Here is a 49731-nt window from a genome sequence, read left to right as displayed (position 1 = left end):
ACGAGGTTTTCCTCGTGCAGTCAAGCCAAGACCACAGCGGTACGCTAGAAATAAAAAAGCCGCTCACCTTAAGTGAACGGCATTACAGCTTCTGCTGCGTTTTTATTTTTTTATTAGGGTACAAAAAATTGCCTAATTAAGTATTTTTTATTAGACTCAGGGCAATAAAGGATTAATTAAAGCAGGAACGCTATGAAATACTTTACCTACTTAGCTATATCAATCATGGCTATTGCAGTTATCTCTTTGTTTTATTTAAAAAAGCCCGATGGTCAAACATGGCTTTCTGCATCATCAATTAGCAGTGAATCTCAACAAATTAAAGAAAAAATGGTTGCGCTATCTAGCAATACTTTGGACCAAGCAGTGCAGGGCTTTAAGCAAGCAGGCGATAAAATTGCGAGCAGTATTTCTGATGAACCAATCCCTGAAAGTACTACCTCAAGTAGCAAAATTTTTAAGTGGCAAGATGAAACAGGCCAATGGCACTTTTCTGATACACCTAACCCGCATGCAAAAAGTATTGAAGTAAAACTCGACCCTAAAGATATTACTGTTATTGCTGCAGAAGACACGTCTATTTTAAATACCACTCCAAGTAAAAATACAATGTCGGCTGCACCAGAGGGGATCAGTATTTTGAACCCAGACTCGGTTAAAAAGTTATTTAATGACGCCGAAAATGTAAAAGACAAACTAGAAAAACGTAATAAAGAAATTAATAATTTAAGTGCACTCTAATTATTTAGAGTGAGTGCTTTTATGGTTTTTTAAATAACGTTTTTCGGCTTCCATCAATAATACGGTTAAATATATTTTAGTGGGAAGCGACAGCAGTACACCTACAGCAATGCATGCCGCCGCTATAATTATTCCTTTAATACCATGCTCGACAGTAAAGTAACTCGACACAATTAAAGTGTGGCCAGTCACGATAAGGCACAACCCAAGCACTATTGATGTTTTAAGCAGCCTAATTATCATTGTTTGCGACATAGTTACCTCACTAATAGTCGCTATAGTGTAGGCACGCTTTAAATGCTTAGCATTGATTTAAGACAACAAACAGCACACATAAAAAAGCCCAGCTTATTACTAAGCTGGGCTTTTAAATGTATTAACTACTGTCTTTGTTAGTCGAGCATATTACGCAGTACATATTGTAAAATACCGCCGTGTTTGTAGTAATCCCACTCTTTAGGGGTATCAATACGTACGTCAGCACTCAAGGTTACTTTTTTACCTTCGGCATTTGTAGCAATAACGGTTACTTCATCGGTTTTATCGTACAGGCCATCAATATCAAATTGTTCTTGCCCTGTTAACCCATGAGACTCGTAGCTTTCACCTTCTTTAAATTGCAGCGGTAATACACCCATACCAATTAAGTTAGAGCGATGAATTCGCTCATAGCTTTGTGCTACAACCGCTTTAACGCCTAGTAAAAGTGAGCCTTTGGCCGCCCAGTCACGAGATGAACCCGTACCGTACTCTTTACCCGCTAAAATAATGAGTGGCGTATTATTTTTTTGATACTCCATTGCTGCATCATAAATACTCTCTAGCGTATCGCCAGGCTGAGTACGTGTTACGCCGCCTTCAGTACCTGGTGCTAGTAAGTTTTTAAGACGAACATTAGCAAACGTGCCACGCATCATTACTTCGTGATTACCACGGCGTGAACCGTACGAGTTAAACTGCGCTTTATCTACGCCATTTTCTTGCAAGTATAAACCTGCTGGTGCATCTGCTTTAATAGCGCCCGCAGGAGAAATATGGTCAGTGGTTACTGAATCCCCAAGCTTAGCTAAACAACGTGCACCTTCGATAGTAGGAATACCCGGTGGTTCTACTTTCATACCATCAAAAAATGGTGCTTTTTTAATGTAGGTAGATGCGTCATCCCAATCGTAAAGTTTGCCATCTGGTATTTTAATTTGCTGCCAACGGCTATCGCCTTCGTAAACGTTAGCGTAGCTTTTTTCGAACATTTCTTTAGTTACTGTTTCTTTAACTAGGTCACTTACTTCTTTAACGCTCGGCCAAATATTTTTAAGGTAAATATCGTTACCGTTAGCATCTTGAGCCAGGGGTTCGTTGTATACGTCAATATCGGTTCTGCCCGCAATGGCGTAAGCAACAACAAGCGGAGGGGATGCTAAAAAGTTCATTTTAACATCTTGGTGAATACGACCTTCAAAGTTACGGTTACCCGATAAAATAGAGCTAACCACTAATTTATGCTTTTGAATCGCATCTGATATTTCAGTCGCTAGTGGGCCTGAGTTACCAATACAGGTAGTACAACCATAGCCAACTAAGTTAAAGCCTAAGCTTTCTAAGTCGTCCATTAAGCCGGCTTTTTCTAGGTAGTCGGTAACTACTTTAGAACCTGGAGCAAGTGATGTTTTAACCCAAGGTTTTACATTAATTCCTAACTGTTTTGCTTTTTTAGCAACCAAACCAGCAGCTAAAATTACACTTGGGTTAGAAGTATTAGTACAGCTGGTAATCGCGGCAATAACGCAAGCACCATCGTTTAGCTCAAACTCTTGTCCTTTAAATTTAACTTTAGCGGCGCCCATAAACTGCGCTTCATTAACTGGTTCATCTGGGTTTGTTGTTGGACCTTCGCCTTCGATACGAGCTTGTTCTTCATCGCTATTATCACGACGAGCCATACGTTCATCTTGAAAGTTTTTTAAATGCTGGCTAATCACTTCACCAGCCTTGTTTAGGGAAATTCTATCCTGTGGTCGTTTAGGGCCTGCAAGGCTTGGTACAACATCACCCAATTTAAGCTCGAGTGTATCGGTATAGCTAGCTTCGTCGCCATCGTTACGCCATAAACCTTGGTGTTTTGCGTAATCCTCAATGAGTTTTAGCTGCTTTTCGTCGCGGTTTGTTAAGCGAAGGTAGTTAATGGTTTCATCATCAATCGGGAAAATACCACACGTAGCGCCGTATTCTGGTGCCATATTCGCTATGGTTGCTCTATCGGCAAGTGGTAAGTCGGCAAGGCCGTCACCATAAAACTCTACAAATTTACCCACTACGCCATGGTTACGCAGTATCTCGGTTACTGTTAATACTAAATCGGTTGCGGTCGTGCCTTCAGGTAAGCGGCCGCTTAGCTTCATACCCACTACTTGTGGGATCAGTAAACTAATTGGTTGACCCAACATAGCTGCTTCGGCTTCAATGCCGCCTACACCCCAACCAAGTACACCTAAGCCATTTATCATGGTTGTGTGAGAGTCGGTACCTACGAGAGTGTCTGGGTAAGCGAATTTTTTGCCATCGCGCTCTTCATTAAAAACAACGCGTGCTAAGTATTCTAAATTCACTTGGTGAACAATACCGGTTGCTGGTGGCACTACTTTTAAATTATCAAAAGCGGTTTGTCCCCAGCGTAAAAATTCGTAACGTTCTTTATTTCGGTCGTATTCTAGTTTTGCATTTAAATCAAAAGCACCATCGTTACCATAACCATCTACTTGTACCGAGTGATCAATGACAAGCTCAGCAGGTGATAACGGGTTTATTTTTGCGGGATCTCCACCTAGTTTTTCCATTGCGTCACGCATCGCGGCTAAATCAACAATAGCGGGTACGCCGGTAAAATCTTGCATAACAACACGGGCGGGAGTAAAGGCAACTTCAGATGCAGGCTTTGCTTGAGGGTCCCAATTAAGGAGAGCTTGAATATCTTGTTCTTTTATATTTGCGCCATCTTCGTTACGAAGAAGGTTTTCAAGTAATACTTTTAAGGAAAAGGGCAATCGTTTCGCTTTGTCGCCAAGTCCTTTTAGAGAATGAATATGATATTGCTCACCATTTATTGTGAGCTGATGTTGGGTATCGAAACTATTATTCATTATTTGCCCCTTTATGAATTAGAAAAATATTTTGAAGAGTGACCTCTGTAGTGTTCGAGTTGCAAAGTACATACCAGTGTAAAAAATCGTGTTTAGAGAATGAATTTTGTACAGTTAATATAGTAGAGATGATGCTGAAAAGTTTAATTTCAAGAGATGATTTGAAAGAGGTAGGGTCAAAAGTTATTTCGACCCTTATTAATTATTGTAACCAACCTTGTTGCTTACCTTTAATACTCAAACAAAGTAAAGCAATGGCAATAATGATTACAAAAATAGGCATAAATACAGCACTTGCGCCAAGTAGCTCAATACTGTTTATGACCACAAAATTATAATATTGCTGAATTAAAATAGCGCCGAGCGATAGCGCAAAAGTAGGTGTTGCCAGCGCGTTTTTAGCAAGTAAAAACAGACAACCAAAAGTGCTTCCAAATACAGCTATAGCAAATGCAATGGTTGACCAAATAGGAATGTTAGAGTAGGCAGTTTGTTGATCTAGTGGAAGTTTACCTATCATTTCGGGTGTCATCATCATGTGCATAGCAAATGCAATAACGCCAAGTAAGTTCCATATTAGTGCCGCCCATACAACTGGCTTAAACCAATTTTTAGGTGTTTTAACAGACATTTTATAACCTTGTTTTTATTATTATTAACTAGGTTATTAAAGAGTAAAAAGGCCAACTATACAAGTTGACCTTTTTATATAAAAAGAGGGCTTTTAAATGCTTAACCAAATGAAATAGGACGACGACCTGTTTTATCATCTACTTTTGGTTTTTTAGTTCGCTTGCGCTTACTTTTAGCTGGCTGATTTGTTGGTTGTGGTGCAGCTTGCTTTGACTCTGCCTGAGTTTGTACCGCAGGTTTTTCTGCAGGGGTTGCATCTTCACTTAGCGCAAGTTTAAAAAATTCGCCATCAAATTCTAATACATCGCCACTGTATAATTTTTTCCGCTTTATTGTACAAATTTCATGGTTAACACCCACATAGCCTTCGGTAATTAGGTTTTTAGCTTGGCCGCCACCTTCAACTAAGTTTAGTACTTTTAATAATTTACAAAGCTCAATCGGCTCTTCTTCTAATTCTATTTCTATGTATTCTTCGTTCATATTTGCTCTCGGTGGGGTAACGCACAAGCTGTAGTATAAAGGCTTGCAGCTACTTTTGCACCAAAGCAAGTGACTTTCGTTAATTGTAATACGTAAATAGTTATGAAATTTTTTATGTATTTTATCTGTCTTTAAAAAAACTGAAGCAATTGAAGAGTAACCTTTGCAGCAGTTAATTTTACGTATGGCCTGCTAATTGCTAAAACTTTGGCGGATTAAATAGTTTTCATTAAATGGAGTAGGAAATGGGCGTAAGATTAGCAATGAAAAAAGAGCTAATGGGATTAGACAATTCAGGTATGTTAACTGCTGACGATGTTAGAGAGCACCTTGCTAATTCTGTAAAAAAGCAAGCTGATCAAGATGAACGCGGTTTTTCTGTAATTTCAAAGTTCAATGATACCCATAGCCGTTTAGTTAGTGGTGATGCCACGAGAAAAACAAAACTCGAGTTTGAACGACATCGTTTATTTAAAGAAGTTTTATATACTCGAAAAAGTGTTGATGCTTGGTTAGATAGCCAAACAAATTAAATTGCTATAAATAGTTACCTTTAATAGACTACAAGCGTAATCAAAAGGGGTAACTATGAAAAATGGAATTTTAATGTGTGTGTTGGCATTACCATTAGCTGCGTGCCAACAACCTACCGTGTATGTATTTAGTGAAAACTTGCAAGATGAACAGAGCAATCAGCTCGATGCTGCGCTAAAAGCACAATCGCTCCCTTATGAATATGTACCGCTGGCAATCCCATCAGAGTTTGGTGAGGCTACATTACTCTTATCAAGTGACAAAATTTACCCAAAAGAGACTGAGCAGTTAGCTACTATTATGCAGGGGCTAGGTTACGAGCCACAAGTTAACTATACAACGCGTTCAAATCATTTTTATGGTGATGGCAATATAGGCTTTTATCTAAAAAATGCAGTGGCGGGTACAACCTTTGTTATGCCTAAAAAGTTACGAACAACTCAATGCAGCGAAGACAAGTACAATGATTTACTCGTCACATTTACAGATAAATATGCTGACTTTACCTTACCCAGTGGCGCTGTTGTAAGGTTAGGTTGGGAGTTTTTATACGGTTACGTTGTCATTTATTACAAAAATTATTCGCAAACATACAGTCACTCACAACCACTTATAAATACGCCCTTTGGCGCCAAACCATCTGATACTTACAGGTTTACAGCTCACGTTAATAACCCCAGCTGGCTTGATTGCTCACTACAAATTATTTATATGGACTGAACTAACCGTGAGTTTCTATATGCTCGCTTAGTTTGGCAATGCGCAGACTCATACCTTCTATAATTCGGTCTTTAATTTTTTCGCGGATAACATTAGGTAAGCGGGTGAGTGCTTCAGGGGTAATAGCGAGGACTATACTGTCGGTTTTAGCGCGAGCACTAGTACTACGCTCTCGGTTATTTATAAAGGCACCTTCACCTATAAATTCACCGGGCTCTATAGTGCCAAGTTCTAGCAAATGATTATGTTTAAATACTAATAACGCGCCGCTAAGTACAATGTACAAACGTTTGTCGTTATCGTATTGCTTAAATAAAAATTGATGCTGGCTTACTAAATACAACAGTCCGAACGACTCTAATAAGACTTGGCGCTCGCTGAGCGTAAATTCTTTAAAAAAGTGCAGCCTGTTTATAATTTCCATTTGTTTAAACAAAGGAATATGTTCGATTAGCTTCATCAATAACCAAATGTGTTAAAAGCGTTTAATCAGCTAATATTGCGCTCTTTTAATTTTCGGGTCAACGTGTTGCGTCCCCAACCAATTTTTATAGCAGCATCTTGCTTATGACCAGAACAATTAGCCAGTGCGGTTTTAATTAAGCGAGTTTCTAGCTGGGCTTGAATGTCAGGCCAAATATTTTCTTTGCCTTGTTTAAGCTCTTGATTAAGCCATTGCTGAAACGCATCTAGCCAATCACCTTCTTCCTGGGTTGGCGAAGCATCCAGAATCTCCGGCGGTAAGTCTTGCTCGCTTACAAGCTCACCCGGTGCCATTACAGTAAGCCAGCGACAGGTGTTTTCTAATTGGCGTACATTGCCTGGCCAATTAAATAAGCGTAATTGCTCAGTTGCCTTAGGGCTCAGCACTTTGCTTTCTACTTGTAGCTCTTTAGCGCTTTTATGTAAAAAGTGTTGCGATAAGCTTTCTATATCTTCAGTACGCTCTCGAAGAGCAGGTAAACGTAGGCGCACAACATTAAGACGATGAAATAAATCATCCCTAAACTTGCCCTGTTTAACTAAATCTTCAAGGTTTTGGTGCGTAGCCGCAATAATACGCACATCTACTTTTATACTTTGATGGCCACCAACGCGATAAAACTCACCATCGGCAAGAACGCGTAATAAACGTGTTTGTACATCAAGTGGCATATCACCAATTTCATCTAAAAATAGTGTGCCGCCATTGGCTTGCTCAAAGCGGCCTTTACGCACGCTGTCGGCGCCCGTAAATGCGCCTTTTTCGTGGCCAAATAACTCTGACTCAACAAGCTCTTTTGGAATGGCTGCCATGTTAAGTGCAATAAATTGATTTTCTTTACGTGGGCTATGATTGTGCAGCGCACTGGCGACAAGTTCTTTACCTGTTCCAGATTCGCCATTTATTAATACGCTCATGCTAGAGGCCGATAGTTTACCTATCGCTCTAAACACTTCTTGCATTGCGGGCGCTTCACCAATTATGTGGGCACTTTTTGGTGGAGCTTGCTTTCGCTTAGTTTTTTTAGTGGAGTTTGCTCTGCATGCGCTTTCGACTAGCGCCACTGCTTCGTTTAAATCAAACGGCTTAGCAAGGTATTCAAAAGCACCTTTTTGGAATGCATTTACAGCTGAGTCTAAATCTGAGTGCGCAGTCATTATAATAACCGGCAGCCCAGGGTTTTGCTCTGCAATAAGTTCAAGCAACGCCATACCATCCATACCAGGCATTCGTACGTCAGAAACTAAAACAGTAGGTTGGCTAAACTTTAGTGCGCTTAGTACATCTTGCGCATTAGCAAAGCTCTCTGTGTTAAACCCTGCACGGGTTAGTGCTTTTTCAAGTACAAATCGAATAGAAGCATCATCATCTACAAGCCAAACTGTTTTCATGCAAACTCCAAACATTAATCTGCAAAGGGCAGATAGATATTAAATTCAGTATGTCCAGGCCAGCTATCACATTCTATATAGCCATCATGTTGATCTATCAGTGTTTGCGCTATTGAGAGTCCTAACCCAGAGCCACCTTCTTTATTGGTGATCATAGGGTAGAACAGTGTTTCGCGTACACTGGGATCAATACCTGGTCCGTTATCAGATATTTGGATCAACAAGGCTTTTTTAGGTGCTTTACCTGGGCGACGATGTTGATGATTAATGCGGGTTTTTATTGTTATTTCACCGCCATCTACAAGCGCCTGTTGGGCATTTCGAACAATGTTTAATACCACTTGCTGAATTTTGCCTTGATCAATGTATACATCAGGAATACTCGGGTCGTAATCTTTAACTAAGCTAATGTTAGAACAATTATCTAACGTACTTAGCCTTGCAACTGATTCAAGTGATTGATGTATATTGCCATACGATTTTTGCGGAAGTTGATTGGGCCCCAAAAGCCTATCTACTAGTTCGCGTAATCGGTCGGCTTGCTCAATGATGAGCTCAGCACATTGATCTCTTTCTTGTTGATCAACCTCATACTGCAATAACTGCGCCGCTCCGCGAATTCCACCTAAAGGATTTTTAATTTCGTGAGCTAAGCCTCTAATTAGGTTTCGGGCAGCTTGATATTGATGCATTTGATTAGACGCTTGGTCGTGCTTAATTTCGTCATCGGTTTGGCGCCACTCAAATAAAATATAAAGCGAGCCATTAAACTTAATTTGTCGTGTACTTACGGCTACTTTTGCATGGCGAGAATCGCTAAAAACCACGTCAGCTCTATGCTGCTGGCAATCTACGCCTTCAACTAATGAGTATTGTTCTATACGCTGTAAATCGATTGAATGGTAGTTAAAAAGGCTATCAAACGGTTGTTCTAACAAGCGCTTATTACCAAGGCCAAGCAGCTCGCTGGTACTGGTATTGGCATATACAACGGTGAAGTTTTTATCAAGTAGCATGATAGCGGTTGTTTGATTTTGCCAAATGGCATCGAGTAGCTCAGGGCTAAAGTTTTTATTATTAATCATAGCTGCACCATTTTAGTGCGTGGATGTTTGCAAGCAAGTTATATGGTTAAATACACTGCTGCACGTTTAGTAATGCCCCAATTTAGTTACCTAGGTTTAGCCCTTTTCGGTGCATAAAAAATATGCAGGGTTCGCTTGTAGCAATAACTTGGTTTTTACTATTAAAAAGCTTTAATTGTAGTGTGTGCTGACCACGTTCTACATCTCTAATTGCAAAGGTTGAGCTGTCACTGGCTGGGCCGTGTGCTTTACCATCAATAAAAAGTTGTATAGTAAAACCAGTTTCAAAGCGTGGTTTTATTCGGCTAGTTACATAAACAGTGCCGGTATTTTCACGAATAGTCTGGTTATGATCAGGTGAGGAAATAGCAATACTAAAGGCCGCTTGTTGAGGCTGAGGTTGCTCGTCAAAAATGTCAGTATTTGTTGCAGGCATATTAAGATCTTGGCTGGTGAGCTTTACTTCTTGGGCCCCTTTATGAGGGGTGTCTGAGAACACTAATACGCCATTTTTATCTTTCCAAGCGTATATTTTTGTTTCACCGGCATAACCATAATTACTTAATCCTAAAGTAATTAATAGTAATAAAATCTTGTTATTCACTCTGCAGCCCTGCATTTTTATCGGTAACTTAACTTTAGTGGAGATTGACTAATTTTACCATTAAAAAAGCCCGCAAAGCGGGCTTGAGAACACACATATTTTTTACAGCTTAATTAACAGCTGTAGTACATTTCAAACTCAACTGGGTGAGTTGTCATGTTAAGCTTTTCAACTTCTTTAGACTTAAGTTCGATGTAAGCATCGATTAAGTCATCAGTGAATACGCCACCTTGAGTTAAGAATTCACGGTCTGCGCTAAGTGCAGATAGTGCTTCGTCAAGTGATGCTGCAACAGTTGGAATTTCTGCTGCTTCTTCAGCTGGTAAGTCGTATAAATCTTTATCCATAGCATCGCCAGGATGGATCTTGTTTTTGATACCATCAAGGCCAGCCATAAGCATTGCTGAGAAAGCAAGGTATGGGTTAGCAGTTGGATCCGGGAAGCGTACTTCAATACGACGACCTTTTTCAGATGGAACCACTGGGATACGGATTGATGCAGAACGGTTACGTGCAGAGTATGCAAGCATAACTGGTGCTTCAAAACCTGGTACTAAACGTTTGTACGAGTTAGTAGACGCATTTGCAAAAGCGTTAATTGCTTTAGCATGCTTGATGATGCCGCCAATGTAGTAAAGTGCATCTTCAGAAAGGCCGCCGTACTTATCACCAGCAAAAAGGTTTACACCATCTTTAGCAAGTGACTGGTGACAATGCATACCAGAACCGTTATCACCAACAACTGGCTTAGGCATAAACGTTGCTGTTTTACCGTATAAGTGAGCCATGTTATGGATAACATATTTCATTTCTTGAATTTCATCCGCTTTTAATACCATTGTATTAAAGCGAGTAGCGATTTCGTTTTGACCTGCTGTTGCTACTTCGTGGTGATGTGCTTCTACTACTTGGCCCATTTCTTCTAGAACTAGACACGTAGCTGAACGCCAATCTTGGAAGTCATCAACTGGAGCAACTGGGAAGTAACCGCCTTTAACACCTGGACGGTGACCAGTGTTGCCATCTGCATATTCTTTATCTGAGTTCCAAGCAGCTTGCTTAGAATCAATTTTGTACATAGAACCAGACATATCTGATTTGTATTTAACATCGTCAAATACGAAAAATTCTGGCTCAGGGCCAAATAAAACAGTGTCTGCAATGCCTGTAGAACGCATGTAATCTTCAGCACGCTTAGCAACAGAACGCGGGTCGCGCTCATAGCCTTGTAGTGTAGAAGGCTCTACTACGTCACAACGTAAAATTAATGTCGCTTCTTCAGTGAAAGGGTCTAGTTTGATTGACTCAGGAACTGGCATTAATACCATGTCTGATTCGTTTATGCCTTTCCAGCCTGCAATTGAAGAACCGTCGAACATTTTACCGTCTTCGAAAAAATCTTCATCAACTTGGTGATGAGGAATCGATACATGTTGCTCTTTACCCTTAGTGTCAGTAAAGCGTAAATCAATGAACTTGACGTCATTTTCTTTAATAAAATCTAAAACCGATTGTGACATGTGTCCTCCAACTATTGGGTTTTGTTATTGCTGCATAATTGCTTTGGTATTTACTAAGCTGATTTTGTGCCATTATTGTAACTGGCTGTTTATAAATTAAAAAAATATCATTGCATCAAAATGGAATATATAAACGCACCATGTTGGTGCGTAAATATTCCATTTTAGTGCAAAATTTACAGAGCGTAATTTGTTGTTAATTTAATCAGCTGAAATTAGCATAACCTAAATGTAAAAGAGTAACAAAAAGATCGGAAAAATAGCCAAAAAGACTGTTTTTCAAAAAAATATTGAAATTTAATTCATATAATTGTCATATATAAAACAGATACTTAGTAAAAGTATTGAGAAAGTTTTAAAATATGTATTGGATAAACTTTCATCCATGTCATTAATGAGGGATAATATGCGCCCTTTTAAATCCTATGCTGGGACATCTCGCGAAAGCGTGGATGAGTGCGTAGATCTTGCAGGATCATTGAGAATTTAATTTCTCTGAGTAAATATATGAGCATCGAAAAGTTAAGAAATATAGCGATTATCGCGCACGTTGACCACGGTAAAACAACTCTGGTTGACAAACTACTTGAGCAATCAGGTACATTAGAAACACGCGGCGGTAACGAAGAGCGCGTGATGGACTCAAACGACATTGAGAAAGAACGTGGTATTACCATTTTGGCTAAAAACACAGCCATCTCTTGGAACGACTACCATATCAATATCGTAGATACTCCGGGACACGCCGATTTCGGTGGTGAAGTTGAACGCGTACTTTCGATGGCTGACTCAGTATTATTACTTGTTGATGCTCAAGAAGGTCCAATGCCACAAACGCGTTTCGTTACGCAAAAAGCATTCGCGCAAGGCTTAAAGCCAATCGTAGTTATCAATAAAATTGATAAGCCAGGTTCACGTCCTGATTGGGTTATGGATCAAATCTTTGATTTATTCGACAACCTTGGCGCAACTGACGAACAGTTAGACTTTAAAGTAATCTACGCTTCAGCTATCAACGGCTGGGCAACACTAGATTTAGACGAGCCATCAGACAACATGGAACCTATGTTCAAGATGATCGTTGACGAAGTATCACCACCGGATGCAGATCCTGAAGGTGACTTCCAAATGCAAATTTCTCAACTAGATTACAACTCTTATGTTGGTGTAGTTGGTATTGGTCGTATTAAACGTGGTTCTGTTGCTCCTAACCAACAAGTTACTATTATCAGTGCTGATGGCACTACACGTAATGGTAAAATTGGCGCAGTACAAAGCTACCTAGGTCTTGAACGTATCGAAACTGACAGAGCTTACGCTGGTAACATCGTAACTGTAACAGGTATTGGTGAGCTTAAGATTTCTGATACAGTTTGTTTCCCAGGAAACGTTGAAGCATTACCACCACTAAGTGTTGATGAGCCAACTGTAACAATGACATTCTCTGTAAATAACTCACCTTTCTGTGGTAAAGAAGGTAAGTTTGTAACGTCACGTAATATCCGTGAACGTTTAGACAAAGAATTAGTACACAACGTAGCACTTCGCGTTGAAGATACTGGTAGCCCAGATAGCTTCCGTGTTTCTGGTCGTGGTGAATTACACCTAGGTATCTTAATCGAGAACATGCGTCGTGAAGGTTACGAGCTTTCAGTTTCTCGTCCGGAAGTTATCTTACGTACTGTAGATGGCGTTCTAGAAGAACCGTTTGAAACAGTTACTATTGACTGTCAAGACGAGCATCAGGGTTCTGTTATGGAACAAGTTGGCCTACGTAAAGGTGAGCTTACTAACATGACTCCAGATGGCAAAGGCCGTATGCGTTTAGATTTCATGATCCCTAGCCGTGGTTTAATTGGTTTCCAAACTGATTTCATGACGCTTACTTCGGGTTCTGGTCTTATGTACCATACGTTCGATCATTACGGTCCTCACAAAGGTGGCGACATCGGTGTTCGTAAGAACGGCGTAATGATTGCAAATGCAACTGGTAAAGCACTTACTAACGCATTATTCAACTTACAAGAACGCGGCCGTTTATTCATCGGTCACGGTGTTGAAGTATACGAAGGTATGGTTATCGGTATTCATAACCGTGATAACGACCTTACAGTTAACGCCCTTAAAGGCAAGCAGTTAACTAACGTACGTGCATCTGGTACTGATGAAGCGCAAACGCTTTCTCCACACCTTAACTACTCACTTGAGCAAGCGCTTGAGTTCATCGATGATGACGAGCTAGTTGAAGTAACTCCACTAAACATTCGTATTCGTAAGCGTTACCTTACAGAAAACGAACGTAAACGTGCAGGTCGTGGACCTAAAGCATAATCTATTAATTTAGAATTATGATTTTAAAAGCCGCTGTATTGAAAAATACAGCGGCTTTTTTGTGTTTTGAAAACAAGAGCTGTAGGCTATAAGTCGTCAGCTGACAGTATTTAGCTCAAAATTACATAGCTACTGTTTTGTGATGAAATTTCCATAATATATTTACCTCTAAAAGCGCAGCGCCTCTTAACCTCTTTGTGAATAATTTACTTAAAGATCTTTTGCACAAGGAGAAGGGAATGAGAAGAGAAAGAGAGAGCTGAAACAGCCGATAATGCAAAGTATCAGTGTTTGTTGGTGGGATTTTTTTGCGTTGGGTTTCGCTTCGCTCAACCCAACATACGTGTTCAATTATTTTATTGGTAGTTACTTACTTTTTAGGGAGTAGGGTGATTTTGCCAAATACGTCAGCATCTATAAACCCACGGTTTCTGTCGCCGTTTACTGGCTGTACTTCGTGTGAGCCCATAAAGTGCTCGCGCACGTCACTGCCATCGTTATCACAGTACGCTAGCATAAAACCTATTACTTGTTTTGGCGTTAGGGTAAGCGGAATGTTATTAGCTCCTTCTTTATAATCATTAGGGTAGAGTTTTATCGCTACTTCCCAGGTAATATTAAAGGGCGCGGTGGTGTTGCGCTTCCAGTTACTAACTAGGTGGTCAGTATACAAATGAGCTTTTTTATCAGGTCCGTAATCGGCGGCTTGGTTATCAAGGCCAATATGGTACGCCAAAGCGGTGTGATTAAATTGATGATTTCCGCCTGATGCATCGCTATCAATAAATACTTCAAGCGCATCGTCATCCCAATATTTATACGTTGGATCGGCGTGTGTATCTATTAAAACGTCATCCACAATATCGGCTTGTAGGTATAAATAGTTTTGATCCCACAGTAAGCGATAACGCCCTTTAAAGTCGGCATCGTTTGATGGCAGTGTGCCATCCATTAAATAAGGCATATCGTGCCAAGCGGCTTTATCCCACGCACTTTCTGATAGGCCATCAATAGTAATTGGAGTTGATGTATGTTCAACATCAATGGCCATTGCAGGCGTGCTTAATAAAAAGCTTAAGGCGAGTGCTAATTTTTTCATTAATTTCTCAATTTTATTGTGGATTTGTCTTAATGTAATAACAATCTTAAAACAGCTAAGTAAATAGTTATAGTGAAATACTTTCGCCTTCGTTTAAAATATACAGCGGTACTTTTGAATCCATTTTATTGTACATATGCAATAAGCGCAGCAAGGCAGAGTGGCTAGTATGGTCACCCATTTTCCAACTTGAGTTACCGTATCCCCACGGTATCATTACTTTGCAGTTAAGCTCTTGTGCTGCGTTGAGCGCATCCTCTGGTGTGGTGTGGACGTAACGATAAAATTTACCACTTTCTTTACTGTAGTAAGATGCGATTGGTATTAAGCACACATCTATATCGCCATATTTTTGCTGTATATCTTTAAAGTGTTTTGAGTAGCCCGTATCGCCTGCAAAAAATAAGGTACTGCCGTTTTGTTCAAGCAGCCAGCCATTCCATAAGTCTTTATTGTTATCTTCGTAAATAAAGGGCACCAATACACGAGCGCTAAAATGATGAGCTGGCACGGCATTAATAATTAAGTCGTCAATGTTGGTTGTTGAGTACCACGGCATTTCGCTAATATTAAAACCACCGGTAGGGAAGTTGTCGGCCATCCCGAGTGGTGTTAAATAGCGAGGTTTATTGCCAATGCTTTGTATGTCGGCTTTATTAAAGTGATCGTAATGAATATGTGAATACATTACCGCATCAATATTTTCCAGTTCTTGCTCACTAGGCCAAGCGCCTGCTTTACGATAAATACCACCGCCGAGTTTAAAGCCAAGTGCGACTGGAGAATCAAACTGATTTTTTACCGGATCAAACAGCACACTTTGACCATTTGGGGTGTTAATTACAAAACTAGCGTGACCAAGCCAGCGTACGGTATAGCCGGTGCTAAGCTGTGGTTTAGTTTGCAGGCCTTGGTACTGGCAGTTTTCGCTGCCGGTTTTGCATAGTAAGTCTGGATGGGCTGGGTAGCAGTTTTCAGTACAGCTAGTGGGATATGTTTTTTCACCTGTGTATAAATTTTTATAACGACCGCTCTTATCATTAATAACAACAACTGAGTCAGAGCTGGTAATACGATTAATATTATTAGGTGCACCGCAGGCCGTTAATATACATAAGAGCATTGTTGCGATTAAAAAGCGTTTCATTGTAAATCCCTTTTAGCATTCCCTTTAACATAAAAAAGCCTGCAATTAAGCAGGCTTGTTAAAGTAACAAATGATTAGCCAGCGCTATTCATTTGTTCAATAAATTTGTTTGAATCGGCAATCGATTTGTTCATGTCGTTCATCAACAATTGAATATCGCGCTTAAGGTTAGTGAATTCACCTTTAATAGCCGATACCGCTTGTGCATTTAAGTTATGCTTTAGGTATAAAACGTTATCATGAAGCGAGGTTAATACTGGCTCCATTTTACTCTCTGCGCTGCGCATTGAGCGTAATAGCTGATCAAATTGACGCTTAGTCGCGGTTAGCTTTTTGCTGCTTTCACGTTTAAGTGATGCGCTTTTGTATTGCTCTAGCTCATCGGCCCACTCATCAAATAGCGCTTCTGCCACGTTTTCTACTTTATTGATGTTAGTTGAGACTTCGTTAGCGGCATTTAAGCTCGACTCGTAATCGTCGTTTAATTGATTGTAAGTGTCTTGTAGTTCGCCACCATTAAAATCGATTAGAGTAGTTAAGCGCTCAAGTGCCGATTTAAATTCTTCTTGTGACTCTTGCTGCGAGTCTTTGGTTTCTTCTACGCGGTCAATAAGAATATCGCGTTTGTGAACACCGACTTTTTCCATTGCAGAATAATAAGCTGATTGGCAGCCAGTTAAAGTAAGTGTTACTACAAGCATTGAAACACTGAGTAATGTTTGTTTTTTCATTTGAATTCCTGTTTACGAGCGTTAGTGCTGTAAATTATGGCGCTGATTGTTATTATAATCAAAACTATATAAGCACAAGTCAATTGTATGAATGATAAGCTCTCACATTACAAACAGCAAGTTAAGTCCTTTATACGCCAGCAACCTGGTTGGTGGATGCAGTATTTTAATCGTTGTATAGACGATCAAATAACGGTTAATGCAGGTTACCTTGCTTACGTAACCCTTCTTTCTTTAGTGCCATTAATTGCGGTGGGTGTTGCTATATTTTCAGCCTTTCCGGGCTTTGAATCTACTCGCATGGAAATTGAGAGCTTTTTGTTTACCAACTTTGTCCCTACCTCTACCGATGTTATTAGAGAGCATATTAGCTCCTTTGCGGGCAATGCCAACCAAATGACGGCGGTAGGTATTGGCTTTTTAGCTGCAATAGCCTTGCTGTTAATACGTAATGTAGATGCCACATTAAACCGAATTTGGCGAATTAAGAAAAAGCGCCCAATGATGATCTCATTTGCTGTGTACTGGATGGTTTTGAGCTTAGGGCCTATGTTGCTCGGTGCCAGTATTGGTGTTACCTCTTATATTGTATCTTTGGTGTCGTTTGCTGATCAGGGTATTCCTGGGTTTAGCGGGTTTTTGTTAAAGCTATTGCCGTATGGAATTTCGATGGTGGGCTTTATTATGCTCTACACCTTAGTGCCTAATACGCGGGTGTCGTTTAGAGCGGCAATACCTGGCGCTTTTTTTGCGGCACTTTTATTTGAGCTGACTAAAAAGGGGTTTGCTCTTTATATTAGCCATTTTCCGTCATACGAAGTTATTTATGGCGCAGTAGCAACCATTCCTATTTTGTTTGTATGGGTGTATTTGTCGTGGGTAGTTGTTTTGCTTGGCGCTGAATTTACTGCGTGTATTAGCCCAAATGATATTCCAGAAACACCAGAGCTTGAACTAGAAGATGATGAACCAGCAATAAAGGACACAGTTTAAATGCAAGGTTTAATACAACGTGTAAAGCATGCCAAAGTAGAAATTAACAACCAAGTAGTAGGTGAAATTAGCCAAGGTATATTGTTGTTGCTGGGCGTTGAAAAACACGACGACAAACAAACGGCCGATAAGCTTTTACACAAGGTAAGTAATTATCGTATTTTTACTGACGAAAACGACAAAATGAACTTAAGCCTTAAAGATATTAAAGGTGAGTTACTTGTTGTTTCGCAATTTACGCTAGCGGCTGATACTAAAAAGGGTATGCGCCCTAGTTTTTCATCTGCGGCAACGCCAAGCCAAGCTAACGAGCTTTACGAATACTTTGTAGCTCAAGCTAAAGAGTTGGGGCTTACAATAGCCACAGGTGAGTTTGGTGCCGATATGCAAGTAAGCTTGTGTAACGATGGGCCCGTTACGTTTAACTTATCTGTTTAAGTTTTTGGTTACCACGACAATATGATTTACATAGCCCGTAATTTTTTGCGGGCTAATATTACAACCAAATACATCGAGTAATAGCTGCTGAAGTTGTTTTAATTGCGACTCATGCTGCGATAAAAAGTTAATAAATAGCACGCCGTTGTTATTTAAAGCCGAGTAGATTTTTTTATAAAATGCCTCTTCAAATAAAAATCGAGGCGCGTCTATTTGGCTAAATAAATCTAGAATAATCCAATCAATATTTTGCACACTTTCTAAAATCTGTTGCGCATCGGCGCACAGCAGTTGCTCATTCTTATTTGACGAAAAAAACTGGGTATAGCAATCAATAATATCGGCGTTTTTTTCAACCGATGTTATTTGTGCTTTAGGGTATTTGTGTTGTAAATAGTTACGAATTGCACCGCCGCCAAGGCCGAGTTCTAACACTTTTTGTGGCGGCTTAAGAGTCTGCCAGTGCTTATCTAGGTACAATAAGTGTGGAAAAAGTAATGAATCCGGGCTATTTGAATCAATAACAGATTGAAGAGTATCGTTAATAAGTAACCAGCGTAACTGCTCGTGCTCACGTACTTGAATGTGATCGCCACTGCATTTATGCCAATAGATTAACTGACCAATGCTGTGGCTATTTTCAATAAATTGATCGCTCAGCAAACCCGTCAGTGAATTTATATAATTGATTTTTTCAGTCATATCCTCAGCATAAACTAGCAACGTTAAAGCGCAATGGCCTTTGTCATTATTTTTTTTCGTTATTTTACAGCCATCACCAAAGTCGTATTTGCAGTTTTTTTAAGATGGAGTATGGTATTTGCCATAATAATGCCAATCAATTTAATTATTTTATTTTTTTAGCTTGGTAGATAACCAATACTATTAGTATAGCGCCGTAGCCTTCTTTTGACTTTTATTTACGGCTTATATAACAACAGGAGTATGTATGTTTCAGGTAAGCACCCCACAAAGTAGCGAAGATTGGCAAGCGTATTACCAATTGCGTTGGCAGGTATTACGCGCGCCTTGGGGCGAGCCTCGAGGCTCTGAACAAGACGATATGGAACAAGACTCTGAGCATCGCTTTATAAAAAATAAAGAAGGCGAAGTGCTTGGTGTAGCACGTTTGCACTTTAACAGTCATGAGCAAGCACAAGTGCGCTACATGGCAGTTGCAGAGGGTAATCGTAATCAGCATATTGGTAGTCGTTTGCTTCATGAGCTTGAAAAAATAGCATGGACACAAAATGCCGATGAACTGGTTTTGTTTGCACGCGAACGAGCGCTTGAGTTTTATAAACGCCACGGTTACGAATTAAAAGAAAAAGCGCACTTAGCGTATGGCGATGTACAACATTTTAAAATGGTAAAGCAAAAACCGTGTGAGCCAGGCTGGTTCCGCCATCCTAATTGGACGCAAGTGCTACAAAATACGTGGCGTGAGTCTATTCCAATTAGTGACGCGATGGGTATTAAGGTAGAAAGCTATACCGATTGGCAATTTACAACCAGCGCCGACCTAGACGCTAACTTAAACCTACATAACACCATGTTTGCAGGCTCTATTTATAGCTTGGCCACGCTAACAGGTTGGGGCGCTACGTACTTAGCACTTAAAGAAGCTGGGCTTGAAGGTAATATTGTATTAGCCGATGCTAACATTAAGTACTTAAAGCCGCTTACTACCGACCCACGTGGTTGTGTTGATATACAAACCTGTAAGGGCAAGTTAAGCGATTTAGAAACCGACGGTAAAGCAAGTTACGTAGTGCCTGTAACTATTTACGATGGTGATAACGTGGTTGCAGAATTTGAAGGGCAGTTTGTAGTAAAAAAATAACTGTTTAGCTGTTCAAAACACAAAAAAGCCAAGCGATGCTTGGCTTTTTTGTGCGTAAAACTTAGGGAAGTATTACAGCAGATCGGTTAATAATATACCTACACCAATACGTTCTACATCCGCATTGTAATCAATTAAGCTTTCGCCATAACCGTTAAAGTATTGTGCATAACCACGAACGCGGCCCCATAAAGGAAACGACCAGTCGAGTTGAATTGCACCACGATTATCTGAATTTAAGTTGTTACGTGTCATAAAGCTAAATTCATGGTCATGAAAACGATACGCGCCGCTAAACTCAAAGTAACCCATGTATTTATATATGTCTGGGTTGTCGTCGCCATTGGCTTCTAAAATATCTTCTTTTTCGTCCTCAGCTATTCGGTACCAAGGTTTAAAGCTAAAAACAAAGCCTCTGTTTTCCCAGATAAAGTCTGCATAAATACGGTTCCACGAACGTGAGTTTGGTTGGCTTCGACCATTTGATTGATGCGAAATACCTAATGCGATTGCCATTTCGTCGCCCCATAATACGTTTTCTGGGTCGAGGTAATTTATCCAAAATATCTCTGGTTCGTAGTTGGTTTCACGAAATGGAGAAGAAATTTCTGAGTTATAAATCTGCCAATATGATTGCAGTGTAAAGCCAAAAAATATGGCTTGGTCTTTATCCGAAAAATCATCGTAAAGAGGCACTTTTATCGATAGCTGGTATTTTGCTTCTAAGTTGTCGAGCGGTTCACCGTCGTTATCGTCGGTTAGTGCATCAAAGCCATCAAATGGGCGATCGTTTGGGTGTGATACGTACGAAAGAGGTAAAATATAGTTACGCTTATGTGGCGTAATTACATTTCTATTTTTTTTACCTACTTCTTCACGAGCTTGGCGTTTATCAAGCGCGGTAAGTTGTTTGTTTTCTTCAAGAGCTGAACACTTTTTACGAAGATCGTCTAATGTTTGTTTACCATCTCCGCCAATTACCTCATTTAAAATACACTGCTTTACAAGTTCGATGTCGTTGTCTTGCTCATTTGTAGCAACTTCTTCTTGTGCGAAGGTAGCTGTACTTATTAAGGCAGAAAGTGTGATCCAGTGGCGCCAGCTCATTGTAATTCCTTGTGGGTTCGGGTTGTGTTGTATGCGTTAATTTAATTATAACGTCTTTTTACATATGTAACGGTGAACTTTTACTGAATTTGTATTTATAACAAGGACATTACGTATACAAAGTAAATATAGATCAGAAAAAAGCGGCCTAGGCCGCTTTTTTAATGCAAATTAACTATTTTAGTTAATTTATACCAATTTTATTAAAAACATGATCATTCTAGCGTATTAAATAACTCACTAACTACGTTAAAAATTATTCATATAGAACAAGTATGTACCATAATTTTAGCCTTGTTATTAAGCTATTTCCTTATCGCTATAATAGATTACTAATTTAATGCAATTGGTATTACTCTCACGCAATGAGAAGGGTGAGCTAAAGCTCAAATACGTTAGTAAAAAACTTATAAAGCTCGGTGCCTTGGTTAACACTCGCTGAGGCAAAGTGCAAAATGGCAATTGCATCGCAATCGAGAGTAAGTGTTTGCAGTGGTTGCTCGCTTAAGTAGCGCTCCATGCGTAAAATATTAGCAATAGGCTCACCGGCTTTAATGTGCCCACCAAGTGGGGCTAAGTATTCAACCATGCCGCCAATAGGGGCGTAATAAGCAAAGTAGTCATCTAAATTACATGCATAGCGAGTCATATTGGCTGGCGTATGCGGCGCGTTTTGCAGTACGCCTTTGTGATTTAAGTAACTTAAAATGCTGTTAGCATCGTTTAGTGCTTCTTTTAAGTCTATTTTTTCTTGGCTGCCTAGCTCTACAGTAAATGCTTCTACAGGTATTGATAATTCACGACCTTGCTCGCTAAGTGCATCACTCAAATGCCACCATGGGCAAAAGTTAGCTTCATCCATAGCTCCGTCAAAATCACTAGGAATAAGCAGTACATGTTCAATATTAAAGTAAAGCGCGCTGTCGGTTGCATAGGTTGGGCAGTACAAATGCTTGCTTGAAATAGGACCTGTGTGTAAATCGAGTACTATATCAGCCTGATGAGCGAGCTTTTGTAGGTTAAGTGCAATGCGTTTACCCGTATTAAGTAAATAAGCCGGGCCGTTAAGTTTGCTGTCTACATCGTCAATAAGCGCCTGTTTGAAGTTACTTTTTAATGTAGCGTCGTCATACTGGGTATGATTTTGTGCAAACTGTGCCACTAAATTTTTATTGTAGTGATACATGCGATTCCAATTAGTGCCCGTAATTGGATCGAACCTGCCAAGGGTAAACTCGCCAGATTTTTGATTACAACCAATCGGATTTGCATAAGGTACAAGGGTAATATCGCCACTAAGGTTAAGATGCTTTAATTGCTCAAGTAGCTGAAAAATAACAGCGTTGCCTTGTACTTCAGCGCCATGCATATTGGCCTGAACATAAACACTAGGCCCTGTGCCATCACCTTTTAAACGATACACCGGAATTGTAAGTGGTAAGCCGTTTGCAACTTCCCCTACTACAATGTTCTCTTGGCTGATGTGTGTTGTATTACTCATGCTTATTACCTTAAGTAGTGGCTGGCATTTTCGGCTTGGCGAACACAGGTAAGTTCACCGTTTTGCAATGTGTACTCGCCGGCGAGCTCGTGGCATAAAAAATACGGCATACTTTCGGTAAAGCCGTAAGCACCGCACTGGCTAAACACTAGCCAGTCGTGCTCATTTAAATCGCTTGGCAGGTTATGCTCACCTAAGCAATCAAGCGCTGTACAAAGCGGGCCGTATAAAGTGACCGCTTGAATTTTAGCACTGGATTCACGCAGTAACGCAGCAGGAAAATCTTGGCTGGTAACAGCAGGGCGTAATAAGTGGTTTATACCGCCGCTTAAAATGACTTGCTGTTGATTATAGTTTTGTTTGCGCTCTATTACTGGGTTTGCGTAATGACCACATTCTCCCACGGCATAGCGGCCAAGTTCCATCCATAGCTCTTCTACACCCGCATCATTTTTAATTTTAGCGAGCGCAGCAATTAAGTCATCCCAATCAAGTGTTGCTTCATTTTGTGTATAAGGAATACCTAAGCCGCCGCCTAAATCGAGAATTTTAAGGCTAATATTTAAATCGCTGGCAAGTTGGCTAAGAGGTGCAATCATTTGTGACCACAAGTAGCTTAGTTTTTGCGTGCTAAGCATGTTGCCCCACTGAAAAATATGTAAGCCGTCAAACTTAAGTGCAGGGTAGTCGGTTACATTGAGTGCTTGCCACTCATCACAACCCAAACCAAACGGCGTAAGGCTATCGCCGCCCAGTGGATTTTTTTCACCTTCAGGCCAGCGTAATTGCACTCGCAGTAATACTTGTAACTGCGTATTTTGTAGTTGCGCTTGTTGGTTTAACCAACGTACTTGATTGAGGCTTTCGGCTACGAATATACGTACTCCGCGCTCAATAAAGTGTTTAATTTGTTTAGGGCTTTTTGCAGGCCCTGTGTTGAGCACGCGCTGTGAGCTAATACCTTGTGCTAGCACTTGCTCAAGCTCACCTTTACTTGCTACGTCAAAATTAAAACCAGCGTTGTCTAAGCTTTGAATAATTTTAGACAGTGGATTTGCTTTTACCGCGTACCACAGTTTTACATCGGTTTGCGCAACTAAACGTGCAAGATGCGCGTTTAGTTGATCTAGGTCGTAAACAAAAAAAGGTGTATCAAGTTGTTGTGTAATTGTATTTACAGCGGTTTTGATAGGCGTGCTCAAAAAGCTCATTATCGTAAAACCTCTTCAAGCAATAACGATGCATCGCTTTTCTCGTCGCGGTATTTAACAATTAACGCACACGACATGCTTAAGCCTTGCTCGCGCGCCCACTCGTTTGACGCAGGGCGAGAGCCTGGTATTACAATCGCGTATTCTGGGATTGGCTCGCCTTTATCTAGTTGGCGCTCGTTTACGCAGTCGTATACCGGAATAGTTGCTGATAAACGCACGCCTGGGGCAAGTACTGCACCTTTTTTAATAACTACACCTTCAACAATAATACAGCCAGCGCCAATAAAGGCGTCGTCTTCTACAACTACTGGGCTTGCACCAATTGGCTCAAGTACACCACCAAGCTGCACTGCAGCACTTAAATGTACGTTTTTACCTACTTGTGCACACGAGCCAACTAATGCGTGGCTATCTACCATTGTGCCTTCGTCGATATATGCACCAATGTTTACATACGCTGGTGGCATAATAATCGTGCCTTTAGCCACATAAGCACCACGGCGAACACTTGAGCCACCCGGTACCATACGAACGCCATCGTCAGTACTAAATTCTTGTGGAGCTAAGTTATGTTTATCAACAAAACCACCTGCAAACTCAGTATTAGTGCCATTTTTGAAGGCATCCAAAATGCCTTGTTTTACTTCTACGTTAGCTTGCCATTGGCCGCTTTCGTTTTGTGATGCTGCGCGTACTGCGCCCGATTCTAAATTATTTAATAGTTCTAACCAGCTCATTATAAAAACCTGTATTTAATGCCAAGATAAAATGGTGTTGTTTGCAGTTGTGATGCAATCGGTTTGAGTTAACTCAAGGTGTGTTAAAGGTGGACGAAGTTGCGGGCTGCTTAAGCGACCTTGCAAATGCATCAATACCTTTACGGGAATAGGGTTTGCAACAGCAAATAGGCTATTAATAGCGCTTGACCACTGGGCAAATAAATTAGGGTGTTGACCACTTAAGCTGCGTTTAACAAACTCGTGAGTTTGTGCGGGCCATGCATTTGCAGCTACCGACACTAAACCTTTTGCACCTGCTTGTGCAAAATAAGGCATTAGAGCATCGTCGCCACTAAAAATAGCTAAATTAGGCGCAGCTTGGCGATAAGCTTCAAACTGAGCAATGCTGCCGCTCGCTTCTTTTAACGCCCATAAATTTTTATTATTTTGTAAGTTTTGAATTGTTGCCGTTGGAATGCTAACAGCACTTCGACCCGGTACGTTATAAAGCATACACGGGTGAACACTTGCATTAAGTAGGCTTTCAAACCAATGAGTTTGACCTATAGCGCCAGGCTTTGTATAAAGCGGTGAGCCAAGTAAAAAGCTATGAATTGGGAGTGTATTACAGTAGTTAACCCACTCAATTTGTTGCTTTAGGTTACTACCGCCCACAGCAACCATGAGTGGTACTGCTGGTTTTAGCTGGCATACGTGTTCAACAATGGCTTGTTGCTCTTTTAGCGTTAGTGCTAAACCTTCGCCCGTACTGCCAAGTAGTAAAATACCGTTATGTGCCGCTTCTTGCTCGCTAACCAGTTTAGTTAACGTGTTGTAGTCAACATCGCCGTGTTGATCAAATGGCGTTACGAGCGCGGTCCACAATGAGTAGTCGTTTAAATTGAAGTTGTTGATCATCTCTCACGAACTTATAATTTGTACCAACTTTATTAAAAACGTGATCATTTTAGCGATAACTAATTTAATGCAATTGGTATTATTCGAAGAGTTAAAAAGCTTTATGGAAGGAGCCGCATTAACGTCGTTCGAACTAATAATTCGAAGAGCGAATGGGCTTAAAATAATAGGGCGCACGGCCTTAATATTTAAGACCAGAAGCTCTCCACCAAACTAATAAGCTGCTTTTTATAAGCAGCTATTGGTGACAGTCGCTAGGGTTCAACCTAGTCGCCCGAAATAAACACCTCGCAAAAGTGGTTACTTCTCGGCGTTAATTCCCCTCACGTATGCTCACTGGAGTTTGCGCTCCTAACATACGCTACCTGAATAACGCACCTCTTCTAGCCCTTTGCACCTGTTTGTAGAGTAAAACTTACAAACCTGTGCAATTTAAATAGGGTAATTACGGCGATTAAAGCATTTTAGCCATCTGGGTGTCAAGCTACTAAATACAGATTAATTCACCGAAAAGAGGGGTGGTTACGTATTGGGTGCTTTTCTCGTACACTAGACCCATAGTAGAAGTAAGGTATTAATCAGATGGAAAAATTTAGCGATATTTATAAGCGAGCGGTAGAGCGAAAAGGCTCTGAAAAAATGCTTAAGTTATTACTCGCAAAACCGCTATCTAAAAAACAACTAAGCACGTTAAGTGACGACGATTGGCTTGAGGAATTTACTCGAAAAGTATTTCAAAGTGGCTTTTATTGGTCAGTCATTAATAATAAGTGGCCAGGCTTTAGAGAGGTTTTTTGGGATTTTAGCGTTGATAAGTTATTAATGATGCCACCTGATATGCTGGAACAAAAAGCAACGGATGAGCGAATTGTTCGTAACTATAAAAAAGTAAAAACAATTACCGAAAATGCTTACATGATCCACGAAATAGCAGGGGAACATGGCAGTTTTAGTCAGTTTATCGCTAATTGGCCAACAGACGATATTATTGGTTTATGGGCGTATTTAAAAAAGCATGGTGCGCGTTTAGGCGGAAATACAGGGCCTTATGCACTGCGAGCACTTGGTAAAGATACTTTTTTACTATCACGCGATGTAGAGAATTATTTGCGTGCCCATAAAATTATAGACGGCGGCTTACAAACTAAAAAATCACTGAGTGCAGCCCAAGCCTTTTTTAACGAAATGCAAAAGCAAAGTGGCTTAAGTATGCAAGAGTTGAGCTTAATTGTGGCCTATGGCGTAGGTGACAACCGTGTTGGTATAAGTCAGCAATAATAGGAATTACCATGAAATTAGTGCCAAGATACACAGACATTACGGAAAACTTTGCGATAGAAGATTTCCCTGCAAGTGTTGCCTTTCCTCAGTTATTACTGTGGAACGAGAGCTTAGCAAAAGAGTTTAATATTAACGTTGCAGCTGATTTGCGTGCTAGCACTTTTAGCGGTAACGAAAAACAGGCGATTCCTGCAGTAGCACTTGGTTACTCTGGGCACCAATTTAGACATTTTTCACCACGTTTAGGCGATGGGCGAGCGCATTTACTGGGCGCTATTAATGATGATAAAAACCAGTTGTGGGATATTCAATTAAAAGGCTCTGGTGCTACTCCTTACTCAAGAGGGGGAGATGGGCGTTGTGCTCTTGGTCCTGCTATTCGTGAATACGTAATGAGCGAGGCAATGCATGCACTAGGCATTAAAACCACACGCTGCTTAGCGGTTGTTGGTAGTGGTGAAACGGTTTATCGTAATCCGCCACAAGCAGGCGCCATAGTGACTCGTTTAGCAACGAGCCATATTCGTGTTGGCTCGTTTCAATATTTAGCGACGCAAGGCGATGTTGAAGGACTTAAAAATTTAGCCGATTTAGCTATAGAGCGACACTACCCAGAAATAACAGATACAGGATCGCAGCGCTATTTAGCATTTTTAGGCGCTGTGATTAAAAACCAAGTTAAGCTAGTTGTGAGCTGGATGCGTGTTGGCTTTATTCACGGAGTAATGAATACCGATAATACGCTAGTAAGCGGAGAAACCATTGATTACGGCCCGTGTGCCATGATGAATAGCTTTGACTTTGATACTGTATTTAGCTCTATCGACAAACAAGGTCGGTATGCATTTGGTAATCAACCTAATATAGCTAACTGGAACTGTGCTCGTTTAGCTGAGAGTTTAATACCGCTTATCAGCGATGATGACGAACAAGCTGTTTCGTTAATGACGCCATACATTAATAGCTTTGCTGAGCAATTTAATACTGAGTTTACGGCTATGTGGGGAGAAAAGCTGGGTTTAAATGAATCTTGCAATAGTAGTGGCGAGTTAATCGCAGAGTTGTTAGCACTATTAAAAGATAATCAGCTCGATTACACCAATACCTTCGATGCGCTTACTGAATCTTTAAAAGAAGAAACAGTAATACCTGAGTCGCTAATTGAATGGAGAGCTAAGTGGGTAAGCTTAACCGACGATAATAGTTATGAAATAATGAGAGCTGCAAATCCTCGTGTAATACCGCGTAATCATGTGATCGAAGAAATAATTGCACAATATAACGCTACAGGGTCTAGTGAGTTACTACAGCGCTTTATAAAAATAGCCAGTAACCCGTATTCTGACAGTGAAAAATTATCAGAATTTCAGGCTGCACCGATAAATGATAATGATTACCAAACTTTTTGTGGTACTTAATACTTAACTTTGAGTATAACTACATGATTAAAAAGAGTCATTTTTTAATCAAATATGTGCATATACCTAGGGTAATGTTAATTCTGGTGGTATTATGCGCCGAATTAAAGCCAAGCAATATTTCTTTGCATTTATAAGTGCATTTAATTTAATTGCTCTTACATTCCTTGCTAAGTACTAATTTACAACAAACTACTATATTTATTTTTCAATAAAGTTTTAATTTCGCCTATAGTAAGTGGATGTGTGTTGTGACGAGGCATAGAAAAAAGTTATAAACTTTATTTTTCGTTAAGTATTGATTAACAAAGGCTCAGTTAGTCTATATAAAACTGATTGAGCTAGTATCGATTAGCTACAATTTAAAATTGTTCAAATGGGAAGAAAACAATGAAATTAAAATCACTTACAATTGCAATCGCGTTGGCTGCAACTAGCGCATCTACATTCGCTGCTGATAAAGAAGAAGGTTTCTACATTGGCGCATTTGGCGACTATTATGACGCATCTTGGAAAAACATGCGTGCTCAAGCTGGTCTTGATGTAAATGAATCAACTGGCTGGGGTGTTGAAGCCGGTTACCGTTTCAGTGATTACTGGAGCGCACGTCTTGAATATGCAGATATGGATTTTAATGCTTTTGATAAAGTTGCTGGCAACCGCAACGGTATTGATGGCGAGCGTTACGGTATTGATGCTCTTTACCATTTAAATGGCGGTCCTTTCTACGGTCTTTTCGGTATTAAAGAAATAGACGTAGTAGATGACAATACATTCTTAAATGCAGGTGTTGGTTACCAACATTTCATTACAGATGGCTTATTTGTAAATGCTGAAACAGCTGTATACCAAGGTCTTGACCGTGGTTACACAGATGTAGGCGCTAAAATTGGTATTAACTACTTATTTGGCCAAAATTCAGCTCCTGTAGAGCCAGTTAAACCAGCTCCAGAGCCTAAGGTAATTGAAGTAGCTGTAGCTCCTACAGATAGCGACAACGACAACATTCCTGATGCAGATGATAAGTGTGCTAACACACCTATGACTGATGCAGTTGATGGCACTGGTTGTACTTTATATGAAGATAAAGAAGTGACTGTAAGCTTATTAGTGACTTTCCCTAACAATGCTTCAGCAGTATCTACTCAGTACTTAAACGATATTGAAAAAGTATCTGCATTCTTAAAAGATTACCCAGATACAACAGTACTTTTAGAAGGTCACACTTCTTCTGTAGGTAAAGCAACTTACAACAAATGGTTATCTAAAAAACGTGCTGATGCAGTAGCTAAGCAATTAGTTACTGATGGCATTGCTAAAGACCGTATTACTACAGTTGGTTTAGGTGAAGAGCGTCTTAAAAATGATGCAAACACTAAAGCTGCAAACGCAGAAAACCGTCGTGTAGAAGCGCATATCAAAACTATCAAAAACGTTAAAGTTTTACGTTAATTAAATAGTTTATAATAAAAACCCAGCCAAGTGCTGGGTTTTTTTATGCCTGTAATAAATTAGTATTGTTTAATGGTAATGATTCTTACTTAACAAGTATTCATGAAAATAGTTTTTACTACAACCACTATTCATAGTATTTATAATCGGTATAATCAGTTGCGTAACTGGATGGATTTTCATCTATCCATAAAAGCTTTATAATTACGCGTTAGAATACTATAAGTATTGGGTAACTTATTTGCGCTTGAAGCGCTACCGGATACTTTCACGTCACCAAGAGGGCAATATTGTGCTACAAGAATATCGTAAACACGTAGAAGAACGTGCCGCGTTAGGTATCGTACCAGCGCCATTAGATGCTCAGCAAACTGCTGATCTTATTGAATTAATCAAAACTCCACCTGCAGGTGAAGAAGAATTCATTTTAGATTTGTTCATTCAGCGTATACCAGCAGGTGTTGATGATGCTGCTTATATTAAAGCGGGCTTCTTAGCAGCTGTAGCTAAAGGTGAAACTAATTCTCCACTTGTTTCTAAAGAAAAAGCGGCAGAATTATTAGGTACAATGTTGGGCGGTTACAATATCGCACCAATGATTGACCTACTTGATGACGAAACACTTGCACCAATCGTAGTTAAAGGCCTTTCAAATACATTACTTATGTTTGATGCGTTCTACGATGTAGAAGAAAAAGCAAAAGCAGGTAATACATTCGCTAAGCAAATTATTGAGTCTTGGGCAAATGCAGAATGGTTTACTAATAAGCCAGCTGTTGCTGAAAAGATCTCAGTTACTGTATTTAAAGTAACTGGCGAAACAAATACTGATGACTTGTCTCCTGCACCAGATGCATGGTCTCGTCCAGATATCCCACTTCATGCTTTAGCAATGCTAAAAATTGAACGTGACGGTATTACACCTGATAAAGCGGGCGAAGTAGGTCCAATTACTCAGCTTGAAGAATTAAAAACTAAAGGTTTACCACTTGCTTACGTAGGTGATGTTGTTGGTACGGGTTCTTCTCGTAAGTCTGCAACTAACTCTGTACTTTGGTTTATGGGCGATGATATCCCGTTCGTACCAAACAAGCGTGTTGGCGGTGTATGTTTAGGTAATAAAATTGCTCCAATTTTCTTCAACACAATGGAAGATTCAGGCGCATTACCAATCGAATTAAATGTTGATGAACTCAACATGGGTGAGCAAATCGACATTTATCCGTACGAAGGTGTTGTTAAGCAACATGGTACTGATAAAGTGATTTCTACTTTTGAACTTAAATCTGATGTGATTTTAGATGAAGTTCGTGCTGGTGGTCGTATTCCACTAATTATCGGTCGTGGTTTAACTGATAAAGCGCGTACATCTCTTGGCTTAGGTGCAACTGATACATTTAAAGTACCAACAGCAACAGAAGTTTCTGATAAAGGCTTCACACTAGCGCAAAAAATGGTTGGTAAAGCATGTAACGTTGCAGGTATTCGCCCAGGTCAGTACTGTGAGCCTAAAATGACAACTGTTGGTTCGCAAGATACAACAGGTCCTATGACACGTGATGAACTTAAAGATCTAGCATGTTTAGGTTTCTCTGCAGATTTAACAATGCAGTCATTCTGTCATACATCAGCTTATCCTAAGCCTATCGATGTAAGCACTCACCATACGCTTCCTGATTTCATCATGAACCGTGGCGGTGTTTCACTTCGTCCAGGTGATGGTATTATTCACTCATGGTTAAACCGTATGTTATTACCAGATACCGTAGGTACTGGTGGTGATTCACATACACGTTTCCCATTAGGTATTTCATTCCCAGCAGGTTCGGGTGCAGTAGCATTCGCAGCAGCAACTGGTGTTATGCCACTTGATATGCCTGAATCTATTTTGGTTCGTTTTAAAGGCGAAATGCAACCAGGCATCACTTTACGTGACCTTGTTCATGCAATCCCTTACTACGGTATCAAACAAGGTTTATTAACAGTTGAGAAAAAAGGTAAAATTAACGAATTCTCTGGTCGCGTACTAGAAATTGAAGGCGTTGAGCACCTAACTGTTGAGCAAGCGTTTGAATTATCAGATGCATCTGCAGAGCGTTCGGCAGCAGGTTGTACTGTTAAGTTATCTAAAGAGTCTATCTCTGAATACCTAGAATCAAACATTGTTATGCTTAAGTGGATGATTTCTGAAGGTTACGGCGATGTACGTACGATTGAACGTCGTATTACTGCAATGCAAGATTGGTTAGCTAACCCAGAACTAATGGAAGCTGACGCTGATGCAGAGTACAAGCATATCGTTGAAATTGATTTAGCTGAGATTAAAGAGCCAGTTCTTTGTGCTCCAAATGACCCAGATGATGCGCGTCTTCTTTCTGATGTTGCTGGCGAGAAAATAGATGAAGTATTCATCGGTTCTTGTATGACTAACATTGGTCACTTCCGTGCTGCTGGTAAGTTGCTTGATGGCTTTAAAGGTCAACTTCCGACTCAGCTTTGGGTTGCTCCACCTACTAAGATGGACAAAGACCAACTTACAGAAGAAGGTTACTACGGTATTTTTGGTCGTGTTGGCGCACGTATCGAAACTCCAGGTTGTTCACTATGTATGGGTAACCAAGCACGTGTTGCAGATAAAGCAACGGTTGTGTCTACCTCTACACGTAACTTCCCTAACCGTTTAGGTAATGGCGCAAACGTATTCTTAGCATCATCTGAGCTTGCTGCAATTGCTGCAATCATTGGTAAATTACCAACAGTTGCTGAGTACCAAGAATATGCTGCGAAGATCAATGCAACGGCGTCAGATACATACCGTTACTTGAACTTCCACCGTATGCCTGCTTACACTAAAAAAGCAGACAACGTGATTATTCAACAAGCTGTATAATTTTTAGAGTTTGTTTAAAAACCCGCTTAGGCGGGTTTTTTATTGGCTAAAATAAATATTAGATAGTTCATGCTTCTTTTTTTATATTATTGTATTAAATCTAGTCTTAAGTTGCTTTTAAAGTAAGTAATCGCGCAAAAATTCCTATCAAAATGCATTAAAATCCTCATCAATATTCTCATTATCTTAGGCGAGATTTTATGACAGCATTAAACAACCAGAATTTACTGCAACTACGTTTTGTTAACCAAGCAAATATTGATTTGGTTAAGCCTTCTTTTGATAACCTGCCTGCAAATCCATATGCAGATGGTGCCTTTCGTAAACGTCGTTACTCAGTAGTTAAAATGCAAAATGGTGAAATAAAGTTACAACAAACCAAAGCATTTGTTCAAGACGATTCAATTAATACTTTTCAAGGTAATGTAGAGCGTACTTACGAAAACCTAGAGCAAAGTTTACTTGAGTCAGAAGGCATGAAAAGCATTGTAAATGAGTTTCGCCAACTTACGGGTATTGATGAGCAGCGTGATATTGAAATTCATCAGTTCCGTATGCTTGCAATTAACAGCGATACGCCGGCAGCGCCAGAAGGCGTGCATCAAGATGGTTTTGATCATGTATGTATATGTGGTGTTTCTCACGAGAATTTAGAAGGCGGCGAGCTACTTGTATACGAAAACAAGCAAGCTGAGCCTTGTTTTAAAATGGAAATAAAAGACGGCATGTTTGCATTAATAAACGACCGTCAAGTGTGGCATAACGCAACACCTATGAACAAAATTGATGCTAGCAAACCAGGTTACCTGGATTGTTTTGTATTAACGTCTTAAGGAATAAGCATGAACATAACGCAATTACGTGAGCAGTTTCCTGCATTAATGCAAAACGTTGATGGTAAATCGCCCGTATTTTTAGACGGACCAGGTGGCTCGCAAGTGCCAACATCGGTGCTTAATGCGATGACAGCTTATTTAGGTCATTATAATTCGAACTTAGGTGGCGCGTTTTTTTCAAGTGATAAAACGGTTGAGTTGATGGCGAATGCGCGCCAAGCCGCCGCTGATTTACTTAATGCACCTAGCTCACAACAAATTGTGTTTGGTCCAAACATGACCAGCCTAACATTTAGCTTTAGCCGTGCAATTTCACGTGACTGGCAGGCTGGCGATGAAATAATTGTAACCAATGCAGATCACTTCTCAAATGTATCGTCGTGGCAACAAGCCGCAGAAGATAAAGGCGTAAAGGTAAATACAGCGCTTATTAACGAAGCAGATTGCAGCTTAGATATGGCGCAGTTTGAAAGCTTATTAAACAGCAACACTAAGCTTGTAGCGGTAACGTATGCTTCAAATACCACCGGTTCAATTAATAATATTAAACGTATTGTTGAGCTTGCTCACGCTGTAGGCGCACTTGTTTATGTTGATGCCGTACATTACGCACCGCACGAACTTGTAGACGTGCAAGCACTTGATTGCGACTTTTTAGCCTGCTCTGCATATAAGTTTTTTGGCCCGCATTTAGGTATGGTTTACGGTAAAAAAGAACATTTAGAAGGGTTTACACCTTATAAAGTTGAGCCAGCTAAAGACGTAGCACCAGGTCGTTGGGAAACCGGCACACAAAGCTTTGAGGCAATGGCGGGTTTTATCGCGGCTGTTGATTACATTGCAGCAATTAGCGAACTTGACGATAGCCATTCACGCCGCGAAAAGCTAAGCATAGCTTTTGCTAAAACTAAACAACACGAAATGGCGCTTAGTGAGCACTTTTTAACGCGCTTGGTAAACTACCCACGCATTAAGCTGTTTGGTATTGATGACTTTGATCGCTTAAATGAGCGTACACCTACTTTTGCTTTAACTTTTGAAGGGCTTGAGCCACGCGCTGTTTCAGAATTTTTAGGTAAACAGCATATATGCGTGTGGGATGGTAACTTTTATGCCCAAGGTTTGTGCAAGCAATTAGATGTGCTTGATAAAGGCGGTGTAGTGCGCATTGGTTGTATGCACTACAACACCATTAAAGAGCTTGATCAGTTATTTGATTTATTTGATGAGCTACTAGGTTAATCATATAAGTTTTGGTGCGCTAACTCTTTGGCGCACCATATATTTGTTCTGCACGATTAAACAGCACCCACGATGTTAAAATATACTTATCGTTTGATACTGGCTTATTACCTCTATGAGTATGTGTAAAGTAGCCTGGGGCTATTACCATAGTGCCTTTTTTAGGTGCGATTTTACGATTTTGATAGTAAAACTCAGTTTCACCACCTTCTTCTACATCGTTTAAATAAAACATAAATAACAACACGCGATGCAAAGCTTCATTGTGCTGTAGCTGCGGGTAAACTTCACTATGCCAGTAAGGGTAGCCACCTTTGTTTACTTCATATTTTTGCGCTTGAATATTACCAAGTCTAAAAATTTGCTGCACTAGCAAAGGTAATTGCGGTTTACCCACTTCTTCAAAATTCTCTTGGGTTAAATCGACTACTTCACCTGTTTTTGGGTGATAGACCTTTAAGCCAAACGCCCCAATCATCATAAAAATATGCTCTTCAACATACTTAAAAACATGCTGTGCAGTCGTTTGTTGTATATGTTTTAATTGTTGTGCATATTCGGGGTGATTATTTAAGTGTAGGTCGTGACTGTCTTTTTTCTTTAAGTCGACACCGCCCGATGTTACCCCTTGTCTTACATGCGGGCTTTGCGCGAATGTGGAAATAAATTCATCGCAAAACTCATCGCTTAATGCGTTATCAACAACGCGTATAAAGTCCGTCATGGTTTACCTTTATATAATTATTATTGGATTTTTATGTTTATTGAAAAAGTGATGCCGCGCTTTAGCGAAACAGATGCACTCGGACACATTAACAATACCGTACTCCCTGTATGGTTTGAAGTCGCACGTGGACCTATTTTTAAGTTTTTTACACCGGACTTAAACCCGCATGATTGGAAATTGATTATCGCCAAAGTTGAAGTGTCGTTTGTGGGCGAATTATTTTATGGCCACGAAGTGACCGTAAAAACCTCTGTAGAGCATATAGGCATTAGCTCTTTTACGCTTAGACAGGAAGCATGGCAACACGATAAATGCTGTGCAATAGGCAAAGCTGTGATGGTGAGGTACGATTTTATTGCTAAATCAAAGCAAGCGCTTAGCATTGACGAAAAAGCAGCGCTTAACGAGCACATTTACCAAAGCAGTTAACCTTACGAGGCTTATGTTTTACATAAGCCCATACTGAGCTGAATTATTGTAAATATATGATGGCAGCTGTAAATATTTGTCGAGAAATTTCAACGTATTTAGATTGAGTTACAGGCTTCAATTATATACTATTTATATTATATATTGTTGCGCCGTTATAACAGGAAATGTTAATTCGGTAATTTGATTGGAGAATGCGTGTGACATCTATTGCCAATAACCAACCTTTACAAGTTATTCAGCTCAGTGATGGTCAAAATTTAACAGCTGAAATTTTGCCATTTGGCGCAATAATAAAAAGCATTAAATTTAAAAAACAAGAAATGACGCTTAGCGTCGATGATCCTCAATACTATCTTGAAAACCCATTTTATCTTGGCGCTACAGTAGGTCGATACGCTAATCGCATTGCAAAGGGGCGTTTTAACTTATCTGGTACGCAGTATCAACTAGAAGCAAATAACGGCCCTAATAGCCTGCACGGCGGCGTTAAAGGCTTTAATAAAGTACTTTGGCAAGTAACCAAACAAACTGAAAGTGAAGTTGAACTTTATTATTGCTCGCCCGACGGCGAACAAGGTTTCCCCGGTGAGTTGCAGGTTTGGCAAACGATTAGCGCTAAAAACGGCGAGCTTACTCTGCACTTTAAAGCGCTAACCAATAAAGAAACGCTCGTTAACTTTACTAACCATTGCTATTTTAATCTTGATGGCAGCGAATCAATTAATGAACACCTTGTTCAAGTTAATGCCAATTACTATCTTTCTATTGATACAACTAGTATTCCACTTAATGAATCTGCATCAGTCACCGGTACCTGCTTTGACTTTACTAAGCCAGCTCAAGTTGGTGAGGCCTTAAGCGCCGTTCATCCTCAACTAGAAGCTGGAAATGGCTTTGATCACTGCTATATTTTTAATGATGACAGCAGTTTAAAGACGATGGCTACATTAACTTCGCCACACACGAACGTTAGTTTAACCCTTAAAAGTACGCAGCCAGGCATGCAGCTTTATACCGCAAACTTTGTTGGTTCGCCTTTTAAAGCACGGCAAGCTTTGTGTTTTGAAGCGCAAAATTGGCCAGATGCGCCAAATCGTGAAAATTTTCCAAAAGCTAATTTATTGCCGGGAGAGGATTACGAACAGGTTATTATTTACTCTTTTTCTGAATGAATACAGCATTCTAATGTTAATTTAAAGAAAATTAAAAGCAAAAATACAGTGATTAAATGCTATCCATAATTCAGGAAAAGGTTGCACTTTTTGCTGGTTTAAAGTATTTATAATATAAATAGTATTTGAAACTATATGCACTACCACAACGACACAACGACTACACACAATCAGGAGTTTTTAAAAAATGATAATTAACAATAAGTTATCGTTCAACAAGAAAACCGCGATCAGTATTGCTATCACAGGCATATTGGCAAGCGGAAACGTTGCAGCTCAAGGCGCTGAAGGCAATACGCCTACAGTAGTAAATGAAGATGTTGAAGTTATCGCAGTAACGGGTATCCGCAGCAGCTTACGTTCATCAATGTTAGATAAAAAAGCATCTAATGTTGTTACAGACGGGATTAAAGCAGAAGATCTTGGTAAATTTCCTGATTTAAACGTAGCAGAATCTCTGCAACGTATTACAGGTGTAGCAATTGACCGTAGTGGTGGTGAAGGCCAAGCGGTAACTATTCGTGGTTTTGGTCCACAATTTAATACTGTACTTGTTAATGGTCGTCAAATTGCGACAGACAGTGCAGGTCGTGAATTTAACTTTGATGTATTGGCTGCGGATCAAATCACCGGTGCTGATATTTATAAAAGTAATACAGCAACTCTTCAAGAAGGCGGCATTGGTGGTACGGTTAACGTAACTACAGCACGTCCTTTTGATTTTGGTGGTTTACATATTTTAGGTTCAGTTAAAGGTATGTACGAAAGCCTTTCTGAAGAAGTATCTCCATCAACATCATTCTTAATAAGTAATACGTTTAACGATGACAAGCTAGGTGTGCTTTTTGCCATCACTAATCAACAACGTAAACTTCAAAATAACCAAATTTTAACGGCTGGTTGGCGCGGTGGCCAAACAATTTCTAATCCAACGGATGGTGTATTGTTTGAAAATGCTTACATTCCTCGTAACTGGGACCAAGTAGTTGATGAGCAAGACCGCGAGCGTACAAATGCAAGTTTAGTACTTCAATACGCACCGTCTGACGATGTTACGATTACTGTTGATGGCATGATTTCAAAATTCGAAGTTGACTCAACAGTACGCGATTTAGCATCTTGGTTTGAACCAGACCGCGTAGGCAGTGCAACGATTGATCCAGAAACAGGCACTCTTTTAACTTTCTCTCAAGAAGTTGGTTTAGGCGCGCCAAGTGGCGACCCTGCAAGTGACTTTGTATCGCATACACGTAATTCACGTGATGTAACTAATAAAGCATTTGGTATTAACGTTGATTGGCAAGTAAACGAGTCATTAAAAGCTAAATTTGATGTATCTCGCTCAACAGCCGAAAATGACCGAGCAGGTACTGACCGTTTTAACGTTGTAGGTATTATTAATAGCTATACTTTTGACGGTACTGGCAGTATTCCTACTGTACAGCATGACGGTTTTGAAAATGGTTCATTGCCTGATCCAAGCCTAGCGAGACTTCATTACAACGAAATTGGTAATCAATTTACAGATGAAGATGAAATTACTGAAGTAAAAGCCGATTTTGAATATGTGCCAGATAAAGGCCCAGTTGATCGTATTAACTTTGGTGCTTATCGCCAAGAGCGTGAAAAATCAAGCTTTCAAATCTTTGGTAGTCAATGTCAGTTCTGTGGTTACGGGACAGAAGCGCCACTTGATGCAATTGATTTTGAAGCATACCAAGCAAGCAATTACTTCCCAGGCTTAATCGATACATTTTATAGCTACGACGGTGATAAAATGCTTGATTACCTAGCCGATCAAGGTTTCCCTGTAGAGCCAACACTACAAAATAACCGTTATACAATTAACGAAGACATCACTAGCTTATACATGGACTTTACGCTTGGTTTTGACCTTTCAGATATGCCCGTAACAGTTAACTTTGGCGCGCGTTACTCAGAAACTGATATTGAAGTTGCTGCAATACAAAGCTTTATTAGCGATGTAATACCAACATCTGACGCAACATTGTTTGCTAACGTATTTGGCCCGGCTACAAGCATTGAACAAGGTACTAGCTACTCAAACTTACTCCCTTCTTTAAATGTTAAGTTAGAGCTGCAAGATAACATGATTTTACGCTTTGCAGCGTACGACAGTATCACTCGCCCAACTATGTCTCAGCTATCTCCTGCGACAAACTTTAACGAGCCACGTCGTCAAAATTTAACGGCAAGTGGTGGTAACCCAGCACTTAAACCATTCCAGTCTGAAAACTGGGATATTTCTTACGAGTGGTACTACAACGATGCTAACTTATTTAGCTTTGCAGTATTTAGTAAAGAAGTAGATGACTTTATTGTTACCCTAACAGGTGCAGAAACATACGAAATGTCTGACCGTTCAGGTCCTGATTTTGCGTGTACTACATGTACAGACCAAACAGATGACGAACTTGTTGGTAGTTCAGAAGTTTACACTGTAAGTCGTCCTCAAAATGGTGAGTCTGCAACTGTAACCGGTTTTGAAGTCGGTGTTACTCACATGTTTGAAAATGGCTTTGGTTTTATTGCCAATGCAACTGTTGTGAATAGCGACATTAGTGTGGGTGACGATACTACACAAACATTTGCACTAGAAGGTCTTGGGGATTCACAAAACTTAATATTTTTCTATGAGCAAGATAACTGGCAAGCACGTGTTGCATTTAACAACCGTGAAGGCTTTTTACGCTTAGTTGATAACGGCTTTAACGGTGAACCAGTTAACGTAGAAACTTACGGTCAGTGGGATATTAGTGCAAGCTACGATATTAACGAAAACTTCACTATTTTTGCAGAAGGCATCAATATTACTGAAGAAGAGCTAGTACAAACAGGTCGTTTTGCTAACCAAATCTATTCAGTAGAAGATAATGGCTCACGTTACGCGTTTGGTATTCGCGGATCGTTTTAATTAATGATGGAGGCGTATTTTTAGCCTCTTAGTTTTCATTACAGCACCAAGGTGCTAATACCAATTAGGTTAATTTAGCAGTAATGTATATTAGTTAACCTAATTGGCTAAAATGAATACACATTAAATCAAAATGCCCTAACGGGCATTTGTTGTATAAAACGTTATCAGAAATACTCAAAGAGTAGTCCATTATGAATAAAGCAATAAAAACAGTAGCGGTAGTTGGCGGTGGTACAGCAGGATGGCTGAGCGCTGCAATTATAGCTTCGTATCACCAAGGTCAAAATGGTGACGGCTTAAAAGTGATGTTGGTTGAATCATCAGACATTCCAACTATTGGCGTAGGTGAAGGTACCTGGCCCACGATGAAAAACACACTTCAGCAAATAGGCTTGCGTGAAGTCGATGTGTTTAAAGCCTGTAATGCTACCTTCAAACAAGGCGGGAAGTTTGTAAATTGGACGCACGGCAACAACGACTTTTACTACCATCCATTTACTGTACCGCTAGGCTACGGCCGCATAGATTTAGCCCCTTATTTAGATAATGTTGAAGACTTTGCACAGCAAACTAATTTTCAACATGATATTTGCGAAGCAAGCTTAGCCCCAAGAGGTATAGCGCAGGGTGAATATCAAGGTAATTGTAATTACGCTTATCACTTAGATGCCGGCGCTTTTGCAGAAATGCTTAAACAGCATTGTAAAAGTAAGCTTGGCGTAGAGCATATTATTGGTACTGTTGATCAGGTAAAGCTTGATGGCGGTGGTGCAATAAATACGCTGACATTAAAAGATCAAACCCGCACCATAAATGCCGACTTATACATAGACTGTACTGGTTTTTCATCATTGTTATTAGGCCAAGCGCTCAACGTACCGTTTAAAAAAATGGACCACGTGCTATTTAACGACAGCGCACTGGCTATGCAAGTCCCTTACGATGAAAACGAGCAGCTTCTTGCCAGCCATACCATAGCAACAGCGCAAAACGCTGGATGGATTTGGGATATAGGTTTAACGCACCGCCGAGGTGTAGGGCATGTCTATTCAAGCAAATTTTTATCAGACGATGAAGCAGAGCAAAACCTAAGAGACTATTTAGGCGATGCAGCAAACGGTTTAACTGCCCGTAAAATTAGTTTTGAATCAGGATACCGTGAGAAGTTTTGGCATAAAAACTGTGTTGCTATTGGTATGTCAGCAGGATTTGTAGAGCCGCTTGAAGCAACCGCTATTATGCTTGTTGAAATTTCAGCACGCTTTGTAGCAGAGCACATGCCAGCAGACACACAAGTAATGTCTATTGTAGCTAAACGCTTTAACGAGCAAATGGATTACCGCTGGCAGCGTATTATCGACTTTTTAAAGCTTCATTACATGCTAACCAAGCGCTCAGAGCCTTACTGGCAAGCACATGTACAGCCCAATACTATTCCACAAACCCTGCAAGAAGATTTACTTCTTTGGGGAAGCCGTGGCCCACTTATTCAAGATTTTCATGGCGCATTAGAGTTATTCCCTGCTGCCAGTTATCAGTATGTTTTGTACGGTATGGGCTTTAAGCCTGACTTTACTAAACAAGCATATTTGTATTCACAACATGTGCAAGCCAAACAAATAATTGAACGTAACAGCCAGCTTACACAGCAGATGTTGCAAACTTTGCCACCTCACCGTGCTTTTATAGAGCAGTGGTTAGCAGCTAACCCAGTTTAAGGATGTGTAACTATGGCTATTAGTGAACTAGTAAACACCAAACACCAAACATTAAAAATTAACCCTAATGCCGCTGTTGAATACGCAAAAAAACAGCATTTAGTTAATTTAAGAGCAAATGAAATAGCAAAAGCAGCCTGCGACTTACCTGTTTTTTTAGCACGTAACGCACAAAATGGCAGCTATACCGTATCAGCGTTAACAAGCTTTAGTGCTGGGCAAAGTCTATTGGTAAATAACAACCAATGGCAGGCACTTTACACACCCGTATGCATGCAAACCCAGCCGCTTTACTTAATGACTCGAGAAGCAAATAGTAGCGATTATTTTATTGCGATTGATGAGCAAAGCTCAGCCGTAAACACCGAGCAGGGTGAGTCACTATTTGATGCTAAAGGTAACCCAAGTTTATTTTTAAGTGCACAGAAAAAGTTGTTAGAAAGCGATTTAAAAAATGATTACCAAACGTATCAATTTACCCAAGAAGTTGCGCGTTTAGGACTCATTAAAAACATAAATATTGTATTGCAGTTTGAACAAGGCGAAACCCAAACTATTCAAGGTTTGAGCACCGTTGATGAAGACAAATTGCAAACATTAGATAGCAATACCATTGCAGAACTACAAAAGCAGGGTTACTTAAGTGTGCTTAACAGTATGCTTATTTCTTTGTTTCAGTTAAATGCATTGGTAAAGCTGCATAACCAACGTCCCGAACTTATGCCTTTAAAGCAGATTAAGTTAGAACTAAGTCGAGATGCGCACGCGCTGTAGCGTACACTTTTTTATTACACAGACATTGCGCATAACGCGCAGGAGACACACACATGTCAGATAACATTTTACAGCTGGTGGTTTTTGTTTTTGTCACCGCTTTAATTGGTGGCCTTACTTATTGGAAATGCCGAGGCCAAAATCGCAATAACGGACAAAGCCAAACCAAAGAGTATTTTTTAGCGGGCGGTGGCCTTACTTGGATGTTTGTTGCAGGTTCAATCACATTAACTAATTTAAGTACTGATCAGCTTGTAGGTATGAATGGTAACCAAATGGCTTTACTGGTTTGGTGGGAGCTTGCAGCAATTATAGGTTTGATTATTTTAGCCAAAGTGTTCATTCCTGTTTATTACAAATACAACTGTACAACGACCACAGAGCTTTTAGAAAAGCGCTATAACAACAAACATATTCGCGCTGTTATTGGTGGTTTATTCTTTTTAGGTAATGCACTTATTTATATGCCAGCGGTTATTTATTCTGGCGCGCTATTTATGCAAACCATGTTTAAGGTTGATATTCCGCTAATGTATATCGCCACCGCATTTGCCATTATTGGTGCTGTTTATGCGTTTTTTGGCGGTCTGCGAGCAGTTGCTGTATCGGATACCTACAATGGCATACTTGTACTAGGCATGGCTGTTTTAGTCGTGTTTTTAGCACTTAATGCGATTGATTATGACTTTACGGGTATTCCTGAGGAGCGCTTAACACTCATAGGCGATGCTGACTCACCTATTCCGTGGCCAACACTTTTAACCGGTATGATCTTTATTCAAATGTATTACTGGGGTACTAACCAAACAATCACACAGCGAGCAATGGCAGCACCTAATGTTAAAGAAGCGCAAAAAGGTATATTTGCAGCTGCGGGTATTCGTTTTTTAATCGTCCCTGCAATTGTGGTATTACCGGGTATTATTTCGTTTAAACTTTATGGCGATATTGGCGACGCTGCTTATGGTCGAATTGTGGGTGATGTAATGCCAGCATGGTTAACCGGTGTGTTCGCAGCGGCAATGGCAGCAGCTGTACTCTCTACTTACAACAGCTTATTAAATTCAGCTACAGCACTATATGTGTGTGACATTCACGAAGCGTACTTTAATAAAGAGCCAAGTGTTGTAAAGCTAAGTGGTTACGTAACATTGCTACTAACAAGTTTAACACTGGTGCTTGTACCAATTTACCAGCAAGCAGACAGTATTATTAACTTGCTACAGCAATTGAATGGCTTATTAAGTATGCCTATATTCTCAATTTTTGTAGTGGGCTTATTATTTAAAAATGTTGATGCACGAGCGGGTATTGCAGCAGTAATTTTAGGTGTTGTAATGTACGGCATGCTTACATTTGCAAACTCACCACTACATACTGACATTCATTACATTCACTTAATGCCAATTACACTGATTGTATGTGTAGCCTTTGCATTGATAGTAAATAAAGTGGTATTTGGTTTGAATGCGCAGTGGGCAGGTAAAACACCGGCACTTGATGACGCAGGCCAAGTACAAGTACAAAAATAGATTATAAATAGTTTAAGCTGACAAAATCGGTCATGGGGAAACTCTGGCCGATTTTTTATATGTATTAAAAGCAACATGAGAACTTCAAAGCGAAGGTTAGTTTAATACTTTTTATTACAGTGGTACTTCCAGTGAGTTTATCTGACTATTTGCGATGTAAAGACTATCAAAACCTAATTTATATGATATATACTATTATTATTGAATGTCACTGTCTGATAGATTGTGGCTCAAGCAAAGAGATACATTTAGTACATAGTGTAGCTTACTAATTTTCGTTATATTTATAACTCACACAATGAACAAGAGGATAGGAAAATCATGGCCGACACTAAATCATTTTATCGATTAGACAGTGTAAACAGCACCGTTATTTTCGACTGCCAGAGCAAAACACCGGCGTTACTGTACTTTGGTAAACGCCTATCTGAGCAAACAACAGAAACAATGCTAACTCAGCTTGCTACGCGTCAAGAAGTAAAATGTGCCGTGGTTGAAGAAGCGCCTATTTCTCTATCTCCGTTATTAGGCGAAGGCTTTACTGGTGCGCCAGGGCTTGAGCTAGTAAATGATTCAATCGCATGGTCAGTAGGGCCACAACTTCAAGAAGTTCGTCAGCCTTCAGCCGCAACACTTGAATTTGTAAGCGTAGATAAGCTTCGTGGTATTGAAGTCGTGCACAGCATTACACTTGATAAAAGCACTGACGTACTAAGCGCACATACTGTATTAACTAATTTAAGCGACTCACCACTGGGCGTTAATTTTTGCGCCGCGCCAACATTTCAATTGCCAGATAGCGTAAGCAAAATAGTGAGCTTTGAAGGTCGTTGGTCAAATGAATTTCAACGTCAATCGGTTGATTTAGTCTTAGGCAGTTTTGTTCGTGAAAACCGTAAAGGCAAAACATCACACGATGTATTTCCTGGTTTATTAGTGCATAACGAAAATGCAGGCGAGCAGCACGGCGAATGTTACGGCTTTCATTTAGGTTGGAGTGGTAATAATAAACTACGCGCAGAGCTTTTAGCTGAAGGTCGTCGTTATGTACAAATGGGTGAGCTATTACTTCCTGGTGAGCTTACGCTTGCTAAAGGTCAAACGTATCAAAGCCCGAGCATTTATGGCTCGTTTTCAAGTGAAGGTTTTAGTGCGCTTTCTCGTAATTTCCATCGTTTTGTTAAAGCTAATTTACTTAGCCAAGCTCAACGTGAAAAAGCGCGCCCTGTGCATTACAACACGTGGGAAGGTATTTACTTTGATCACGACGTAGACACGCTTAAGCAACTAGCCGACAAAGTAGCGCCGTTAGGTATTGAGCGTTTTGTACTTGATGATGGCTGGTTTAAAGGCCGCCGTGGCGATAACGCTGGTTTAGGTGATTGGACAGTAGATTACAAAATTTACCCCGATGGTTTATCACCAGTTATAGATCATGTGAATAGCTTAGGTATGGAGTTTGGTATTTGGTTTGAACCAGAAATGGTTAACCCAGATAGTGATTTATACCGCGCGCATCCTGATTGGGTTTTAGGCTCCCAAAACAACGAACAGTTAAGCTTTAGAAATCAGCTAGTACTTGATTTAACGCGCTCTGAGGTTGTTGAGTACTTATACAAAGCCATCGACGATATTTTAGTTGAATACCCAACCATTAAGTACATTAAATGGGACATGAACCGCGATATTAACCATGCGGGTAATTTTGATGGTAAGCCAGCAGTGCACCAGCAAACATTAGCACTTTATCGTTTAATTGACCGTATTAAAGCGGCGCACCCAGGGCTTGAAATAGAAAGCTGTTCGTCAGGTGGTGCACGTGTAGATTACGGCGTACTTGCACACACAGACCGTGTATGGACGTCAGATTCAAACGATGCGCTTGATCGCCTTGAAATACAGCGTGGATGTTCGTTCTTTTTCCCATCGTCGGTTATGGGTGCACACGTAGGCCCACGCGATTGTCATATCACAGGGCGTAATGTAAGCATTGAAATGCGTGCTGCGGTATCAATGTTTGGTCATATGGGAATCGAAATGGACCCACGTGAACTGACCGATCACGAATACAATGCACTTAAAGCGGCAATAGCACTTCATAAAGAGCATCGTGAGTTTATTCATAGCGCCGATTTGTACCGCCTTGATAGCGACGATTTATCAATTAACTTTGGTTTAATCGATGAGCAAAAAACAAAAGCGTTATTTGCGTATAACAGCGTTCGCGAAACACCGCGTACAGCGCCTAATAAGCTTCGTTTTGTTGGCCTAGATGCCGATGCGCAGTACACACTTAATTTAGTGTGGCCGGTAAAATTTGAAGAGTATCGCCCATCTTCTATTGCTGCGGTAAATGGTCAAACATTTACAGGTGAAGCGCTAATGCAGTTTGGTTTACAAATGCCAATATCATTCCCGCAAACATCGCTTATATTTGAGCTTAACAAAGCTTAAATTTAACTAAGAGCAGTAAAAGGCGCTAATCGCTTTTATACTGCTTAGCTTAGCTTAGCTTAGCTCAGTTTAGATATCAGTAGTCAGCTCTATATTGTTTAGAGCTGACTTTTTTATATCCTTAGTAAGCTAATTTAGTAAATTAACTTAGTAAACTCAAAAGTATCGAAAATAGAGTGGTTACGCTTGCGCGTAATTTTGCTTGTTACCCAACCAACGTTGAATTAGTGGGTCAACAACCTCTGGGTGTTGCTTAAGCATTTGCTGTGCAATTGGTCTAACTTGATTAAGTATGTGCTTATCGCGGGTAAGATCGGCAATTTTAAACTCGGCTAACCCTGTTTGTTTTGTACCGAGTACTTCACCAGGGCCACGAATTTCTAAATCGCGCTCAGCTATCACAAAACCATCGTTACTATCGCGTAGTACACCTAATCGCTTTTGAGCAGTATGAGACAGTGGTGCGTGGTATAAAAGCACGCAATGCGATGCAGTAGCGCCACGGCCAACTCGCCCACGTAACTGATGCAGCTGTGCTAAGCCTAAGCGCTCAGGGTTTTCTATAATGATTAAGCTTGCATTAGGGACATCTACACCAACTTCAATAACCGTAGTGGCAACTAAAACATGTATATTACCTGCTTTAAACTCACTCATAATCGCTTGTTTTTCGGCTGATTTCATTCGCCCATGTACTAAACCTACGTTTAGCTCTGGTAATGCTTCTTTTAACTGTAGTGCACTGTCTTCAGCGGCTTGGCATTGCAGTACTTCAGATTCATCTATAAGTGTACATACCCAATAAACTTGGCGGCCTTGCTCGTTACACGCTAATTTAACGCGAGCAATAATATCGTCCCTGCGAGTATCAGGAAGTGCCACTGTTGTAATTGGCGTACGCCCAGGTGGTAGCTCGTCAATCACAGAGGTTTCTAAGTCGGCATAGGCTGTCATAGCGAGCGTACGTGGGATAGGTGTTGCGGTCATAACTAGTTGATGAGGGTAACAATCACCAAACTTACCTTTTTCGCGTAGTGATAAACGCTGGTGGACACCAAAGCGGTGTTGTTCATCGATAACGATAAGCACTAAGTTATTAAACTTAACTTCATCTTGAAATAAAGCGTGAGTACCTACAATCATTTGCGCCTCACCAGAGGCTATTTTTTCAAGTGTTGCTACGCGCTCTTTGCCTTTTGTTTTACCGCCAAGCCAAGCAACGGTTATACCTAGTTGATTAAACCACGTTGTAAAATTAACGCCATGTTGCTCTGATAAAATTTCAGTAGGAGCCATTAAAGCTACTTGAAAGCCCTGCGCAATGGCTGTTAGTGCACTAAGTGCTGCTACTAGGGTTTTACCTGAGCCTACATCGCCTTGCACTAAACGCATCATTGGATACGCGTGTTGCATGTCACCTTTAATTTCAGCAACTACGCGGCTTTGCGCATTTGTGGGTGCAAAAGGAAGTTGCTCTAAAAATTGGCTTTCTAATGTGTTTACCGGATTTAATGCCACGGCTTTAACTTGTTGCCCTTGCTCTCTTACTTTCAATAAGCTGAGGTTTTGAGCAAGTAACTCCTCAAATACAAGGCGCTGTTGAGCAGGGTGAGTACCTTGCTCTAATGCAGTTACATCAACATCATTTGGTGGGCGGTGCAGTAATAATAAGGCGTCACTTAGTGGCATATTTGATGGCTGCCACTGTGAAGGCAGTAGTTCTTCTACTGAGTATTTATGTAGTAAATCAATAGCCTGTTCGCTTAAAGCTCTAATCGATAGCTGCTTTAAACCTTCGGTTGTTGAATAAACGGGTGTTAATGTGGTCGCTACCGGCTGCTCGTTGGAAGTATCGCTGATGCTGTATTCAGGATGACTCATTTCAAAGCCAACACGGCCACGGCGCACTTCACCAAAACAACGTATTATTTTACCAGCACTAAATGCGTTTTTTTGTGCGGCGGTAAAATTAAAAAATCGTAATGTTAGCCTGCCAGTACCATCATTGATTTGGCAAACAAGCATGCGCCTTTTACCAAACGTAATTTGGCTTGTTTCAATTGTTGCTTCAACACTCACATGGCTATGCAATGCCAGTTCATTAATCGCGTATAAGCGAGTGCGATCTTCATAGCGAAGTGGCAAATGAAAAAGCATATCTTGCACAGTTAAAATACCTAGCTTTAACAAACGCTCAGCCATTTTTGGACCGACCCCTTTGAGCTCTGTAATTGGGTATTGATTTAAGCTAGGTTTAGACAAAGTGTATTAATCTCATTATTTGTGAGTAGGCTAAGTGTACTTACAGAGCTTTAGTCCATCAAGTATGTTTTAAAGCTTGCCAAAATTGCTCGTCAGCGACTATTTCGCCGTTTTCATCAAGTGCAGGGTAGGGTAATTTTTTTTGTTTACACTGCCTTGCAATAATAGGGTGGCAGCCTTCAAAGTAAAGTGGGTGCTTAACTTCGGCGCTCAACATATCTCTATTATATAAACCAGCTAGCTCACGTTGGCGCTGTGCTTCAAACAATATTAGCGCAGCAGCAACCGAAACATTTAGCGATTGCACCATGCCTTGCATTGGAATAATAATATTTTGATCGGCATATTCTAGGGCTTTTTCTGATATCCCCGTTTTTTCTTGTCCAACAATAATAGCCGTTGGCTTGGTGTAATCTACTTCTCTAAAATCAACGGCATCTTCTGATAGATGAGTCGCGAGTATTTGTATTTTTGGATTGCGTTCACGCATTGCAGTAACGGCATCATCAATATTTCTATGCAGGTGCGTCTCTAGCCAGTTTTTACTGCCACCTGAGGTATTATTTGTTAGCCATTTTTGCTTTTCAGGCCATACAGCATGTACGTGATGGCAACCAACCGCATCAGCACTTCGTACTATTGCAGATAAGTTATGGTGTTTGTGCACGTCTTCTAAACACACGGTTAGGTCTGTTTGACGGCGCGAAAGTACGTCTTCGATTCTTTGATAGCGAGTTTGCTGCATGGTTATCCTCTTTTTTCGGCAATTATACGAGATTTTTGCAGTTAAGGCATTACCGTACGGCTAATTGGATTTTGTAGAGAAATAAGTGTTTCTGTTGACTGAATGGCTTCTATTGCCTGTATTTTATTAATCAGCACATCTTGTAAGTGATCAATGGACTTTGTCATTACCTTTATAAATATGCTGTAGTTACCTGTTGTGTAATAAGCCTCTACCACTTCCTCCAATGCTTCTAGCTTTATAAGCGTTTGCGGATAATCTCGTGCGTTATTTAAATTAATGCCTATAAAGCAGCACACATCGTAGCCCAGCTGTTTAGTATTAATCGTTAATTGCGTTCCTGTAATGATCCCCGCTTGCTTCATTTTTTCAATTCTTACGTGAATTGTCCCCGCGCTTACATTAAATCTTTTTGCTAATTCGGCGTACGCAGTACGGGCATTTGCCATTAACGCATGAAGTATCTGTTTATCGAGATTATCGAT

At 40.2% G+C, this 49731-nt stretch carries 42 protein-coding genes and 1 riboswitch; of the genes, 20 read left to right on the top strand and 22 right to left on the bottom strand.

What is annotated here, in order from left to right:
• Positions 1 to 192: 192 nt before the first annotated feature.
• A complete protein-coding gene (locus CXF76_RS06140) occupies positions 193 to 741 on the top strand; it encodes a DUF4124 domain-containing protein (RefSeq protein ID WP_024589526.1) in 549 nt (182 codons plus the stop codon).
• Here the strand turns inward: CXF76_RS06140 and CXF76_RS06135 are convergent, their stop codons facing one another.
• The 4 genes from CXF76_RS06135 to CXF76_RS06120 all read right to left on the bottom strand — a co-directional run bounded on the left by CXF76_RS06135 (position 742) and on the right by CXF76_RS06120 (position 4994).
• Positions 742 to 996, bottom strand: coding sequence for a hypothetical protein (locus CXF76_RS06135; protein WP_024589527.1), 255 nt, complete (start codon positions 994 to 996; stop codon positions 742 to 744). It lies immediately after the preceding gene.
• A gap of 137 nt (positions 997 to 1133) precedes the next feature.
• Positions 1134 to 3878, bottom strand: coding sequence for an aconitate hydratase AcnA (gene acnA, locus CXF76_RS06130; protein ID WP_024589528.1), 2745 nt, complete (start codon positions 3876 to 3878; stop codon positions 1134 to 1136).
• A gap of 202 nt (positions 3879 to 4080) precedes the next feature.
• Positions 4081 to 4509: a hypothetical protein gene (locus tag CXF76_RS06125; RefSeq protein ID WP_024589529.1), complete on the bottom strand. Its 429-nt coding sequence runs from the start codon at positions 4507 to 4509 to the stop codon at positions 4081 to 4083.
• Between the two features lie 101 nt (positions 4510 to 4610).
• A complete protein-coding gene (locus CXF76_RS06120) occupies positions 4611 to 4994 on the bottom strand; it encodes an RNA-binding S4 domain-containing protein (protein ID WP_010554787.1) in 384 nt (127 codons plus the stop codon).
• Between the two features lie 245 nt (positions 4995 to 5239).
• Here CXF76_RS06120 and CXF76_RS06115 point away from each other — a divergent pair, with 245 nt between their 5' ends.
• Together CXF76_RS06115 and CXF76_RS06110 are read left to right on the top strand one after the other, a co-directional pair.
• A complete protein-coding gene (locus CXF76_RS06115; protein WP_007582180.1) occupies positions 5240 to 5527 on the top strand; it encodes a hypothetical protein in 288 nt (95 codons plus the stop codon).
• 55 nt (positions 5528 to 5582) lie between these two features.
• A complete protein-coding gene (locus tag CXF76_RS06110; protein ID WP_024589530.1) occupies positions 5583 to 6248 on the top strand; it encodes a hypothetical protein in 666 nt (221 codons plus the stop codon).
• A gap of 1 nt (position 6249) precedes the next feature.
• On the opposite strand, the gene CXF76_RS06105 is transcribed toward CXF76_RS06110, so the two are convergent.
• The 5 genes from CXF76_RS06105 to glnA form a co-directional block, all read right to left on the bottom strand.
• Positions 6250 to 6708, bottom strand: coding sequence for a cyclic nucleotide-binding domain-containing protein (locus tag CXF76_RS06105; protein WP_010554789.1), 459 nt, complete (start codon positions 6706 to 6708; stop codon positions 6250 to 6252).
• 29 nt (positions 6709 to 6737) lie between these two features.
• Entirely contained in the window at positions 6738 to 8123 is a 1386-nt protein-coding gene (gene ntrC, locus CXF76_RS06100) for a nitrogen regulation protein NR(I) (RefSeq protein WP_007582175.1), read from the bottom strand.
• Between the two features lie 14 nt (positions 8124 to 8137).
• Positions 8138 to 9208 (bottom strand): nitrogen regulation protein NR(II), encoded by a 1071-nt coding sequence (glnL, locus tag CXF76_RS06095; RefSeq protein ID WP_007582173.1) that lies wholly within the window; start codon positions 9206 to 9208, stop codon positions 8138 to 8140.
• An 82-nt stretch (positions 9209 to 9290) separates the two neighbouring features.
• On the bottom strand, positions 9291 to 9812 hold the full coding sequence (locus CXF76_RS06090) for a DUF4124 domain-containing protein (RefSeq protein ID WP_024589531.1): 522 nt from the start codon (positions 9810 to 9812) through the stop codon (positions 9291 to 9293).
• A 113-nt stretch (positions 9813 to 9925) separates the two neighbouring features.
• Positions 9926 to 11332, bottom strand: coding sequence for a glutamate--ammonia ligase (gene glnA / locus CXF76_RS06085; RefSeq protein ID WP_010554792.1), 1407 nt, complete (start codon positions 11330 to 11332; stop codon positions 9926 to 9928).
• A gap of 507 nt (positions 11333 to 11839) precedes the next feature.
• Here glnA and typA point away from each other — a divergent pair.
• The gene (typA, locus tag CXF76_RS06080; RefSeq protein ID WP_024589533.1) at positions 11840 to 13663 is read left to right on the top strand and encodes a translational GTPase TypA; all 1824 of its coding nucleotides are present in this window, start codon (positions 11840 to 11842) and stop codon (positions 13661 to 13663) included.
• Between the two features lie 370 nt (positions 13664 to 14033).
• Here the strand turns inward: typA and CXF76_RS06075 are convergent, their stop codons facing one another.
• The 3 genes from CXF76_RS06075 to CXF76_RS06065 all read right to left on the bottom strand — a co-directional run bounded on the left by CXF76_RS06075 (position 14034) and on the right by CXF76_RS06065 (position 16640).
• The gene (locus CXF76_RS06075) at positions 14034 to 14762 is read right to left on the bottom strand and encodes a CBM9 family sugar-binding protein (RefSeq protein ID WP_101163278.1); all 729 of its coding nucleotides are present in this window, start codon (positions 14760 to 14762) and stop codon (positions 14034 to 14036) included.
• A gap of 67 nt (positions 14763 to 14829) precedes the next feature.
• Complete coding sequence (locus CXF76_RS06070) at positions 14830 to 15909, bottom strand: MBL fold metallo-hydrolase (protein ID WP_101163277.1); 1080 nt, start codon at positions 15907 to 15909, stop codon at positions 14830 to 14832.
• Between the two features lie 74 nt (positions 15910 to 15983).
• On the bottom strand, positions 15984 to 16640 hold the full coding sequence (locus CXF76_RS06065; RefSeq protein ID WP_101163276.1) for a DUF2959 domain-containing protein: 657 nt from the start codon (positions 16638 to 16640) through the stop codon (positions 15984 to 15986).
• 87 nt (positions 16641 to 16727) lie between these two features.
• Here CXF76_RS06065 and CXF76_RS06060 point away from each other — a divergent pair, with 87 nt between their 5' ends.
• Together CXF76_RS06060 and dtd are read left to right on the top strand one after the other, a co-directional pair.
• A complete protein-coding gene (locus CXF76_RS06060; RefSeq protein WP_024600023.1) occupies positions 16728 to 17633 on the top strand; it encodes a virulence factor BrkB family protein in 906 nt (301 codons plus the stop codon).
• Complete coding sequence (gene dtd / locus CXF76_RS06055) at positions 17634 to 18071, top strand: D-aminoacyl-tRNA deacylase (RefSeq protein ID WP_024589537.1); 438 nt, start codon at positions 17634 to 17636, stop codon at positions 18069 to 18071.
• Here the strand turns inward: dtd and CXF76_RS06050 are convergent.
• A complete protein-coding gene (locus CXF76_RS06050) occupies positions 18060 to 18773 on the bottom strand; it encodes a spermidine synthase (protein WP_101163275.1) in 714 nt (237 codons plus the stop codon). The genes dtd and CXF76_RS06050 overlap by 12 nt on opposite strands.
• A gap of 247 nt (positions 18774 to 19020) precedes the next feature.
• Here CXF76_RS06050 and CXF76_RS06045 point away from each other — a divergent pair, with 247 nt between their 5' ends.
• A complete protein-coding gene (locus tag CXF76_RS06045) occupies positions 19021 to 19914 on the top strand; it encodes a bifunctional GNAT family N-acetyltransferase/hotdog fold thioesterase (RefSeq protein ID WP_024589539.1) in 894 nt (297 codons plus the stop codon).
• Positions 19915 to 19986: 72 nt separating this feature from the next.
• On the opposite strand, the gene CXF76_RS06040 is transcribed toward CXF76_RS06045, so the two are convergent.
• The 5 genes from CXF76_RS06040 to dapA all read right to left on the bottom strand — a co-directional run bounded on the left by CXF76_RS06040 (position 19987) and on the right by dapA (position 25373).
• A complete protein-coding gene (locus CXF76_RS06040) occupies positions 19987 to 21021 on the bottom strand; it encodes a phospholipase A (RefSeq protein WP_002958796.1) in 1035 nt (344 codons plus the stop codon).
• Between the two features lie 379 nt (positions 21022 to 21400).
• Positions 21401 to 22522 (bottom strand): succinylglutamate desuccinylase/aspartoacylase family protein, encoded by a 1122-nt coding sequence (locus tag CXF76_RS06035; RefSeq protein ID WP_101163274.1) that lies wholly within the window; start codon positions 22520 to 22522, stop codon positions 21401 to 21403.
• A gap of 5 nt (positions 22523 to 22527) precedes the next feature.
• Entirely contained in the window at positions 22528 to 23733 is a 1206-nt protein-coding gene (locus CXF76_RS06030; RefSeq protein ID WP_101163273.1) for a PLP-dependent decarboxylase, read from the bottom strand.
• Positions 23733 to 24473 (bottom strand): 2,3,4,5-tetrahydropyridine-2,6-dicarboxylate N-succinyltransferase, encoded by a 741-nt coding sequence (locus tag CXF76_RS06025; protein ID WP_007376223.1) that lies wholly within the window; start codon positions 24471 to 24473, stop codon positions 23733 to 23735. Before CXF76_RS06025 ends, CXF76_RS06030 begins: the two co-directional genes overlap by 1 nt.
• 15 nt (positions 24474 to 24488) lie before the next feature.
• On the bottom strand, positions 24489 to 25373 hold the full coding sequence (gene dapA / locus CXF76_RS06020; protein ID WP_101163272.1) for a 4-hydroxy-tetrahydrodipicolinate synthase: 885 nt from the start codon (positions 25371 to 25373) through the stop codon (positions 24489 to 24491).
• Between the two features lie 190 nt (positions 25374 to 25563).
• Positions 25564 to 25764, bottom strand: a riboswitch (Lysine riboswitch).
• A gap of 191 nt (positions 25765 to 25955) precedes the next feature.
• Here dapA and CXF76_RS06015 point away from each other — a divergent pair.
• The 6 genes from CXF76_RS06015 to CXF76_RS05990 all read left to right on the top strand — a co-directional run bounded on the left by CXF76_RS06015 (position 25956) and on the right by CXF76_RS05990 (position 34492).
• Positions 25956 to 26651 (top strand): DNA-3-methyladenine glycosylase I, encoded by a 696-nt coding sequence (locus CXF76_RS06015; RefSeq protein ID WP_008167263.1) that lies wholly within the window; start codon positions 25956 to 25958, stop codon positions 26649 to 26651.
• Between the two features lie 11 nt (positions 26652 to 26662).
• Entirely contained in the window at positions 26663 to 28072 is a 1410-nt protein-coding gene (locus tag CXF76_RS06010) for a protein adenylyltransferase SelO (RefSeq protein WP_101163271.1), read from the top strand.
• Positions 28073 to 28462: 390 nt separating this feature from the next.
• Entirely contained in the window at positions 28463 to 29524 is a 1062-nt protein-coding gene (locus CXF76_RS06005; protein ID WP_024607656.1) for an OmpA family protein, read from the top strand.
• Between the two features lie 292 nt (positions 29525 to 29816).
• Positions 29817 to 32414, top strand: a complete 2598-nt coding sequence (acnB, locus tag CXF76_RS06000) for a bifunctional aconitate hydratase 2/2-methylisocitrate dehydratase (protein ID WP_101163270.1) — start codon at positions 29817 to 29819, stop codon at positions 32412 to 32414.
• A gap of 200 nt (positions 32415 to 32614) precedes the next feature.
• On the top strand, positions 32615 to 33247 hold the full coding sequence (locus CXF76_RS05995) for a 2OG-Fe dioxygenase family protein (protein ID WP_007579988.1): 633 nt from the start codon (positions 32615 to 32617) through the stop codon (positions 33245 to 33247).
• A 9-nt stretch (positions 33248 to 33256) separates the two neighbouring features.
• On the top strand, positions 33257 to 34492 hold the full coding sequence (locus tag CXF76_RS05990) for a cysteine desulfurase-like protein (protein WP_101163269.1): 1236 nt from the start codon (positions 33257 to 33259) through the stop codon (positions 34490 to 34492).
• A gap of 19 nt (positions 34493 to 34511) precedes the next feature.
• Here the strand turns inward: CXF76_RS05990 and CXF76_RS05985 are convergent, their stop codons facing one another.
• Positions 34512 to 35216, bottom strand: coding sequence for a 2OG-Fe(II) oxygenase (locus tag CXF76_RS05985; protein WP_101163268.1), 705 nt, complete (start codon positions 35214 to 35216; stop codon positions 34512 to 34514).
• Between the two features lie 33 nt (positions 35217 to 35249).
• Between CXF76_RS05985 and CXF76_RS05980 the strand changes: the two genes are divergently transcribed.
• The 7 genes from CXF76_RS05980 to CXF76_RS05950 all read left to right on the top strand — a co-directional run bounded on the left by CXF76_RS05980 (position 35250) and on the right by CXF76_RS05950 (position 46239).
• On the top strand, positions 35250 to 35648 hold the full coding sequence (locus CXF76_RS05980; RefSeq protein WP_101163267.1) for an acyl-CoA thioesterase: 399 nt from the start codon (positions 35250 to 35252) through the stop codon (positions 35646 to 35648).
• 200 nt (positions 35649 to 35848) lie between these two features.
• Positions 35849 to 36823 carry an aldose epimerase family protein gene (locus CXF76_RS05975; protein ID WP_101163279.1) on the top strand — a complete coding sequence of 325 codons (975 nt, stop codon included), beginning with the start codon at positions 35849 to 35851 and terminating at the stop codon, positions 36821 to 36823.
• Positions 36824 to 37010: 187 nt separating this feature from the next.
• On the top strand, positions 37011 to 39758 hold the full coding sequence (locus CXF76_RS05970; protein ID WP_101163266.1) for a TonB-dependent receptor: 2748 nt from the start codon (positions 37011 to 37013) through the stop codon (positions 39756 to 39758).
• Between the two features lie 194 nt (positions 39759 to 39952).
• Positions 39953 to 41479 carry a tryptophan halogenase family protein gene (locus tag CXF76_RS05965; protein WP_101163265.1) on the top strand — a complete coding sequence of 509 codons (1527 nt, stop codon included), beginning with the start codon at positions 39953 to 39955 and terminating at the stop codon, positions 41477 to 41479.
• Positions 41480 to 41491: 12 nt separating this feature from the next.
• On the top strand, positions 41492 to 42253 hold the full coding sequence (locus CXF76_RS05960; protein ID WP_101163264.1) for a SapC family protein: 762 nt from the start codon (positions 41492 to 41494) through the stop codon (positions 42251 to 42253).
• A gap of 53 nt (positions 42254 to 42306) precedes the next feature.
• Positions 42307 to 43785 (top strand): SLC5 family protein, encoded by a 1479-nt coding sequence (locus CXF76_RS05955; protein ID WP_024607662.1) that lies wholly within the window; start codon positions 42307 to 42309, stop codon positions 43783 to 43785.
• A gap of 321 nt (positions 43786 to 44106) precedes the next feature.
• On the top strand, positions 44107 to 46239 hold the full coding sequence (locus CXF76_RS05950; protein ID WP_101163263.1) for an alpha-galactosidase: 2133 nt from the start codon (positions 44107 to 44109) through the stop codon (positions 46237 to 46239).
• A 180-nt stretch (positions 46240 to 46419) separates the two neighbouring features.
• Here the strand turns inward: CXF76_RS05950 and recG are convergent, their stop codons facing one another.
• The 3 genes from recG to asnC form a co-directional block, all read right to left on the bottom strand.
• Positions 46420 to 48501, bottom strand: a complete 2082-nt coding sequence (gene recG / locus CXF76_RS05945; RefSeq protein WP_101163262.1) for an ATP-dependent DNA helicase RecG — start codon at positions 48499 to 48501, stop codon at positions 46420 to 46422.
• Positions 48502 to 48559: 58 nt separating this feature from the next.
• Positions 48560 to 49246 (bottom strand): tRNA (guanosine(18)-2'-O)-methyltransferase TrmH, encoded by a 687-nt coding sequence (trmH, locus tag CXF76_RS05940; RefSeq protein WP_101163261.1) that lies wholly within the window; start codon positions 49244 to 49246, stop codon positions 48560 to 48562.
• Positions 49247 to 49287: 41 nt separating this feature from the next.
• Positions 49288 to 49731: transcriptional regulator AsnC (gene asnC, locus CXF76_RS05935; protein WP_232785103.1), on the bottom strand; the 444-nt coding region annotated here is incomplete at its 5' end.

The organism is Pseudoalteromonas sp. 78C3 (genome assembly GCF_002836695.1).
Taxonomy (GTDB): domain Bacteria; phylum Pseudomonadota; class Gammaproteobacteria; order Enterobacterales; family Alteromonadaceae; genus Pseudoalteromonas; species Pseudoalteromonas arctica.
The sequence above is the reverse complement of the archived record's forward strand: the minus strand, read 5'-3'. Positions and strand labels throughout refer to the sequence as shown.

Excerpts from the sequence above, each read along its gene's own strand:
- CXF76_RS06140 (WP_024589526.1), top strand. The coding sequence starts at position 193 with ATGAAATACTTTACCTACTTAGCTATATCAATCATGGCTATTGCAGTT.
- CXF76_RS06135 (WP_024589527.1), bottom strand. The coding sequence starts at position 996 with ATGTCGCAAACAATGATAATTAGGCTGCTTAAAACATCAATAGTGCTT.
- acnA (WP_024589528.1), bottom strand. The coding sequence starts at position 3,878 with ATGAATAATAGTTTCGATACCCAACATCAGCTCACAATAAATGGTGAG.
- CXF76_RS06125 (WP_024589529.1), bottom strand. The coding sequence starts at position 4,509 with ATGTCTGTTAAAACACCTAAAAATTGGTTTAAGCCAGTTGTATGGGCG.
- CXF76_RS06120 (WP_010554787.1), bottom strand. The coding sequence starts at position 4,994 with ATGAACGAAGAATACATAGAAATAGAATTAGAAGAAGAGCCGATTGAG.
- CXF76_RS06115 (WP_007582180.1), top strand. The coding sequence starts at position 5,240 with ATGGGCGTAAGATTAGCAATGAAAAAAGAGCTAATGGGATTAGACAAT.
- CXF76_RS06110 (WP_024589530.1), top strand. The coding sequence starts at position 5,583 with ATGAAAAATGGAATTTTAATGTGTGTGTTGGCATTACCATTAGCTGCG.
- CXF76_RS06105 (WP_010554789.1), bottom strand. The coding sequence starts at position 6,708 with ATGAAGCTAATCGAACATATTCCTTTGTTTAAACAAATGGAAATTATA.
- ntrC (WP_007582175.1), bottom strand. The coding sequence starts at position 8,123 with ATGAAAACAGTTTGGCTTGTAGATGATGATGCTTCTATTCGATTTGTA.
- glnL (WP_007582173.1), bottom strand. The coding sequence starts at position 9,208 with ATGATTAATAATAAAAACTTTAGCCCTGAGCTACTCGATGCCATTTGG.
- glnA (WP_010554792.1), bottom strand. The coding sequence starts at position 11,332 with ATGTCACAATCGGTTTTAGATTTTATTAAAGAAAATGACGTCAAGTTC.
- typA (WP_024589533.1), top strand. The coding sequence starts at position 11,840 with ATGAGCATCGAAAAGTTAAGAAATATAGCGATTATCGCGCACGTTGAC.
- CXF76_RS06075 (WP_101163278.1), bottom strand. The coding sequence starts at position 14,762 with ATGAAAAAATTAGCACTCGCCTTAAGCTTTTTATTAAGCACGCCTGCA.
- CXF76_RS06070 (WP_101163277.1), bottom strand. The coding sequence starts at position 15,909 with ATGAAACGCTTTTTAATCGCAACAATGCTCTTATGTATATTAACGGCC.
- CXF76_RS06065 (WP_101163276.1), bottom strand. The coding sequence starts at position 16,640 with ATGAAAAAACAAACATTACTCAGTGTTTCAATGCTTGTAGTAACACTT.
- CXF76_RS06060 (WP_024600023.1), top strand. The coding sequence starts at position 16,728 with ATGAATGATAAGCTCTCACATTACAAACAGCAAGTTAAGTCCTTTATA.
- dtd (WP_024589537.1), top strand. The coding sequence starts at position 17,634 with ATGCAAGGTTTAATACAACGTGTAAAGCATGCCAAAGTAGAAATTAAC.
- CXF76_RS06050 (WP_101163275.1), bottom strand. The coding sequence starts at position 18,773 with ATGACTGAAAAAATCAATTATATAAATTCACTGACGGGTTTGCTGAGC.
- CXF76_RS06045 (WP_024589539.1), top strand. The coding sequence starts at position 19,021 with ATGTTTCAGGTAAGCACCCCACAAAGTAGCGAAGATTGGCAAGCGTAT.
- CXF76_RS06040 (WP_002958796.1), bottom strand. The coding sequence starts at position 21,021 with ATGAGCTGGCGCCACTGGATCACACTTTCTGCCTTAATAAGTACAGCT.
- CXF76_RS06035 (WP_101163274.1), bottom strand. The coding sequence starts at position 22,522 with ATGAGTAATACAACACACATCAGCCAAGAGAACATTGTAGTAGGGGAA.
- CXF76_RS06030 (WP_101163273.1), bottom strand. The coding sequence starts at position 23,733 with ATGAGCTTTTTGAGCACGCCTATCAAAACCGCTGTAAATACAATTACA.
- CXF76_RS06025 (WP_007376223.1), bottom strand. The coding sequence starts at position 24,473 with ATGAGCTGGTTAGAACTATTAAATAATTTAGAATCGGGCGCAGTACGC.
- dapA (WP_101163272.1), bottom strand. The coding sequence starts at position 25,373 with ATGATCAACAACTTCAATTTAAACGACTACTCATTGTGGACCGCGCTC.
- CXF76_RS06015 (WP_008167263.1), top strand. The coding sequence starts at position 25,956 with ATGGAAAAATTTAGCGATATTTATAAGCGAGCGGTAGAGCGAAAAGGC.
- CXF76_RS06010 (WP_101163271.1), top strand. The coding sequence starts at position 26,663 with ATGAAATTAGTGCCAAGATACACAGACATTACGGAAAACTTTGCGATA.
- CXF76_RS06005 (WP_024607656.1), top strand. The coding sequence starts at position 28,463 with ATGAAATTAAAATCACTTACAATTGCAATCGCGTTGGCTGCAACTAGC.
- CXF76_RS05995 (WP_007579988.1), top strand. The coding sequence starts at position 32,615 with ATGACAGCATTAAACAACCAGAATTTACTGCAACTACGTTTTGTTAAC.
- CXF76_RS05990 (WP_101163269.1), top strand. The coding sequence starts at position 33,257 with ATGAACATAACGCAATTACGTGAGCAGTTTCCTGCATTAATGCAAAAC.
- CXF76_RS05985 (WP_101163268.1), bottom strand. The coding sequence starts at position 35,216 with ATGACGGACTTTATACGCGTTGTTGATAACGCATTAAGCGATGAGTTT.
- CXF76_RS05980 (WP_101163267.1), top strand. The coding sequence starts at position 35,250 with ATGTTTATTGAAAAAGTGATGCCGCGCTTTAGCGAAACAGATGCACTC.
- CXF76_RS05970 (WP_101163266.1), top strand. The coding sequence starts at position 37,011 with ATGATAATTAACAATAAGTTATCGTTCAACAAGAAAACCGCGATCAGT.
- CXF76_RS05965 (WP_101163265.1), top strand. The coding sequence starts at position 39,953 with ATGAATAAAGCAATAAAAACAGTAGCGGTAGTTGGCGGTGGTACAGCA.
- CXF76_RS05960 (WP_101163264.1), top strand. The coding sequence starts at position 41,492 with ATGGCTATTAGTGAACTAGTAAACACCAAACACCAAACATTAAAAATT.
- CXF76_RS05955 (WP_024607662.1), top strand. The coding sequence starts at position 42,307 with ATGTCAGATAACATTTTACAGCTGGTGGTTTTTGTTTTTGTCACCGCT.
- CXF76_RS05950 (WP_101163263.1), top strand. The coding sequence starts at position 44,107 with ATGGCCGACACTAAATCATTTTATCGATTAGACAGTGTAAACAGCACC.
- trmH (WP_101163261.1), bottom strand. The coding sequence starts at position 49,246 with ATGCAGCAAACTCGCTATCAAAGAATCGAAGACGTACTTTCGCGCCGT.